Origin of the sequence: Aquabacterium sp. CECT 9606 (genome assembly GCF_918741295.1) — a bacterium.
Classification (GTDB): Bacteria; Pseudomonadota; Gammaproteobacteria; order Burkholderiales; family Burkholderiaceae_C; genus Aquabacterium.
In genome coordinates, this window is record NZ_CAKKNB010000005.1 from 113,443 (window position 1) to 171,113 (window position 57,671).

Genomic DNA, 57,671 nt, shown 5'->3' on the forward strand with positions numbered 1-57,671 from the left:
CGACATCACCGTCAGCTTCGATGGCTTCCGTGCGCTGAACAAGCTGTGCCTGAACATCGCGGCCGGCGAGATGCGCTGCATCATCGGCCCCAACGGCGCGGGCAAGACCACGATGATGGACGTGATCACCGGCAAGACCAAGCCAGACGCCGGCACGGCCTATTTCGGTTCAACCATCGACCTGCTGGCCATGCGCGAGAACGAGATCGCCCGCATCGGCATCGGCCGCAAGTTCCAGAAGCCCACGGTGTTCGAGCAACTCAGCGTGTTCGAGAACCTGGAGCTGGCCCTGAAGGCCGACCGCCGCGCGCGCTCGTCGGTGTTCTTCAAGCTGAACAGCGAACAGCTCGACCGCATCGGCGAGATGCTCAAGCTGATCCACCTGCGCGAGCAGGCCCAGCGCACGGCCGGCCTGCTGTCGCACGGTCAGAAGCAATGGCTGGAGATCGGCATGTTGCTGATGCAGGACCCCAAGCTGCTGCTGCTCGATGAGCCTGTGGCCGGCATGACCGACGAGGAAACCGAACGCACCGCCGAACTCTTCCTGTCGCTGGAAGAAGAAGGCTCGCACTCGCTCGTGGTTGTGGAGCACGACATGAAGTTCATCAACGAACTGACCACGCAAGGCAAGAACGCCGCCAAGAAGAAGGTGACGGTGCTGCACGAGGGTTCGGTGCTGGCCGAAGGCACGCTGGCCGATGTGCAGGCCAATGACAAAGTCGTTGAAGTCTATTTGGGTCGCTGATCAATCATGCTGAACGTCGAACAAGTCAATCAATACTACGGCGGCTCCCACATCCTGCGCGGCCTGGGCTTCGAGGCCAAGCTGGGCGAGGTCACTGTGGTGCTGGGCCGCAATGGTGTGGGCAAGACCACCTTGCTGAAAAGCCTGATGGGCGTGGTGTCCATCAAGTCCGGCTCGATCAAGCTGGACGGCCAGCCCATCGACAAGCTCAAGCCCTACGAGCGCGTGCGCCTGGGCGTGGGCTATGTGCCGCAAGGCCGCGAAATCTTTGGCCGCCTCACGGTCGAGGAAAACCTGCAGATGGGCCTGGCCAGCAAATCCGGCGGCACGCCTTTGCCCGAGCAATTGTTCGAACTCTTCCCGGTGCTCAAGCAGATGCTGCACCGCCGTGGCGGTGACCTGTCCGGTGGCCAGCAGCAGCAATTGGCCATCGCCCGCGCTTTGGCGGCCGGCCCCAAGCTGCTGATCCTGGACGAGCCCACCGAAGGCATCCAGCCCAGCATCATCAAGGACATCGGCCGCGCCATCCGCAAGCTGGCCGACGAAGGCCTGAACGGCCAGAAGATGGCCGTGGTGCTGGTGGAGCAGTTTTACGATTTCGCGGCGGAGCTGGCCGACCAGTACCTGGTCATGGAAAGGGGCGAAATCATCAAGCGCGGCCGGGGCGCCGACATGGAAGCCGATGGTGTGCGCCAATTGATGTCCATTTGACAACCCCTAAAAGCGAACTTCTTTTTGGCGGGGAGGCTGAAGCACAATGCAAAACCACGGCGTTCTTATTGTATTGTGTAGAAAAATGCAGCTTAAGCGGCATTAATCGCCGTGAAGCGCCAAATTAGGAAGTGGAAATGAAACGTTTGAGTCCAGCCGCAGCATGTTTGTCGATGGCCCTGACACTGGGGGCCGGTTCCGCTCATGCGCTGAAATACACCTTGACCGACCTTGGAACCTTGCCCGGCGGGTTCTCAAGCCACGGAAGCGCCATCAATAACCAAGGACAAGTCACGGGCTGGTCCGAGGTGTCCATTGGCGAGCACGCATTCATGCAATCCACCAGTGGTTTGGTCGATCTGGGCACCTTGCCCGGTGGCTACAGCTACAGCCATGGCATTTCCATCAATGACCAGGGCGATGTGGTTGGCTTTTCCAACAAGGATTTCGGTGAGGCGCGTGCGTTCTTGTACCGCAATGGACAACTCACCAATTTGGGCGTTTTGCCTGGTGGAATCGACAGCCATGCGCGCGCCATCAACAATTCGGGCCAGGTGGTGGGCCACGCTTCCAATGCGGCAGGAAAGCAGCGTGCTTTCATTTCCAATGGCAGCGGCCTGACCGAACTGGGCGTTTTGCCCGGCGGTGATTCCAGCATCGCGAACGACATCAGCAATAACGGAAAGATCACCGGCTTTGGCACGGACGCTTTGGGCGACAACCACGCGTTCATCTACAGCAACGGCAACATGGTCGACTTGGGCACGCTGCCTGGCGGTCGCAACAGCTATGGCTATGCGATCAACGAAGCCGGGCAAGTGGCCGGCACGGCCACCAACGCCCTGGGCGAGTACCGCTCCTTCATTTCAACGGCTGGTGGTCTGCTTGATCTGGGCACATTGGCCGGCGGCAACACCAGCGGCGCGGCCGCCATCAATGAGTTCGGTCATGTGGTCGGTTCGGCCAACATCGGCACGGGTGCCGTGCACGCCTTCTTGTACAAAGATGGCGTCATGCTGGATTTGAACGACCTGATCGACCCCGCCGACGCCCAAGGCTGGGTGCTGGGCGATGCCACGGGCATCAATGACAGCGGCCAGATCATTGGCCATGGCCGGATCTTTGGCGAATTCCACGCCTTCATCCTCACCCCGTCGGCAGTCCCTGAGCCTGAAACCGTGGCGTTGTTGTTGGCTGGCTTGGGTGTGGTGGGCTGGAATGTTCGACGTCGTCCGATGAATGGCTGATTTCGCCTTGTTGGCTTGGTAGACTAGCTCCCCTGTTTGCTCATCTACCCTGACCTGGAAGGACTCTGCCATGCCCACGACCGCATCCGGCCTGCAATATGAAGACACCGTTGAAGGCGAGGGCGCAGTTGCTCAGGCCGGTACCTACGTTTCCGTGCATTACACGGGTTGGTTGTACGAAGGCGGCGTCAAGGGCGCCAAGTTCGATTCCAGCAAGGATCGCAACGATCCTTTCGAGTTCCCCCTCGGCGCAGGCCATGTGATCCGTGGCTGGGACGAGGGCGTGCAAGGCATGAAGGTGGGCGGCACGCGCACCTTGGTCATCCCGCCTGAACTGGGCTATGGTGCCCGCGGCGCAGGTGGTGTGATCCCGCCCAATGCGACCTTGCTGTTCGAGGTCGATCTGTTGGCCGTTTGATCAGGTCTGACCCATCATGTTCGCCCCTAGTCAGGACCAGGTCCGTCGGTTTTTCTGCGAGGCTTGGGCCAAGCAGCAGGCGGGGCAGGTTCTGACCCCTATCGAGGTGCAGGCCACCGACTGGGTGGCCCAGCATCCTGAATACCACGCCGACCTGGCAGACGCCGAAGCGGCGGTCAAGGCGGTGTACGCGGTGGAAGGCGGTCGGACCAATCCTTTTCTGCACTTGTCCATGCACCTGTCCATCACCGAGCAGGTGAGCATCGACCAACCGCCGGGCATCCGCGCGGCTGTGCAGCGCTTGTCACAACGGCGCAATTCCCTGCACGATGCTCAACACGAGGTCATGGAGGCCTTGGGCGAAATGGTCTGGACTTCCCAGCGAACCGGCCTGCCGTTTGACGGCGCTGCCTACATTGACCGGGTGTTGACGCTCGCCAGTCGCTGACGTCTGCGCTCAAATGTGCCGACTAAGTCACGGAATCGTTCTGCCTTATTGCCTTAAATAGGCCGGCCATTTGTGACTTATGCCGCCCAAATCGAGGGTCAGGCGTCGTTAAGCGCGCAGCCTGCGCCGGTACACTTGAACTGTTACTAACTGTTCAATTGGGCTGGTCATGCCGATCTTGAGTAAATCTGCCGGTACCGTCATCGCTGTGTGGGGCAAGGCGTTCTACCACCTGCCCAATGGCAAATTGGTGCCAGTCAAGGTGGGCGACCACATTGAAGGTGGTGAAGCAATCCTGACCAGCCAGGACGGTATCGTCAAAATCGCGGCCAGCGATGGCCCCACCGTTTTGTTGAAAGCCAAATTGGCGGCCAGCGATACTGACAAGGTCATCGAGGGCCTCAATAACGACGAACTGGATTTCAATACCGCGGCGGGCCTGCAAGGCGGCGGCGGTGGCGGGTTGCTGCCCGGCTTGCGTGTCGATCGGGTTTCTGAATCCGTGACTGGCCAGGAATACCAATACGGCACCGAGCGCGCAGCGCCCACGGTGCCGTTTGCGGCTGTTGAACAGCCCTTGTATCCGGCGGCCGAGGTCGAGGCGCCTCTCGTGCCCATATTGCGTGTCTTGAGCGATCCGGTGGTGGAAGGGCAGGACGCGGTGTTCTCCGTGCAATTGAACGTGGCGTCTGCCGAGTCGATCACGTTTTCGCTGAGCCTGCGGCCCGGTCTTGATCCCGCCACATCGGCGACTTTGTCGGGCGACGACGCGGATATCGGTGAAGTTCAGTATTTCAACAGCGCCACAAATCAGTGGGTCACCTATGTGGCTGGCAGTGAGCTCACCTTCAAACCCGGTGAGACCGAGATTCTGGTGCGTGTGGTCACCAACGACGACAGTGTCCGCGAGTCGCTTGAATACTTCATCCTGAATGCGCACGTGACCAGCGGAACGGTCCAGAACGTTGATGACCTGGGTCAAGCGGACGCTTCCAATGAGATCACGCTGATCGACAACGAGGCACCTCCGTTGACGGCGCAGTTGGACCCCGGCTCTGACAGCGGCACCAAGGGTGATGGCATTACCAACGATTCCACGCCGACGATCCGTGGCACGGGCGAGCCTGGCAACGAAATCATCGTCGTCATGCCTGGCACAGGTGAGACGCTGACGTCCACTGTCCAGCCTGATGGCAGTTGGAGCGTCACACCGCTCACGGAGCTCCCCAACGGCACCAGCGGCACGGCTCAGGTCACTGCGACGGACTCGGCAGGCGACAGCACCACGGTCACGGTGCCATTGAGCATTGACAACGCGCCTCCAGCGGTGTTGACGGCCCAGCTCGATCCGTCGTCCGACAGCGGCGTTCAAGGGGATGGCATCACCAGCGACACCACCCCCACGATCAGCGGCACGGGCGATCCGGGGGCGCAAATCAAGGTGACCATGCCCGGCACTGGCGAAGCTTTGACCACGGTGGTTCAGCCCGATGGCAGCTGGAGCGTTACGCCTGCGCAGGCCATTCCCAATGGCACGACGGGCCAGGTTCAGGTCACCGAGACCGATGCCGCGGGCAATGCAACGCAAACCACGGTTCCCTTGAGTGTTGACACAGGCGCGCCCAACAGTGGCGTTGCCCCATTGGTCACCATCACAGAAGATGCCAACAACGATGGCTTCGTTAATCGAGGCGAGTTGAAGGGCGATGTGGACGTCAAAGTGACGTTCAACCCGTCGCAAGTGAGCCTGGGCGACGTGGTCAAGATCACTTCCGGTGGCGTCACCAACGACGTGACGATCGGGGAAGTGGACTTGGCCAACGGCTTTGTCAGCACCACCTTCCTGGCCCCGGCCAACGGCACGACGATGACGGCGAGCGCCTTCATCATGGATGCCGCTGGTAATGCAAGCGCCTCGGGCGTTGACGTTGCCAAGCTGGATCTGAGTACGCTCAGTGGTTTGAGCGTTGGCATCATCACCGATGCGAACGACGATGGGTTCATCAACCAGAGCGAACTGGCGGGCGGGCAGACGGCTGTTGCTCAGGTCAAGCTCCCACCTGACGCCGTGGCTGGCGATTTGCTGACCATCACCAGCACAGGCAGTTCGACCCAAACCATCACACTGACGCAGTCGCACATCGATGCCGGGCAGTTGCAGGTGAGCGTTCCTGTTCCGGCCAGTGGCGCGGAACTCAAGGTCACCGCGCAAGTGAGTGATGCGGCAGGCAACCAGTCCGCCGTGGCCACCGACCAGGCTGTTGTCGCGACGGATGATATTTTGGCGCCCAAGGTCACGATCGGTGAAGACGCCAACAACGATGGCTTCATCAACAAGGCCGAACTGAACGGCAACATCGACGTGTCGGTGGCCCTGCCTGCCACGGTCAAGGCGGGCGACAGCCTGCTGGTCAGTGCCAATGGCGCCTCCCAAGCCCCCATCGTGCTGACACAAGCCGACATCGACAAGGGCAGCGTGGCCATTCCTGGCATCAGCAGCCCAGGTGAGGGCAGTATCTTGACGGTGACCGCCCAAGTCAAGGATGTGGCGGGCAACCTGGGTGCCATCGGCAGCGACAGCGCCAAGGTGGACACCACGGCGCCTGCGATCCTGACGGCGCAATTGGACCCGGCTTCAGACAGCGGCACCCAAGGCGATGGCATCACCAACGATGCCACGCCCACCATCAGCGGCACGGGCGATGCTGGCGCACACATCAAGGTGACCATGCCCGGCACCGGCGAAGTGCTGACAACCACAGTGCAATCCAATGGCACCTGGACGGTCACGCCCACGCAAGACATTGCCAACGGCACAGTGGGCCAAGCCCAGGTCACCGAGACCGATGCTGCTGGCAACACGACGCAAACCACGGTCTCGCTGAACATCGACACGGGTGTGCCCAACAACGGCGCAGCACCGACCGTGACGATCACGGAAGACGCCAACAACGATGGCTTCATCAACAAGGCCGAGCTGAACGGCAATGTGGACGTGAAGGTGGCGTTCACGCCAGCACAAGTGAGCATTGGTGATGTGGTCAAGGTCACCTCTGGTGGCGTGACCAAAGACATCGTCATCACATTGACCGACCAAGCCAATGGTTTCGTCACCACGACTTTCGCCGCGCCTGCCAATGGCACGACGATGACGGTGAGCTCGCACATTGAAGATTCGGCGGGCAACGTCAGCGCCACAGGCACAGACAGCGCCAAACTGGACCTCAGCACCTTGAGCGGCCTGGGCATCACCCTCAGCACCGATGCCAACAACGATGGCTTCATCAACAAGGCCGAGTTGGCCGGTGGTAGCCAAGTGTTGGCGCAAGTCAAGTTGCCGGCCGATGCCGCCGCAGGCGATGCATTGAGCATCACGGCGACGGGCAATGCACCCCAATCCATCATCCTGACGCAGGCGCAAATCGACGCCGGCCAGGTTCAGGTCAGCCTGACGGCACCGGCCAGCGGCACCGACCTGGTGGCCACGGCGCAAGTGAGCGATGCGGCGGGCAATCAGTCTGCAGTCGTCAGCGACCACGCCATCATCGCCACCGATGACATCTCGGCCCCCAAGGTGACCATCACCACGGACGCCAACAACGACGGCTACATCAACCAAGCTGAACAAGGCGCCAACGCCACCATCGGCGTGCAGATCGATCTGCCTGGCACGGCAAAAGCCGGTGACAGCTTGCTGGTAAACATCAATGGTGCAAGCAAGGCGCCGATTGTTCTGACGCAGGCTGACATCGACAACCACAGCGTGGCCATTCCTGGCGTGACCAGCCCGGGCGATGGCAGCACTTTGACGGTGACCGCCCAAGTCAAGGATGTGGCCGGCAACCTGGGTGCCACCGGCACTGACAGCGCCAAGATCGACACCACCACCTACACCGGCCTGGGCGTCAGCATCACCACGGACGGCAACAACGACGGCTACATCAGCAAGGCCGAGCTGACCGACAACACCATCGGTGTTCGGGTGACCTTGCCCGCTGGGGTTGCCGCAGGCGACACCTTGAGCGTGATGGGCTCGGGCAATGTGGCCCAAGTGCTCACCTTGACGACGGCCCAACTGACAGCCGGCTTTGTTGACCTGAAGTTCAACCCCACCGCCGACAACACCGATTTTGTCGCCACGGCCAGCATCGTGGATGCAGCCGGCAACAGCGCAGGCCCGGTCAGCGATGCGGCCCGGCTGCAGCTGGGCGTGCCCGGCGCCCCCATCGTCACGATTGGCGAAGACGCCAACAACGACGGCTTCATCAACAAAGCCGAGCTGAGCGGCAACATCGACGTGTCGGTGGCCCTGCCTGCCACGGCCAAGGCGGGCGACAGCCTGCTGGTCAGCGCCAATGGCGCCTCCCAAGCGCCCATCGTGCTGACGCAAGCCGACATCGACAAGGGCAGCGTGGCCATCCCTGGCATCAGCAGCCCAGGTGAGGGCAGCACCTTGACGGTGACCGCCCAAGTCAAGGACGTGGCAGGCAACCTGGGGGCCATCGGCAGCGACAGCGCCAAGGTGGACACCACGGCGCCTGCGATCCTGACCGCGCAACTGGATTCTGCTTCGGACAGCGGCACCAAGGGCGATGGCATCACCAACGACGCCACACCCACGATCAGCGGCACGGGCGACCCCGGCGCGCAGATCAAGGTGACCATGCCCGGCACCGGCGAGGTGCTGACAACCACCGTGCAATCCAACGGCACGTGGACAGTCACGCCCACGCAAGACATTGCCAACGGCACCACGGGCCCAGCCCAGGTCACCGAGACCGATGCTGCAGGCAACACAACGCAAACCACGGTCTCGCTGAACATCGACACGGGTGTGCCCAACAACGGCGCAGCCCCGACCGTGACGATCACGGAAGACGCCAACAACGACGGCTTCATCAACAAGGCCGAGTTGAACGGTAGTGTGGACGTGAAGGTGGCGTTCACGCCAGCACAAGTGAGCATCGGCGATGTGGTCAAGGTTACCTCTGGTGGCGTGACCAAGGACGTGACCATCACGGCGCAAGACCAGACCAACGGCTTCGTGAGCACCAGCTTCACGCCAGCCTCTGAAGGCACGACCATGACGGTCAGCGCCGTCATCGTGGACGCTGCCGGCAACACCAGCGCCACCGGCACTGACAGCGCCAAGATCGACACCACCACCTACGCCGGCCTGGGCGTCAGCATCACCACGGATGGCAACAACGACGGCTACATCAGCAAGGCCGAGCTGACTGACAACACCATCGGTGTTCGGGTGACCTTGCCCGCTGGGGCTGCCGCAGGCGACACCTTGAGCGTGATGGGCTCGGGCAATGTGGCCCAAGTGCTCACCTTGACGACGGCCCAACTGACGGCCGGCTTCGTTGACCTGAAGTTCAACCCCACCGCCGACAACACCGATTTTGTGGCCACGGCCAGCATCGTGGATGCAGCCGGCAACAGCGCAGGCCCGGTCAGCGATGCGGCCCGGCTGCAGCTGGGCGTGCCCGGCGCCCCCATCGTCACGATTGGCGAAGACGCCAACAACGACGGCTTCATCAACAAGGCCGAGCTGAGCGGCAACATCGACGTGTCGGTGGCCCTGCCTGCCACGGCCAAGGCGGGCGACAGCCTGCTGGTCAGCGCCAATGGCGCCTCCCAAGCGCCCATCGTGCTGACGCAGGCCGACATCGACAAGGGCAGCGTGGCCATCCCTGGCATCAGCAGCCCAGGTGAGGGCAGCACCTTGACGGTGACCGCCCAAGTCAAGGACGTGGCAGGCAACCTGGGGGCCACCGGCAGCGACAGCGCCAAGGTGGACACCACGGCACCTGCGATCCTGACCGCGCAATTGGACCCGGCTTCAGACAGCGGCACCCAAGGCGATGGCATCACCAACGATGCCACGCCCACCATCAGCGGCACGGGTGACCCCGGCGCACACATCAAGGTGACCATGCCCGGCACTGGCGAAGTGCTGACAACCACAGTGCAATCCAATGGCACCTGGACGGTCATGCCCACGCAAGACATTGACAACGGCACAGTGGGCCAAGCCCAGGTCACCGAGACCGATGCTGCTGGCAACACGACGCAAACCACGGTCTCGCTGAACATCGACACGGGCATGCCCAACAACGGCGCAGCACCGACCGTGACGATCACGGAAGACGCCAACAACGACGGCTTCATCAACAAGGCCGAGTTGAACGGCAATGTGGATGTGAAGGTGGCGTTCACGCCAGCACAAGTGAGCATCGGCGATGTGGTCAAGGTCACCTCCGGTGGCGTGACCAAAGACATCGTCATCACATCGACCGACCAAGCCAATGGCTTCGTCACCACGACGTTCGCCGCGCCCGCCAATGGCACGACGATGACGGTGAGCTCGCACATTGAAGATTCGGCGGGCAACGTCAGCGCCACAGGCACAGACAGCGCCAAACTGGACCTCAGCACCTTGAGCGGCCTGGGCATCACCCTCAGCACCGATGCCAACAATGATGGCTTCATCAACAAGGCAGAACTGGGTGGCAGTCAAACCGTTCAAGCGCTGGTCAAGCTACCTGTGGACGCTGCCGCCGGCGATATCCTGAATGTCACAGCCACGGGCAATGCCGCGCAAGCCATCACCCTGACGCAGGCGCAAATCGACGCCGGCCAGGTTCAGGTCAGCCTGACGGCACCGGCCAGCGGCACCGACCTGGTGGCCACGGCGCAAGTGAGCGATGCGGCGGGCAATCAATCCGCAATCGTCAGCGACCACGCCATCATCGCCACTGACGACATCTCGGCCCCCAAGGTGACCATCACCACGGACGCCAACAACGACGGTTTCGTCAACAAGGCCGAGCTGGGCGCGGGCAACACCATCGCGGTATCGGTCGAGTTGCCTACGACGGCCAAGGCGGGTGACAGCCTGCTGGTCAGCGTCAACGGCGCGGAACAGTCCCCCATCTTGCTGACGCAGGCGAACATCGACAGTCACAGTGTGTCCATTCCTGGCCTGGTCAATCCGGGCGAAGGGGCCAACCTGTTGGTCACCGCGCAGATCAAGGATCTGGCCGGCAACCTGGGTGCCACCGGCACTGACAGTGCCAAGATCGACACCACCACCTACACCGGCCTGGGCGTCAGCATCACCACGGATGGCAACAACGACGGCTACATCAGCAAGGCTGAGCTGACCGACAACACCATCGGTGTTCGGGTGGCCTTGCCCGCTGGGGCTGCAGCAGGCGACACTTTGAGCGTGATGGGCTCGGGCAATGTGGCCCAAGTGATCACTTTGACAACGGCCCAACTGACGGCCGGCTTTGTTGACCTGAAGTTCAACCCCACCGCCGACAACACCGATTTTGTTGCCACAGCCAGCATCTTGGATGCAGCCGGCAACAGTGCAGGCCCGGTCAGCGATGCGGCCCGATTGCAGCTGGGCGTGCCCGGCGCCCCCATCGTCACGATTGGCGAAGACGCCAACAACGACGGCTTCATCAACAAGGCCGAGCTGAGCGGCAACATCGACGTGTCGGTGGCCCTGCCTGCCACGGCCAAGGCGGGCGACAGCCTGCTGGTCAGCGCCAACAGCACGGCACAAGCCCCGATCGTGCTGACGCAAGCCGACATTGACAAGGGCAGTGTGTCCGTGCCCGGCATCACCAACCCTGGCGAAGGCAGCACCTTGACGGTGACGGCCCAAGTCAAGGACGTGGCGGGCAACCTGGGGGCCACCGGCACCGACAGCGCCATCATCGACACCACACCTCCGTCAGTCCTGACAGCGCAGCTGGACCCAGCCTCCGACAGCGGCACCAAAGGCGATGGCATCACCAACGACGCCACGCCCACCATCAGCGGCACGGGCGATGCTGGCGCACACATCAAGGTGACCATGCCCGGCACCGGCGAAGTGCTGATCACCACGGTCCTGCAGAACGGCACCTGGACAGTCACGCCCACGCAAGACATCCCCAACGGCACCATGGGCCAAGCCCAGGTCACCGAGACCGATGCTGCTGGCAACACGACGCAAACCACGGTCTCGCTGAACATCGACACGGGTGTGCCCAACAACGGCGCAGCACCGACCGTGACGATCACGGAAGACGCCAACAACGACGGCTTCATCAACAAGGCCGAGTTGAACGGCAATGTGGACGTGAAGGTGGCGTTCAACCCAGCACAAGTGAGTATTGGTGATGTGGTCAAGGTCACCTCTGGTAGCGTGACCAAGGACGTGATCATCACGGCGCAAGACCAGACCAACGGCTTCGTGAGCACCAGCTTCACACCAGCCGCTGAAGGCACAACCATGACGGTCAGCGCCGTCATCGTGGACGCTGCCGGCAACACCAGTGTCCCCGGCACTGACAGCGCCAAGATCGACACCAGCCCCGCAATGCTTGACCTGGACGCTGATAACTCCAGCGGCATCACCGGCACCGGCTATGCCACCAGCTACACCGAAGGTGCGGCGCCGGTTCGTTTGTCGGACGTGGACATCAGCCTGTCCAGCTCGCACCCCATGCAGCTGACGGGTGCCACCATCAAGCTCACCAACGCGCAAGCTGGTGACGTACTGTCGGTGGTTGATGCCTTGCCTTCTGGCATCACGGCCACCGTGGCAGGCACCACGGTCACCCTGAGCGGCACGGCTTCCCTGGCCGATTACCAGGCGGCGATCCGCGACATTGGCTTCTCCAGCACTTCGCACAACCCGTCCACCGTGAATCGCACGGTGGAAGTCATCGTGACCGATGGGACCAGTCTGAGCAACACCGCGCAGGCCGTTGTGCAGGTCATCGCCGTGAATGATGCGCCCGTGGTCGGCAATGCCGTCGGCCAATTGTCGGAAGAGGGGCTGCCTGGTGGCCTGAAGGACAGTGCCGGCTCGGGTGATGACACCGACAGCGCCACCATCAGCGGCCAGATCACCATGAGTGATGCCGATTCGACCATCACCTCGGTGACCTTGACCGCACCCACCGACCCTGTCCTGACCACCAGTGGTCAGCAAGTCGTGTGGAGCAGCGATGGCCATGGCGGCTTGATCGGCAAGGACGGCACTGGCGCCAGCGCGAGCACGGTGTTCACCGTGTCCATCGACAATGCCGGCAACTACTCGGCGCAACTGCTGGCGCCCTTGCACCATTCGCAGGCTGGCGAAGACACCCTGAACCTCAGCTTCGGCGTCACTGCCAGTGATGGGGCCAAGACCGGCCAAGGCAACCTCACCATTCAGGTGCAGGACGATGCACCCGGCGTCTTGGGGCCGGTCACGAATTCGGTGGTGACGATCAATACCAATCTGATGCTCACGCTCGACGTGTCGGGCAGCATGAGCGATGTCATCGCTGGCGGCACGCAAACGCGCCTGGAACTGGCCGTGGCGTCCATCAAGACCTTGCTGGATAAATACGACCAGATCGGCGATGTGGCTGTGCGCCTGGTGACCTTCTCGAGCACCGCGCAAACCTTGGGCAGCACCTGGCTCACCGTCAGCGCGGCCAAGAGCCTGCTGGCCTCAATCACTGCCAACGGCAGCACCAACTATGACGCTGGTTTGACCACGGCCCAAACCGCCTTCAACACCACGGCCGGCAAGCTGGCAGGCGCCCAAAACGTGGGTTACTTCTTCTCGGATGGCAACCCCACGGTGTCCGGCACCAACAGCTCCGAAGAAGCCACTTGGGTCAAGTTCCTCAACGACAACCAGATCAAGTCCTACGCCATCGGCCTGGGCTCTGGCATTTCAGCAACCTACCTCAACCCCATTGCCCACGATGGCCAGGCCGGTGAGAACCTCAATGGCACCGTGGTCACCAACCTCAACCAGCTGGATGCGGTCTTGTCGGGCACCGTCAAGGAAGCCGCGGTGGGCAAGTTGTTCACGGCTGGTTCCGTCATGGATTTGCCCGGCGGCGCCGATGGCTTCTCGCATGTGCAGAGCATCACCATTGATGGCCATGTCTACACCTACGATGCGGCCAATCCGGTGATCACCGTGGCCACCAGCGTGGGCGCCCTGACCTTGCACATGGACACCGGCGAGTACACCTACGCCGCACCGGGCGGGCAGGGCGCTTCGGGCTTGACGGAAACCTTCACCTATTCGCTGGCCGATGGCGATGGCGACACCACCTCGTCGACCTTGACGATCCTGGTTGAAGCCACCAATGTGCAGGCCGGCACCACCGCGATCGACACCTTCAATGGCACGAGCGGCGCCGACATCCTGATGGGCCGCGAAGGCAACGACATCATGAACGGTGGCTTGGGTGATGACCGCGTGTATGGCAACGCCGGCAACGATGTCCTCAACGGCGGTGACGGCCGTGACACCCTCAACGGCGGCTTGGGCAATGACACCCTCAACGGTGGCAATGACAACGACATCCTGGTTGGCGGGCCTGGCAGCGATGTCCTGACCGGTGGACTGGGTTCGGACACCTTCGCCTGGCACTTTGCCGACCCTGGTGTGGCCACCACCTTGGGCCGCGCGGTCGACACCATCAAGGACTTCAACGTGGCGCCAGTGGCCGACGGTGGCGACGTGCTGGACCTGCGCGATCTGCTGCAAGGTGAGAACACCACCGGCGGCAGCGGCAACTTGCACAACTACCTGGATTTCGACACGTCCACACCTGGCAGCACGGTGGTTCACATCAGTGCCACGGGCGGGTTCAGCAATGGGACCTACACCTCCGGGCAAGAGACGCAACGCATCGTGTTGGAAGGCGTCAACCTGCGCACGGACATGGGCCTGGCCAGCACGGCCACCGACGACCAGGTCATCGTGAAGTTGCTGCAGCAGAACAAGCTGCTGGTCGACGGCTGATCAGGCGAAGAAAGCGGTGCCGGCTCAGCGGAACTTGGCTTGGGGCACCGTCTTCAAGTCGCTGGGCAAGCCACCGATGTAGTGCGCCAGCAATTTCAACTCGGGCAAGGTGAACATCTTGGCCTGGGCAGCCATGATCGGGTTGCCTCGTCCAATGGGGCCTTTGCCGTCGGTCTGGTAAGACTTCAAGGCCACGAACAAGTAATCTTCGTATTGACCCGCCAGCTTGGGATACACGTCGATCGGCTTGTTCAGATCGGCGCCATGGCATGACGAGCAATTGCCTTTTTTCAGCAGCGCGTCAATTTCAGCATTGGGCGCAACGCTTTTGGAAGCGTGGGCCGGCAGGTTCTTGCCATTGCCTTCGTAATAAACGGAGATGTCGGCAATGTCCTGATCAGTCAGCGATGCCGCGATGCCGCGCATGGTGGGATGCTTGCGCTCACCCTTTTTGTAGGCGTTCAGGGCCGAAGCGATGTATTTGGCGCTCTGGCCTGAAATCATCGGCACGCGGTGGATTTCCGGAAAGCTGGCCTGGTACCCGATGATCCCGTGGCAGCCAATGCACATGGCCACTTTCTTCTGCGCCGCGACCGGATCACCTGGTTTGGTCTCCTGGGCGTGTGCTGCCCCAGTCAGCAGGCCTGCAATCGCAAGGCTCAGGGAACAAATCAGGGAAGGCAGTGTTTTCATGGTTCTGGCGGGGAAAATGCGGGCAGGTGAAAAAACACGAATCGCGCCATTATAGAGAGCACCCTATACTCGAATACAGGATCAACCCGGTTGAGCAATCACATGAAGTTTCAAGGCACGGACCAATACGTCGCGACAGACGACCTCAAACTGGCGGTCAACGCCGCGCTGACGCTTCAGCGCCCCCTGCTGATCAAGGGTGAGCCCGGCACCGGCAAAACCATGCTGGCCGAAGAAGTCTCGCAAGCCCTGGGCATGCCACTGTTGCAATGGCACATCAAATCGACCACCAAGGCACAGCAAGGCCTCTACGAGTACGACGCCGTCAGCCGCTTGCGCGACAGCCAGCTGGGCGAGGAAAAGGTCAAGGACATCCACAACTACATCGTCAAGGGTGTGCTGTGGCAGGCGTTTGCTGCCGACCAGCAGGTCGCCTTGCTGATCGACGAAATCGACAAGGCCGACATCGAGTTCCCGAACGACCTGCTGCGCGAAATCGACCGCATGGAGTTCTACGTGTACGAGACGCGCCAGTTGGTCAAGGCCAAGCACCGGCCCCTGGTCATCATCACATCCAACAACGAGAAAGACCTGCCGGACGCTTTCTTGCGCCGCTGCTTCTTCCACTACATCCGCTTCCCAGACGCCACGACGATGAAGAAGATCGTGGACGTGCACTTCCCCAACATCAAGCAGGATTTGCTGGCCACGGCCATGCGCCACTTCTACGAGGTGCGCAACCTGCCGGGTTTGAAGAAGAAGCCCAGCACCTCCGAGCTGATCGACTGGCTCAAGTTGCTGTTGGCCGAAGACATCCCCCTGGAAGTATTGCAAAGCAAGGACGACAAGGCCAGCGTGCCGCCTTTGGTGGGCGCTTTGCTCAAGAACGAGCAAGACCTGAGCTTGTTCGAGCGCCTGGTGGCCATGGCCCGCAACAACCGCTGATCAAGCGGCCACGCGGTCTGGTGCGCTGACCACCTTGTTGCGGCCCTCGGCCTTGGCTTGGTACAGCGCATCGTCTGCCCGGCGCAGCAGCGAGGCCAGGGCCTCCAGCGAATCATTGGCCGTGGCCAGCCCGGTGCTGATCGTGACCGTGATGGTCTCGTCGGCCCAGGGGATGTTGATCTGGCTGATCGCGTGACGCAGTCGCTCGGCGGCCAGCAGCGCGCCTTCGTGCAGCGTGTGGGGCAACAGAACGCAGAATTCTTCGCCGCCAAAACGGGCCACACGGTCTACTTCACGGGCTTGCGCCTGAAGAGCTTGCGACACCGCGCAGAGCACCGCGTCACCGGCCGCATGACCGAGGCGGTCGTTGATGCGCTTGAAGTGGTCGATGTCGACCATCAACACGGTGAAGGGCTCGCCAAAGCGGTGCAGGCGCTGGGCCTCGCGGTCCAGCAGGTATTCAATGGCACGGCGGTTCAGCAGGCCGGTGAGCGCGTCGTGGTGGGACAGGTGTTCCAGGCGCCGCACCAACCGTGTGACGACGATGTAACCCAAGACGAAGGCCGACAAAATCGACACCATCACGCTGGTGAACACCACGCCCACCTGGGCAAGCTGCACATTGCTCATCAACCACGGCCAAGCCACGCCGAGCCACAACTCGCCCACGGCCAGACCGGCGAACATCAGGGCCGCGCAGGTCAGAAGCGCCGAATGCACCCAGGCGGTGCCAATTTGGAACTCTGCGCGCAGAGGGACGAAGCATTCGCGGGCCGTGCGCCACATCACCCAGCCAATCACCGCGCTGCTGACCACGATGCCGGCGGTTCTCCAACCCAGGGGCAGGCACACGCCAAGGCAGAACAAGGTGGCGCCCAATCCGAGGACCAGGTGCGAGCCATCCGTGTGCCGCAACTTCAGAAAAGCCTGCAGGCCGCGCCGCAACGACACCGCGCCATGCACCACCAGCACGCAGGCCAGCAAGGCCAGCGGCGTTTGGGGCCAACCATCGTTGAACACCATGCAGGCCAGCGCCAACCCATTGGACAGGCTGGCCACCAGCCAGTGCATCGCGGCCTTGCGTGAAAGCCCCAGCCACGTGCCTGCCGCCCACCACATCAGCGTGGTCAGGCCGTGCGTCAGCAGCACGAAAGCCAAAAGCAGGTGGCGTACTTCCATGATCAAACCTTAACGGAGCTCTACCCCGTTATGCCGACAGGGGCAACCCTGAAGGGTTAAAAGATGCCATGCGTCTGCACGACGCCAGTAAAAGGCCAAAATAGACGGCAATTCGCAGGATTTCATATGCTCATCGACTTCTTCTTCGCATTGCGTTCAGCTCGGCTGCCGGTCACCATCCCGGAGTACCTCAGCTTGCTGGAGGCCATCAAGCTCGATGTGATCGAACCGTCGGTGGATGAGTTCTACCACTTGGCACGGATGTCACTTGTAAAGAATGAAACCCACTTCGATAAATTTGACCGGGCGTTTTCCACCTATTTCAGGGGTGCGAGCGCTGCGGTCGACCTGACTCGTGAAATACCTCTCGAATGGCTGCGCAAGCGATTCGAGCGCGAATTGAGCGCGGCGGACAAGGCCGCCATCGAAGCCATGGGCTGGGACAAGCTCATGGACCGCCTCAAAGAGCTGTTCGAAGAGCAAAAAGAACGCCACGAAGGCGGCAACAAGTGGATTGGCACGGGCGGAACTTCGCCCTTTGGCGCACATGGCTACAACCCCGAGGGCATCCGCATCGGGCAGGGCAAATCCCGGCACCGCAGCGCGGTCAAAGTGTGGGACAAGCGCGAGTTCAAGGACTACGACGACATGGTCGAGCTGGACACGCGCAACATCAAGGTGGCTTTGCGCCGTCTGCGCAAGTTCGCGCGCCAGGGTGCGGCCGAAGAGTTTGCTCTGGACGCCACCATCCAGGCCACGGCCGCCAATGCCGGCATGCTGGACATCAAGATGGTGCCCGAGCGCCACAACACGGTCAAAGTGCTGCTGTTGATGGACGTGGGCGGCTCCATGGACGACCACATCCACCGCGTCGAAGAAATGTTCTCGGCCGCCAAGAGCGAGTTCAAGCACCTGGAGTTCTACTATTTCCACAACTGCGTCTACGACTTCATGTGGAAGAACAACCACCGGCGCTTCTCTGAAAAAATCCCCACCTGGGACATCATCCGCAAGTACAACAAGGACTACAAGCTGATCTTCGTGGGTGATGCCACCATGAGCCCTTACGAGATCCTGCAGGCGGGTGGCAGCGTTGAGTACAACAATGACGAAGCTGGGGCAGAGTGGATCCAGCGCCTCACGCACGCCTTTCCTCACCATGCCTGGATCAACCCGGAACCGGCTGGCGTCTGGGGTTACCGGCAAAGCATTTCGATCATGCAGCAACTGGTGGGCAACCGGATGTTTCCTCTGAGCCTGCAGGGGCTGGAAGGCGCGATGCGGTTGTTGAGCAAATGATCGTTCGCTTCCTGGTCCTGACCTGTGTCGCCTGGGGCTTGATGCCCTTGGGCGCGTGGGCGCAAGAAGCCGCTGGCCCGCTGCCGCCCGAGGCGGCCGCCAGTGCGGCCCAGGCCCCGCGGGCTGCGCGGCGTCCACCCTTGGTCTGGAAGCTCGAGATCGAAGCGCCGGGTGCGCTTGACACCTTGCTGAGCAACTACCTGGACTTGGCGCGTTACCAGCAGGAGGCCACTGCCGAGGGCGATGCGGCCGCGGGTATCGCCATTCGCCGCAGCGAGCTGCGCCGACTCGTGGCCGCCGCGCCCGATCAGGCGCGTGGCCTGCTGGAAGCGCAGGGCTATTTCGCAGCGCAGATCCACACCAGCGTGTCCGACGAGGTCGAAGGGCAGCCCCTGGTCATCAAGCTGGTGGTTGAGCCCGGCCCTCGCACCCGGGTGAGCCGCGTGCAAATGGTGTTTGAAGGCGAGCTGGACACCGCCTTGTCCAAAGATGAGGCCGCGGCCAAAGCCCTGGTGGCCGACCTGGAATCCGAGTGGGCTTTGCCCGCAGGCACCATCTTCACGCAGCCCACCTGGTCGGCGGCCAAGAACGGCATGCTGGCGCAGATGCGGGCCGAAGGTTATCCCCTGGCCACCTGGAGCGGTACCTCGGCCACGGTCGATGCCTCCACCAGAACAGCCGCCTTGTTCGTGGTGGCCGACAGCGGCCCGCTTTTTCATTTTGGTGACACCTACATCGAGGGGCTGAAGGTGCAGCCTGCCTCGGCGATCCTCAACCTGTCGCCGTTTGCCAAAGGCGAGGTCTACCGCGAGCAAGCTTTGCTGGATTTCCAGGAGCGCGTGCAAAAGCTCAACCTGTTCGACAGTGTCTTCATCAATATGGAGCCTGATCCCAGCCGGGCCGATGGGGCGCCCGTGACGATCCAGGTCCATGAGCTGCCCTTGCAGCAAGCCACGGTGGGCGTGGGCGTGAGCAGTGACACGGGCCCCCGCATCTCGGTTGAGCACCTGCACCGCCACGTCTTCAACAAGGACTGGCAAGCCAAGACCAAATTGCAGCTGGCCAAGATCGATTCCAGTTTGCAGGTGGACCTGATCTCGCATCCCCAACCCGGGCGCAAGCGCTGGCTGGTGTCGGGGCAGTTGGCGAAAGAGACCGACACCTCCGACGCGGTGACCACCAGCGAGCGCTTGCGCTTCGGCCAGTTGCGCGAAGGTGATCGGCTGGAGATGACCCGCTATGTGGAGTACCAAAGCGCGCGCGTCAAGTCGAAAGCCGGCGAGCAGGTGTCTGATGCATCAGCCATCAGCGGCACCTTGCAGTACGCCTGGCGTGATGTCGACAGCCAGACTTTGCCGACCACCGGCATCACGGCCTTGACTTCGGTGGGCGTGGGCCAAAGTTTTGCCACGCGCGAAAGCTCGGGCCTGTTCAGCCGCCTGTATGGGCGCCTGACCTGGTACAAGCCTTTGCCCTGGGGTTGGGATGCCACCACGCGCGTCGAGGGTGGGCGTGTGCTGTCGAGCGAATCGGTCAGCATCCCCGATCCCTTGCTGTTCCGCGCGGGCGGAGACGAATCGGTGCGCGGCTATGGCTACCGCTCGATCGGGGTGACCCGCGATGGCGCCCTGGTGGGCGGCCGGGCCATGACAACCTTCAGCGGCGAGTTGGCACACCCCTTCCTTAAAAAGTATCCCAGCATTCTGGGCGCCGTGTTTTTTGACGCAGGCGGGGTCGCTGACCAGTTTGCCGACATCAAGTTGCAACGCGGTTATGGTGCCGGCATCCGGTGGCGCAGTCCCGTCGGGCCTTTGAAGTTCGACCTGGCTTATGGCGAACAGACCCGCAGCTTCCGTGTCCACTTCAGCGTGGGGATCACGCTTTGAATCAGCCCGCCGCCTTGCCCACCCGTGCCTGGCTGTCGGTCTGGGTGCGCCCGCTTTGGCTGGTGATGGCTTTGCTGGTCTTGATCGCACTGGGCCTGGGCGGCATGTGGTGGGCCTTGCACCAGGAGGCCGCCACCGCGCGCCTGCTGTCGGTGCTGCCGGGTGTGAAGGTGATCGAGCCCAAAGGCGGCTTTCTGCAGGATTTCAGCGCCCAGCGCGTGGAGATCAGTCTGCCCCGTGGATCAAGCCTGGTGCTGGTGGAGCCTCATTGGCAAGGCGTGCGCTTTCGGCACGATGGCTCGGTGTCCGGGCAGGTGGGTGTGACGATTGATGCCTTGCAGGCGCGCAGTGTCAATTTGCATTGGGTCAGTGCTCCGGCGTCCAAGACGCCCAGTCCCGCACCCACCGACTTTGACCTGCCCGTGTCGGTCCGTTTGAAAGCCGTCACCGTGGGGTCGTTTCGCAGCAATCTGCTGGACCCTCAGGCCTTGCTGGACCTGAACGCCCGCATCAACCTGCAAGAGTCTGTCGGCTCTGGGCACGAGCACCAGGTGGTGTTGAACAACCTGGCGGTGCATGGCTGGCGCTTGAAAGGCCAGGCGGCCTTGGGCACCCGCAGGGCCATGAACCTGGACCTGAGCCTGGGCGCCGATCATCCTGCGGCGGGTGCGGGCGGCATTGACATCGGGGCTGCGCAGTTGCGCTTGAAGGGGCCTTTGCAGAAGCTGGCAGCCAACGGGCAAGTGCAGCTGGGCCAGGGCACGGAAGCGGCGCAAAGCTTGAGCATGTCGGGCGAGGTAGCCCCTTTTGCCGCCTGGCCTGTGCCCAGCTTGGACATGCAGGCCCATGGCCTGAACCTGTCGATGCTGTGGCCCGCATTGCCTGACACGGCCTTGTCGGGCAAGGTGTCGGTGCAGCCCACGCCGCAGAGTGCCCAACGCAGGGTGCCCGACCTGGCGGTGGACATCGCGCTGAGCAATGCCAAACCGGGCCCATGGGACGCCCGGGCCTTGCCTTTGTTGCGCCTCGTTGGTCAAGTAGCCTTGCCGATCGCCGCCACGGGCCCATCGGCCGGGCAATTGGGCAGCCTGGGCCAGTCCGGGCATGTGGCTTTGGCGCTGACCTTGCCCAGGACGGGCAAGCAGGCGCCAGGCTCCGTGCAGGTCAATGGCGCCTGGGACCTGGTCACGCCCCAGAAAACGAATTTGCAGGCCGACATCGTGGGCTTGGAGCCCCAGGCCTTGGACGGCCGCTCGCCCCCACTGCAGCTTCAAGGCCGCGTCAATGTTCAATCAGCCACCTCCACAGGCAAGGCCTGGGAGCGCTGGGCCGTGTTGGCTGATTTGAAGGGGCTGTACAACAAAGGGCCAGGCACACCGACCCATCCCGTGGCCTTGAACCTGGCTGGGCACTGGTCGCCAGACCTGATCGACGTCAAGAGCTTGAGCCTCAGCTCAGGCGCGGCGCTGGCCAAGTTGACCGGCCAGGCCAGCCAGACCGACCAAGCCCCGTGGCGGGCCAAGGGCGTGCTGGAGTTGTCCAACTTCGACCCACAGCTGTGGATGCCGTGGCCCGACAAGGCCACGGGCACCAACCGGCTGCAGGGCCGCCTTCAATTCGAGGCCGATGCCTTGGCGCAGGGCGAGATGACGGGGCGCCTGGATCCCAGCCAGTTGGCGGGCATCCCGCTGAATGGTCTTTTGAGCTGGAAGGCGCCCGCGGGCCAGCCCGACATGGGCTTCAAGGTTGACCTCAACGTGGCGGGCAACCAGCTGGGTTTGACGGGGACGGTGCCGGTGGAGCGTTCCGCGCAAGACGGTGTTCAGTGGGCGGACACCCGGCCCGTGCGTGGGCAGCTTCAACTTCAGGCGCCTGCGCTCCAGGCCTTGCAGCCCTTGGCCCAATGGTGGGGTTGGCGCGATCTGCAAGGCAAGGCGCAGGGTGAGCTCACCGCCGAAGGCGTCTGGCCCGCCATGTCCACCCAGGGACATTTGGACATGAGCGGTTTGCAGGGCAAGGATGCGGGCGGAACGCTGTATTCACTGGAGCAAGCCGAAGGCCGCTGGCGAGTCAACACCGGCCAGATGTCGGCGCAATCCGAGGGGCGCGTGACCATTCGCCAGGCCAAGGTCGGCGGGACCACGCTGGAGCAGTTCACCGCGGCGCTGGATGGCAGCGCCCATTCGCACCGGCTGGTGGCCCAGGGCGACGTCCACTTGCCTATGCGGCAGGAAAAGTCGAACCAGCCCGAACCCGTGCCAAGGGTGCACCTGGACCTGTCGGTCTCCGGTGGCGTGCTGGGATCGTTCGAGGGATGGAAAGGCCAGTTGCAGAAGCTGAGCGTGGTCACCATCGAGCCTGCGCCAAGGGCTCTGTTGTCTGCCGAATCGGTCGATGTGCACTGGGCCTCGACCAAGGAAGACCGCCGCCTGGCGGTCAGCCCCACCCTGGTCTCGCTGATGGGGGCGGGCCTGAAGATCCAGGAGTTGACTTGGCGCGAGCCGCGGCAAGCCGGTGTGGCGGGCGGGCAAACCAAGGTCACCATCGACCTGGAGCCCATCAAGCTGGCCGATGTGCTGGCGCGCTGGCAGCCTCAGGCTGGCTGGGGTGGGGACCTGACCGTGGTGGGTCAGTTGCGCATGCAGCACAGTGCGGAGCAGCCCTGGCAGGTGGATGGCTACCTGGCCCGGCGTGACGGCGACCTGAGCCTGGCCGAGACCGCGATCGAAGGCAACTTGGTTCAAACACTGGGCATCAGGCAAGCACGCCTGGAGCTCAAGGCCCGTGAAGGTGTCTGGACTTTGTCCGAGCAGTTTGACGGCCGCGTGGTGGGCTTGGTGAACGGCCAGCAAACCGTGCGATCCCAGTCGCGGGACAGTCTGCCCTCGGCCCAGGACAGCCTGTCGGGCACCCTTGAAGTGAAGATTGACAACCTGCGCCCTTGGGGCGTGTGGGCACCGCCAGGATGGCGGCTGGCTGGACAGGTGCAAGCCAATGCCGTGCTGTCTGGTACCTTGGGCGCGCCCTTGTACAAAGGCCAGGTGAATGGCCAGAACCTGGGGGCCAGCCAGGCCTTGATGGGCGTCAACTTGTCCGATGGCGTTTTGCAGTTGAGCCTGGATGGTGACCATGCCCACTTGGCCCAGCTCAAAGCCAAAGGCGGTGAGCACGGCGGCACCATCAGCCTGGATGGGGATGCCCTGCTGGGTGCCCAGCCCGAAGCCCGGCTGAACCTGTCGCTTGACCGCTTTGCCTTGCTGCAGCGGGTGGACCGCCGGCTGCTGGTCAGTGGGCAGGGCAAGCTGATCCTGGGCGCGGAAGACATCAAGGCCGATGGCCGCTTCGTGGTCGACGAAGGATTGATCGACATCAGCAGGGCCGATGCCCCGACCATTGGCGACGACGTCAATGTCATCAACCGGCCCGGTGATGTGCCGGCGAATGGCGAGCAGACCGCGGATATGGGCGCCGTGTCTCCCAAACGCAAGGTCCAGGCAAACATCGAGGTGGACCTGGGCTCCAAACTGCGGCTCAAGGGCCGGGGCTTGAACGCGGTGTTGGTCGGCAAGCTGAACCTGACCACGCCCAATGGCCGGATGGCCGTGCACGGCACAGTCAGGACCGAGTCAGGCTCTTACGTCGCGTACGCACAAAACCTCGTGATCGAACGAGGCTCCATCGCGTTCACCGGGCCCATCGACAACCCCCGGCTGGACATCCAGGCCATGCGGGCCGAATCACCCACGGCGGCGGCCTCTGACGTGAAGGTGGGCGTCACCATCACCGGCACGGCGCAAGACCCGCGCGTGCGCTTGTATTCAGATCCGACCATGTCCGAGACCGAGAAGCTATCCTGGCTGATCCTGGGCCGTGGGCCGGCTGGACTGGGGGGCGCCGACATCGGCTTGCTGCAAACCGCTGCATCGGCCTTGCTGGCAGGTGAGGGCGGCTCGCCCAAGGATTCGGTGCTGGGCGCGATTGGCCTGGACGAGTTGTCGGTGCGCCAGACCGAGAACGGCGATGCGCGGGAAACCGTGGTCAACGTGGGCAAGCAGATCTCACGCAAGTGGTATCTGGGCTATGAGCGCAGCCTGAACGAGACCGCGGGCAACTGGCAACTGATCTACCGCTTGGCGCAGCGCTTCACCTTGCGGGCGCAGGCCGGGCAAGACAACGCGCTGGACCTGATCTGGTCGTGGCGGTTTGACTGACGCGGCCTAGCCCGAAATCAGCACGCTCGACTGCGGCTTGGCTGGGTCATAGAACACGGGAACCTGGGCGCCGGCCGGGAATTTTTGCTGGATGGCCAGCGCCTCGGCCTCGGTGCTGAAACGGGGCAGCATGGCGCGGATGCGGTTGTTTTTGTAGGTCTGCCCGTTGACGCTGTAGGTGTAGTTGACATCGATCCGCCATTCGCGCGTGAAGCTGGCGCCGTCGTTCGTCTCGTTCTGTGCCACCACCCGCGAATCGACGATCAGACCCGTGGCGGTGGGCCATTGCGGGCTGGCCTTGCGGTCCTGGTAGCCGCGCCACATCAGGAACGCCAGCCCCGCCACGACCGCGCCGATGATCCATTTTTCCCAGTCGATGCTCATGGCCTTAGTTTGCCGCAAAGGCGAGCCAGGACAATGGCGATATATTCCCCGCATGTCCGATACCAGTCCTTTTTATGCCCACCTGGCCCGCCTGCGCTTCATCAAGCGCTGGGGCTTGATGCGCAATGCCGTTGAAGAAGATGTGGCCCAGCACAGCTGGGAAGTGGCCGTGCTGGCCCACGCGCTGGCGGTGATTCGCCGCGATGTGCTGGGCGTGTCCATCGACCCCAACGCCGTGGCCACGCGCGCCTTGTTCCACGATGCGACCGAAGCCATCACGGGCGACTTGCCCACGCCAGTGAAATATTCGCCAGCCATGCGCCAGGCCACCGCCCACCTGGAGCACGAAGTCAGCCAGGAAATGCTGGCCTTGCTGCCCCCCGTCATCCAACCCGCACTGCGCGAGGTGGTGGACCACGAGCAGTGGCCCGACGACCAGGCCCAGCTGGTCAAGGCCGCCGACCGCCTCGCCGCATGGCTGAAGTGCCGTGCCGAGCTGCGCTACGGCAACACCGAGTTTGAGCAAGCCGCCCAGCAGATCAAAGGCAAGATCGACCAGCACATGATCCCCGAGGTCCGCTATTTTCTGGACCATTTTGGCCCCGCGTTTGAACTGACGCTCGATTCGCTGATGCGTGGCGACTGACCATGAACGACACCGCTTTGCTTGATCCTTCTTTCGACACGCCCGAGGCCCTGGCCAAGGTGCTGGAAGCGCACCCCGACTACCGTGTGCTGCGCCGCCTGGTGCCGCGCAAGGCATTCGGCCACAAGGCCATTGGTGCCAAGGTCAAGGTGCTGATCCTGGACACCGAGACCACAGGCCTGGACTGGCGCAAGGACAAGATCATCGAGTTGGCCCTGCTGCTGGTTGAGGTGGACCTGGAGGCCGGCCTGCCCATCCGCGTGATTGAGGTCTATGACGAACTTGAAGACCCGGGGATGCCCATCCCCGAAGCCGCCTTGCGCGTCACCGGCATCACCGATGATATGGTCAAGGGCCAGCGCCTGAACGAAGAGCGCATTGCCGCTTTGCTGGACGGCGTGTCGCTGGTCATCGCGCACAACGCCCGGTTTGACCGCGCTTTCGTGGAAGGCCGGCTACCGGCCTTCGCGGCACTGCCTTGGGCCTGTTCCCTGGCTGAAATCGATTGGAGCGAAGAGGGCCGTGGTTCTGCCAAGCTTGAATTCCTGGCGGCCGAGCTGGGCTTGTTTTACGATGCCCACCGCGCCGAGATGGACTGCCACGCCTTGCTCGCCGTGCTGAGCCAGCCCTTGCCCAAGTCAGGGCACACCGGTTTGAAAGCCCTGCTGAACGCAGGCCAGACCACCAGCTACAAGGTGATGGCCACGGGCTCACCATTTGACTCGAAAGACGCCTTGAAAGCGCGTGGTTACCGTTGGGATGCCGAGCGCAAGGTCTGGCACACCAGCGCAAATGATGCCGAGTTGCTGGAAGCCGAGTGCACCTGGCTCAAGGTGTCGGTGTATGGCCGGCGTGCGGCGCGGATCGAGATCGAGCAGCTCACCGCCATCGATCGTTTCGCCCCACGCGCGGGCTTGGTGCAGTTGCGCGATCTGTGAGCCAGCAGGCCCACAATTTTTTCAGCGCAGGATGTTGTAGCCGCGGCCCGTCAAGCAACGCTTGAGCACGGTCATGCGGTCGGCGTCGTTGGCGGCTTTGCGGCCGACCAGGCCCATCGACACCCGATCAGCGGCTGTGCCCACCACCTTGGAGGCGGTCTTGCCCACGCTGTTGATGTCCTGGTTGGCAATGGCCGCGCATTCCGCATAGTCCTTGTCGTAAATCACCGTGTCGATCTTGCTCTTGTCGACCAGGTCATAGCCGGTGACCGGCACCATGTCGACGTTGGGCTCCAGGCTGGTGCAGGCGGCGGCAGACAAAGCCAGGGTGATGGCCAAGAGGGTGCAGGTGCGGTTCATGAACAATGCGGATGTTGTTGATCCCCGATTTTAGGCAGGCTTGGCGCCACCTTTGAGGCGTTGGAATAAAGTCACGCCCACCAATGTCAGGCCTCCGGCAACAATGCCCACAACAGCGTCCACCAGGGTTGGGGTAATCACCTTGAGCACGGGGCCGATGCCCGACAGGCCGCCCATGCTTTCCGCCAGGTGGTGGATCCAATCGTGCGCGGGAGGGATCCCATGGGTCAGGATGCCGCCCCCCACCAGGAACATGGCGATGGTGCCGGCGATGGTGAGCAGGCGCATCAAATATGGCGCCGCATTCAGGATGACTTCACCGACGCGCTTTTGAAGCCGTCCAAGCCCGCCAGGCCCAGCCGTGCGCGCCAGGTACAAACCGCCGTCGTCCAGCTTGACGATGCCGGCCACCAGGCCATACACCCCGATGGTCATGATGATGGCAATGCCCACCAGCACTGTCAGCTGGGTGGTGAAATCAGCTTCTGCCACAGTGCCCAGTGTGATGGCAATGATCTCGGCCGAGAGGATGAAGTCGGTGCGGATGGCGCCCGAGATCTTGTCTTTTTCGTAGGCCACCAGATCGACCGCCGGGTTGGCCAAAGCGTCCACCAGATCCTTGTGGTGTGCTTCGTCTTCAGCGTGGCTGTGCATCAGCTTGTGCGCGACTTTCTCAAAGCCCTCGAAGCACAAAAACAGGCCGCCGATCATGAGCAAGGGGGTGACCGCCCAAGGCGCGAAGGCGCTGATGGCCAGGGCTGCGGGCACCAGGATCGCCTTGTTGCGGGCCGAGCCCTTGGCCACTGCCCACACCACGGGTAACTCACGCTCTGCCTGCACACCAGACACCTGCTGGGCGTTCAGCGCCAGGTCATCGCCCAGCACGCCCGTGGTTTTCTTGGCCGCCACCTTGGTCAGTAAGGCCACGTCATCAAGGATGGTGGCGATGTCGTCAATGAGGGCGAGTAGGCTGCTGCCGGCCATGGGTGAGTCCTGGTGTGAAAAGCGGGTGGTGTCCCCAAACCCGCATCCTATCGGACTTCAAGGGCGGGCCATCAGCGGGGACCCAGCATCTGCTGGGGGTCGACCCAGCGATCGAACTCTTCCCCGGTGACGGCGTTCAGAGCCAGCGCGGCTTCGCGCAGCGAGGTGCCGTTCTGTTGCGCATGCTTGGCCACGGCCGAGGCCTGGTCGTAGCCGATGTGCGGCGCCAGTGCCGTGACCAGCATCAGCGAGCGTTGCAGCAGCTCCTCGACCCGGGTGTGGTTCACCTTGATGCCTTTGACGCAATGGTGGGCAAAGCTGTTCATGGCATCGGACAACAGGCGCAGGCTGTCCAGCGTATTCAGTGCGATCAATGGCTTGTAGACATTCAGTTCGAAATGGCCCTGGCTGGCCGCGAAGCCGATGGCCGCGTCGTGGCCCATGACCTGGGCACACACCATGGTCATCGCCTCGACCTGGGTGGGGTTGACCTTGCCGGGCATGATGGAGCTGCCCGGTTCGTTCTCGGGCAACTGCAACTCGCCCAGGCCGGCGCGCGGGCCACTGGCCATCAGGCGGATGTCGTTGGCGATTTTGGTCAGCGCCACGGCGAGCATGCGCAAGCTGCCATGAAATGCCACCAGGGCCTCGTGACCGGCCATGGCCGCGAAGAGGTTGTCGGCTTGCCGCAAGGGCAATTGCAGGTGCTGGCCCAGCAGGGCGGCCACGCGGATGCCGAACTCGGGGTGGGTGTTCAGACCCGTGCCCACGGCGGTGCCGCCAATGGCCAGTGCATGCACGGCTTGCAGGGCATGGCCGATGGCTTTGTCACACAAGGCCAATTGGGCCTGGTAGCCGCCAAACTCCTGGCCCAGGGTCACCGGCGTGGCGTCTTGCCAATGGGTGCGGCCAATCTTGACCACGTCGGCAAAAGCCGCGGCTTTGTCGGACAACACGCTGCGCAGGCTCTCCAGGGCGGGCAATAACCGCGTCTGCGCCTCCTTGGCCACGGCCACGTGCATGGCGGTGGGAAACACATCGTTGGACGACTGGCCCAGGTTCACGTCGTCATTGGGGTGAACCAGGCGCTTGCTCCCCAGGCTGCCACCCAAGGCCTGCGAAGCCAGGTTGGCGATGACCTCGTTGACGTTCATGTTGCTTTGCGTGCCCGAGCCTGTTTGCCACACCGACAGCGGGAACTCGGCATCGAACTGGCCCAAAGCCACCTGCTGCGCCGCGCTGGCCACGGCTTGGGCCTTGCCCGGGTCCAGCAGGCCCAGGTCCTGGTTGACATGCGCGGCTGCCCACTTGACCCAAGCCAGCGCGTGGATCAGAGGCAAGGGCATGCGTTGCTCGCCAATGGCGAAGAAGTGAAGGCTGCGGGCGGTCTGGGCGGCCCACAGCGCTTCGGCGGGCACGTCAATGGGGCCGAAGCTGTCGGTCTCGGTGCGGGTGGCGGTCATGTGGTCTCCTCAGGCAAGGAGCCAGCATAGCCGCGTCGAAATCACCCTTCAATGCAGGGGGCAGTCAGTTGCCGTGCTGGATGATCTCTCGGTGCAGCACCCCGATGGGCAGGATCTTGTCCACGGCGCCGCGTTTGACGGCCTCTTTGGGCATGCCATAAACCACGCAGGTTTCCTCATCCTGGGCCACGGTGCGGGCCCCGGCGTTTTTCATCTCCAGCATGCCAGCGGCGCCATCGTCGCCCATGCCGGTCATGATCAAGCCCAGGGCGTTGGCCCCGGCCGACTTGGCCACGGACCTGAACAGCACATCCACCGAGGGGCGGTGCCGGTTCACCAAGGGGCCGTCCAGCACCTCGACAAAATACTGCGCGCCGCTGCGCTTGAGCACCATGTGCTTGCCGCCTGGCGCGATCAGGGCCTGGCCGGGCACCACGCGGTCATTATTCTGCGCCTCTTTGACTCGGATCTGGCAAATGCTGTCCAGGCGCGCCGCGAAGGCCGCGGTGAATTTCTCGGGCATGTGCTGCACGATGACGATGCCTGGGCACACGCGGGGCAGGGCGGTGAGCACTTCTTCGAGGGCTTGGGTTCCGCCAGTGGAGGTGCCAATGGCCACCACGCGCTCGGTGGTCTGCACCATGGCCTTGGGGCTGGCTGCGCTCAGGATGACGTCCGCGGAGTTCTTGGCCTGGGGCACGGCCACGGGCGCCTCTGCCCGCACGGCCAAACGCCGCACATTGGCCTTGGACGCGGCCTTGACCGCGCTCACCAGGTCGTCCGAGGTGTCGACGATGAACTGCTTCAGGCCCAGCTTGGGCTTGGTGATGATCGAGACTGCGCCAGCCGCCAAGGCTTCCATGGTGGTCTTGGCGCCTTTCTCGGTCAGCGTGGAGCAGATCACCACGGGCGTAGGGCGCTCGCTCATGATCTTCTTCAAGAAGGTGATGCCGTCCATGCGGGGCATTTCCACGTCCAGCACGATCACATCGGGCCAACTGATCTTCAGGCGCTCAATGGCCAGCAGCGGGTCGGCCACGGCGCAGCATACCTCGATGCCTGAGGCGGCGTTCAGCACGGAGGACAGCACCTGCCGAACCACCGCTGAATCATCAACCACCATGACTTGGATGGATTTCATGTCTAAGTGCTTTCTCTGTCAATGCTCACGTGGCATCGACAGGTTTGACTTGCCGGGCCCAGACGTGCCCACTGCTCACGTCAAAGAGGATTTTGCGGTGACCTTGTCCAAATAAACTTTCCGAAATGACGCTGATGCCTTGCGCCTCCAGCAGCCGGCGTGCCGCCTCGCCGTTCTTGCGTCCCACCTGTGAGGCGTTGGCCGTGCCGCTGTGCTGGGGGAACATGTCGCCGCCACCAAAGATCTTGGCCTGGCACGCCCTGGGGTCAACGCCTCGCCTGGTCAACTCCATCAGCATCAGCCCGAGTGCTTCTTTGCCATAACGGGCATCCAAGGGCCCTCCGACTTTGCCCGACCGCTCCGACAGCAGGAAGTGCGACATGGCGCCGATGCGCTGCAGAGGATGCCACAAAGTGATCGACACGCACGAGCCCAGCAGGGTCCGGATTCGGTGACGTGCGTCACCCACGAAGTACTCGCCAGGGTTCAGGAAAACAATGACCTGGTCCGTCGATTTCACGGCTTGCGGTAGATCGATGGCGCCACGGTCAGCAAGGCGTCGCTGATGTCGTTGAGGCTTTCAGAGTGGCCGATGCAGAAGTACCCGCCCGGCTTGAGCATCGAGATCACCCTGGCCACGACCTGGCGCTTGGTGTCGCCATTGAAATAGATCATGACGTTGCGCAGAAAGATCACGTCAAACTGGCCCAGTTGTGGCAAGGGCTCATTCAGGTTGGCCTGGAAGAAGCGAACCCGCTGGCGCAAGGATTTCTCGACCAGCATGGTGCCTTCCTGCTCGTCAAAGCCCTTCAGGCAGTAGCGCTTGAGGTAAGGCTGCGGGATGTTGCGCGCTCGCTCCATCGGGAAATGCCCGGCGCGGGCGCGCTGCAATACCCGGGTGCTGATGTCCGAGCCCAGGATTTCCCAGGGGCTGTTGCCCAAGGTGTCGGCCAGCACCATGGCCATGCTGTAGGCCTCTTCACCGGTGGAGCTGGCGGCGCTCCAGACGCGGAAAGGCTGGCCGGGCTTGTGGGCCTGGGCCAGGGATTTCAACAGCTCGAAGTGCTTGGGCTCCCGGAAAAAATACGTCTCGTTGGTGGTCAGCAGGTCAATGGCCGTTTGCACCTCGTCCTTGGCCTGCCCGCTGGACAGCAGGTTGAAGTATTCCGTGAAGCTCTTGAGCTGACGAGCCTGCAAGCGCTTGGACAAGCGGCCCGACACCAGCGCCTTCTTGGACGACGCCATGGTGATGCCGGCCGCATCGTAGATGAAGCGTTGGAAGCGGTTGAATTCCTGGTCGGTGATCGTGTTCATCGTGCTGATTGAGGACGTTTTAGAACCGCGCGAAGTGGGCTTCATGGGGCGCGTCAAGGCCCTCGAAGCTCATGGCTCTGGCCGGTGCTGGCTTAGCAAGACTCGGTTTGCTGGCCTGCGAGAGCACGGATCTCGCGTTGACCTTGCGCGGGGCCATGGCTGTGGCGATGCGGTGGTCGCCCTCAGACAGTTTGAAAAACGCCATGGTTTCTTGCAATTGCTCCGCCTGGCTGGTCATCTCTTCTGCCGTGGCTGCCAACTCTTCCGAGCTGGACGCGTTTTGCTGGGTGGTCTGGCTCAACTGGCCAACGGCTGAGTTGATCTGTCCGACGCCAGACGACTGTTCTTCTGAGGCGGCGGTGATCTCTTGCACCAGGTCTGAGGTCCTGCGGATATTGGGCACCATGTTGTCCAGCAGTTGTCCGGCGGTTTCGGCCAGTTCCACGCTGGAGCTGGCGACCGTGCCGATCTCTTGCGCGGCGACCTGGCTGCGTTCAGCCAGCTTGCGCACCTCGGCGGCCACCACGGCAAAGCCCTTGCCGTGCTCGCCTGCGCGGGCCGCTTCAATGGCGGCGTTCAAGGCGAGCAGATTCGTCTGGTAGGCGATGTCGTCGATGATGCCGATCTTCTGTGCAATCTGCTTCATGGCGGACACGGTGGCCTTGACCGCTTCCCCGCCACTGGCCGCTTCTGTGGCCGCCTTGGTGGCGATGCCGTCGGTGATCCTCGCGTTCTCGGTGTTCTGAGAGATCGAAGCGGTCATCTGTTCAATGGCCGCGCTGGTTTCTTCGGCGCCTGCCGCTTGTTCGCTGGAAGCTTGCGACAGCGACTGTGCGGTGGCGGAGACCTGAGCGGCTGCGCCGCGCAAGGCGTCAGAGGCCGAAACCACTTCGGCGAGCGTGGCGCTGAGCTTGCTCACGGTGTTGTTCACCGCGTTCTTCAACTCGGCGAAGGAGCCCTCGTAGTCGCCCTGAATGGTTTGGGTCATGTCACCGGCTTCGATGAGCGACAACACCTCTTGCACTTCCTTCAAGGGCGTGACGATGGCATCCAGCGTGCTGTTCACGCCACTGACAATGCGGCGGAAATCACCCGCATGCCGGTGAGCATCAGCCCGCACGTCCAGACGCCCCTCTACGGCCGCTTCACACAACATGTTGGCATCTTCAATCAGTGCCTTCAAGTTGCCGCGGACGGTTTCAATGGTGTCGTTGATGAACGCCTTCTTGCCAGGAAGTTTCTCCATCGGCGCATCGAAATTGCCCAAGCCAAATTGCTGAATGACGCCCATGGCCATCTTCTTGACACCGATGTGCGAGCCCACCATGTCGTTCACACCCTGTGCCATGGTGCGGAAGTCGCCTTCAAACTTCTTGACGTCGATCATCACGTCAATGTCGCCCTTGTCGTGCTCTGCCGACATGAAGTTCATTTCCGAGATCACGCCCTTGAGGTTGCCGCGGACCATTTCAATGGTGTCGTTGATGAAGGCCTTCTTGCCCGGCAGCTTGTCCATCGGCGCATCGAAGTTGCCTCGGCCAAACTCCTGAATCACGCCCATCGCCAGTTTCTTGACTGCAATGTGCGAGCCCACCATGCCGTTGATGCCTTCGGCCATGGTTCGGAAGTTGCCTTCAAATTTTTGAGCGTTGATCACCACATCGATGTCGCCCTTGTCGTGCTCTGCCGACATCCTGTTCATCTCGGCAATCAAGCCCTTGAGGTTGCCACGGACCATTTCAATGGTGTCGTTGATGAAGGCCTTCTTGCCGGGCAGCTTTTCCATCGGTGCGTCGAAGTTGCCTCGGCCAAACTCTTGGACCACGCCCATGGCCAGCTTCTTGACCGCGATGTGCGAGCCCACCATGGTGTTCACGCTTTGGGCCATGGCCTGGAAATCACCCTTGAACTTCTGAGAGTCGACTGTCACGTCGATGTCGCCCTTGTCGTGCTCGGCGCTCATGCGGGCCAGGTCGGCGGTCAGCGCTTGTTGAACATCCAGTAATCGATTGAAGGCCTCGGCCGCGCGCGCCAGTGCGGGCGGCAATTTTGCCGGATTGACTCGAGACGAAAAGTCACCGCGGGCAGCCGCGGTGATGGCGCTCGTCAGTTGTTCATCGATCAAGCGCTCAAACACCTCATCATCGTGTTTGGCTTGCTTTGTGGTTTTGATCTGAAGCATGGGGCACTTTCTGTCGCAGCCGTGGCTGCAAGGTTTGATGATGAGTCGGGAGGGTCAGAATCGAGCGAACTGGGCCTCGTCCAGCGACTCTTCACTGGCAAAAACGGCGTTGCTCGGCAAGCGAGTTGCCGCACTGGGCTTCTTGGCCATGGTCCGAGCTTTGGTTGCGGGCCTGACCGAGTTGGCGAATCTTCCCGGGTTGGCCTCGGAGGCGGCCAGCTTGAAGAAGGACATGGTCTGCTGCAGTTGCTCGGCTTGGCTGCTCATCTCTTCGGCCGTGGCAGCCAACTCTTCCGAGCTGGAGGCGTTTTGCTGCGTGGTCTGGCTTAGCTGGCCAACGGCCGAGTTGATCTGGCTGACGCCCGATGATTGCTCCTCCGAGGCGGCCGTGATCTCTTGCACCAGGTCCGAGGTCTTGCGGATGTTGGGCACCATTTCGTCCAGCAGCTTGCCGGCCTTCTCGGCCAACTCGACGCTGGAGCTGGCGACGGTGCCAATTTCTTGCGCGGCCACCTGGCTGCGTTCCGCCAGTTTGCGCACCTCAGCGGCCACCACGGCGAAGCCCTTGCCATGTTCGCCAGCGCGCGCGGCTTCGATGGCGGCGTTCAGGGCCAGCAGGTTGGTCTGGTAGGCAATGTCGTCGATGATGCCGATCTTCTGGGCGATCTGCTTCATGGCGGCCACAGTGGCCTTGACGGCTTCGCCGCCTTCGGTGGCTTCGCCCGCGGCCTTGGTGGCCATGCCATCGGTCACCTTGGCGTTCTCGGTGTTTTGCGAGATGGACGCGGTCATCTGTTCAATCGAAGCACTGGTCTCTTCCACGCCCGCGGCTTGCTCGCTGGCCGATTGCGATAAGGATTGGGCGGTGGAGCTCAACTCTTCCGAGGCTCCTGCCAAAGCTTCTGCACCGGCGTTGACCTCGGTCACGACCTGCGACAGCTTGTCCACTGTGTTGTTGACGTACTCCTTCATCTCGCCGAATGAGCCTTCATAAGGCTTGTCGATGGCCTGGGTCAGATCGCCTTGCGAGACGGCGCTCATCACGCGCACCACGTCGTTGATGCTGGTGCCCGTGGTGGTCACCAACTGGTTCAGGCCTTCGCCCATTTCCTTTTGAAAGCCTTGCAGGCCGGCCAGCTCGATGCGGGCTTCGAAGTTGCCGCGGTTGGCGGCTTCGACCACGTTGCGTTGGCCATCGATCACTTGCTTGAGGCGTGCCACCATCTGCTTGACGGCAAACAGCATGCTGCTTTCATCGTTGTTGCGAATGATCACCTCGGTCGACAAATCGCCGTTGGCCACTTTGGTCAGCAATGCCGCTGCATAGTCGGGCTCACCACCCAGTTGGCGACTGATGATGCGTGTGACCATCAAGCCCAGGCCGATGGCCAGCACCACGGACGCTGCGACCACCGACAAAGTCACCTGCTTGGCGGAAGCCACCTGGGACGTGGCCAGCTCATTGGTGGCCTTGGCCTGGGCGCTGAGCTCTTCGATGATCGCCGTCATGGTTTCTTCCATGGCGCGGGTGATCTTGCGGGCTTCGCCGTTGCTGAGTTCGGTGGCCTCGGCGAACTTGCCACTCAATGCCAGTTGGGCCACCTTTTCGTTTTCAGCCAGATAGACCGGCAGTTGGGTGTCCAGTTCCTTGAGCAGCGCTTGTTCCTTGGCGCTGAGCACTGTGCCCCGGTAAGCCTGGATCGACTTGTTGTAGCCATCCATGTAGGTTTTGGCGCGCGTCATCGCGGCCTTGGCTTCGTCCGGATTCTTGGTTGATGTCAGTCGAACATAACTGCGCGCATGGGATGACAGCTTGAGCGCCGCATCCGAGACCTGTTCCAGGCAGAGCACATTGTTTTCATAGGTGGCACTGAGCATGTTGCCCAAGTCCGATATCCGCATCAGGCCGTACACGCCAACGGCTGCGGTCAGGAGCGAGCAGGTCAGAAAAGTGATCAGCAGCTTGTGGGCCAGCTTCATGCGCAAGAACCAATTCATGGTCGTGTTCCTAGGGGTGGTCGTTCTATGAATTCAGTTCAATGCCAAGGCACTGGCTTGCGCAGGTGCTTGGGCAAGCTGGGTGATCTCGTCCATTGACAGAACGTGGTCAGCATCCAGCAAGATCACGAACTTGCCCTTGACCTTGCCCATGCCATGGATGAAATCGGTGCGGATGCGGGCGCCAAAAGCCGGGGCTGGCTCGATGTCGGAGGGCGCGATGTCCAGCACTTCGTTGACGGCATCGACGATCACGCCGATGACCTGGCTTTCCTGCTCGGCGGTTAGCACCTCGACGATGACAATGCAGGTGCGCTTGGTCACCTCGGACGATGTCCGGCCAAAGCGGGCCAGCAGGTCCATCACCGGCACCACGGCGCCGCGCAGGTTGATCACGCCGCGAACGCAGTCGGGCATCATGGGTACCACCGTCAGGCTGTGGTACTCGATGATCTCCTTGACCGCCAGGATGCCCAGGGCGAAAACTTCGCCGGCCAGCATGAAGGTCAGGTATTGGGTCGGTTCCGCGTTGGCTGTCAGCATCGCGCGAGCGCTGGATTGAGTTTGGGTCAGGGCTGTCATGTTGGCGTCCTTTCAGAACCTGGCGAATTGAGCTTCGTCCGGGGATGGCTCATGGGTAAATGCCGTTTTGCTGGGCATGCGTTGGCCCGAATTGACGCTTCGCGCCACAGGCTTGTGCTTGGCGATCGGCCGTGCGGGAGGGGCGGCAATGACGCCAGGCCTGGCCGAGTTCAACTTGAAGAAGGACATGGTTTGCTGCAGTTGCTCGGCTTGGCTGCTCATCTCTTCGGCCGTCGCGGCCAACTCTTCCGAACTGGAGGCGTTTTGCTGCGTGGTCTGGCTCAATTGGCCAACGGCCGCGTTGATCTGGCTGACGCCCGAGGATTGCTCTTCAGAGGCGGCAGTGATCTCCTGAACCAGATCGGAGGTCTTTCGGATGTTGGGCACCATCTCGTCAAGCAGCTTGCCGGCCTTCTCAGCCAACTCGACGCTGGAGCTGGCCACGGTGCCGATTTCTTGTGCAGCCACCTGGCTGCGTTCAGCCAGTTTGCGCACCTCAGCGGCCACCACGGCGAAGCCCTTGCCGTGCTCGCCAGCACGTGCGGCCTCAATGGCTGCGTTCAGTGCCAGCAGGTTGGTCTGATACGCGATGTCGTCGATGATGCCAATCTTCTGCGCGATTTGCTTCATGGCAGCCACGGTGGCCTTGACGGCTTCGCCGCCCTCGGTGGCTTCACCGGCCGCCTTGGTGGCCATGCCATCGGTGACCTTGGCGTTTTCGGTGTTCTGTGAGATCGAGGCGGTCATTTCTTCGATGGAAGCGCTGGTTTCTTCCACACCCGCAGCCTGTTCGCTTGCCGATTGCGACAATGATTGGGCAGTGGCACTGACTTCTTCAGACGCACCCGCCAGGGCTTCGGCGCCCGCGTTGACTTCTGTCACGACCTGCGACAGCTTGTCGACGGTGGTGTTGACGTATTCCTTGAGGCGTGCATAAGCGCCTTCATAGTCCTTCTCGATCTTCTGTGTCAGGTCTCCCTCGGAGACGGCGCCCAAGACTCGTGCCACGTCATCGACGCTGCTGCCGCTGGCTTTGATCAGTTGCTTGACCGAGACCATGAGGCTGCTGACATCGCCAGGCCGAGTCACCACGTCAATGTCGAAATCGCCACGAGACACACGCCCCAGGACTTCCGCTGCGGCGGCTGGTTCTGCTCCCAGCACGGCGGAGAGGTTGCGCACGATCAAAGTGGCGATGACGCCGGCAGTCAGCACGGCCATTGCTGTCAGGACGATGATCAGGGTTCTGGTGCTATGGGCCGTTTCGGCCGAGGCTTCAGCGCTTTCGGCCATCAGCTCGGTTTGAAACTTGGCAAGCGCTTCCATCGCATCCCAGTACGCCGTGTTAGCAGGACCGAAGTCGGATTTGAGGAAGTTGATCGACGCCGCGCGGTCGGTCTTGATCAGGCCAAATACTTTTTCATACTTCTCGTCGACCACGCGACCCTTCGCGCCGATGTCCGCGAAAAGTTGCTTGCCTTTTTCGGAGCTCAGCATCTTGCCAAGCTTGTCCAGGTTCTCACTGACCAAGCCACGGTTGACCTTGATCGCTTGCTGGTAGCTTTCAATGTCGGCAACATCGCTGGACAGCATCACGTTGCGCACAAGGCGACCGTTGTCCAGCGTCTTCTTGACGGACTCGTTGATGAGGACCACCTTAGGGTAGCGGTCCTCGGTGATCATCCGGGTCATGTCCTGCATCGTCGCCATCTTCAGGACTGCCATGACCGATACCACCAGCAGCAACAGGATCACAGCCCCGAAACCGAGTCCGAGCCGATGGGAGATTTTCATGTTTGCAAACATAGGTGGTATGTGATTTCTAGTTGATCAGTTGAGGGCTAATGCAGGACTGATGGCTGTTTTTTGCACCAGCTGTGTGACTTCATCAATGGAGAGCACGTGGTTGGCATCAAGAAGGATCACAAACTTGCCTTTGACCTTGCCCATGCCCTGCATGAAATCCGTGCGGATGCGGGCGCCAAATGCTGGTGCGGGCTCGATGTCGGCAGGCGCGATGTCCAGCACCTCATTGACGGCATCGACGATCACGCCGATGACCTGGCTTTCCTGCTCAGCGTTTTGCACCTCGACGATGACGATGCAGGTGCGTTTGGTCACCCCCGACGATGGCCTGCCAAAGCGGGCCAGCAGGTCCATCACGGGCACCACGGCGCCGCGCAGATTGATCACGCCACGAACGCAATCGGGCATCATCGGCACCACCGTCAGGCTGTGGTACTCGATGATCTCCTTGACCGCCAGGATGCCCAGGGCGAAGACTTCGCCGGCCAGCATGAAGGTCAGGTATTGAGTTGGATCTTGCGAGCTCATCGCCAAGGGCGATGTCGATCGGGGTTGTGGGCTTGAAGTCAGGGCGGTCATGTTCTAGCCCTCAGAATGGAGAGAATTGGGCCTCATCGGCCGAATCTGCATGCGCGAATGCCAGTTGGCTGTTCTTCCGTGTGCTTGCCATGGGTTTTTTGGCGGGCACACGGGGCTTGGCCACATGCCGGGGTGTGGGCGCCGCACTGTGAAGCAGCGCACCGTTGCTGGCCAATTTGAAGAAGGACATGGCCTGTTGCAGCTGTTCCGCCTGGCTGCTCATTTCTTCGGCCGTGGCCGCCAGTTCTTCCGAGCTGGAGGCGTTTTGCTGCGTGGTCTGGCTCAGCTGGCCAACGGCCGAGTTGATCTGGCTGACGCCGGATGATTGCTCTTCGGAGGCCGCAGTGATCTCTTGCACCAGGTCGGAAGTCTTCTTGATGTTCGGCACCATCTGGTCCAGCAAGCGACCTGCTGTTTCGGCTAGCTCGACGCTGGAGCTGGCGACAGAGCCGATCTCTTGCGCCGCAACCTGGCTGCGCTCAGCCAGTTTGCGCACTTCGGCGGCCACGACGGCAAAGCCCTTGCCATGTTCGCCAGCACGCGCAGCCTCAATGGCAGCGTTCAGGGCCAGCAGATTGGTCTGGTAGGCGATGTCATCGATGATGACGATCTTCTGGGCAATCTGCTTCATGGCCGCCACGGTGGCCTTGACCGCTTCTCCACCTTCAGTGGCTTCAGACGATGCCTTCGTGGCGATTCCGTCGGTCACCTTGGCGTTCTCGGTGTTCTGAGAGATCGAGGCGGTCATCTGCTCGATCGATGCACTGGTTTCCTCAACGCCGGCCGCCTGTTCGCTGGAGGCCTGCGACAAGGATTGCGCCGTGGCACTGACCTCTTCAGACGCGCCAGCCAAGGCTTCGGCGCCGCTGTTCACTTCGGCCACCACTTGCGACAACTTTTGAATCATGCTCTGCATGGCTCGCAGCAGTTGGGCCGTTTCGTCCTGGCCCTTGGCATCGATGCTCACGGTCAGGTCGCCTTCGGCCAAACTGTTGGCAACCTCGACCGCCTTGTCCAAAGGCTTGGTCACGCTGCGGCTGATGAGGAAACCCAGCGCAATGCCGATCAGCACGCCGCCAGCGATGACGCCAATCATCAACGCTCGACTGCTTTCGTACAGGCGGGTGGTCTCATCCGAGGCCTCTTTGGCGTTGCCTTCTTTCAACTTTGTCAGCTCGGTCAGCATGTCGTCGAGCTTGTCGGCTTGAGCGCGCGCGGTGTTCAGTGCTGCTTGCAGCTCCTCATCGCGGTCTTGCAGCTTCTTGGCCGAGGCCAGTGCCAGGGCCTTCTGCGTGTCGCGCTGGTAGTCTGCCCAAGTAAGGTCGAACGAAGCCAGCAGCCCCTTGCCCTTCTCGCTAAAAAACAAAGGGCGGGCCTTTTCAACATAGTCCTTGGTGGCGGTGCTGTACTTCGCCATCGCGGCCTGGTGCTTCTCACGCTCTTCTTGAGAGTGGGCCATCAGGAAGTTGCCACGCGCGCGGCCGATGTAGATCAGGTTGATGTTGGCTTCCTTGATGTACGACAACCCCATCAACTCGCGGGCATACATGTTGTCTGCCATGTCGTTGATCTTGCTGGCATTGGAGATGCCGATCAGGCCCACGATCAAGCTGATGCCCGCGACGAGCAGGAAGCCAGCGATCAGCCGGACTCCGATTTTGAAATTACTGAACATGAAACGTCCTCTGATTTAATGGTTTGGAATGGCCGTCTCTCAAGCCGAAACGGAGGCCCTGTCGCCAGAACTGGCAGCATTGGTTTTTTGCATCAAGGCGGGCACGTCCAGGATCAGGGCCACGTCGCCACTGCCCAAAATACTGGAGCCGCTGATGCCTTGGACTTGCGAGAACACCTTGGATAAGGGTTTGATCACGGTTTGCGCCTCGCCCAGCAGGGTGTCCACCACCAGGCCAAACTTCTGGCCCGCGTGCTTCACTACCACGATGTTCTCTCTGCTGCCTTTGTGGCCTTCAACGTCGAACAGTTCGCGCAAACGGATGAAGGGCAAGACTTGACCGCGAAGGTTCGTGTAGTCGTGGCCTTCTTCAGCCGAGAACGCCACGCATTCCTCGATCATGTCCAGCGGCACCACGAACACGGATTGCCCCACGCCCACCTGGAAGCCATTGATGATGGCCAGCGTCAGGGGCAGGCGCACGCTGACGGTGGTGCCCACGCCTTCCGCACTGTTGATGGCCACACTGCCGCGCAGGGCTGTGATGTTGCGCTTGACCACGTCCATGCCCACGCCCCGGCCCGACAGGTTGGTGACCTGCTCCGCCGTTGAGAAGCCAGGCTCGAAAATCAAGCCGTAGATTTCGCTGTCGCTCAGGGCCTTGCCCGATTCGATCAGTCCACGTTCCAAAGCCTTGGCCAGGATGCGCTCGCGATTCAAACCGCCGCCGTCGTCACCCACCTCAATGACGATGCTGCCCGAGTCGTGATAGGCGTTGAGCTTGACAGTGCCCTTGGCGGGCTTGCCCCGTGCGACGCGCACATCGGCGGCTTCAATGCCATGGTCAATGGCGTTGCGCACCAGGTGCATCAGCGGGTCGGCGATCTTCTCGACGACGGTCTTGTCCAGCTCGGTGTCTTCGCCGTTGACGACCAAGCCGATGTCCTTGCCGATCTCGCGCGAGACATCGTGCACCACACGCTGGAATCGGCTGAAGGTACCACCCACTTTGACCATGCGCAGTTGCAAGGCGCTGTCGCGTACTTCTTCCACCAGGTTGGCCAGGGTCGAGTGGCTTTCCTGCAACTCCAGGATCCGTGTGCTGCGCGCCACCAGGTTGGCACCGGCCGCGGCAATGATCAGTTCGCCCACCAGGTTGATCAGGTGGTCCAGCTTGTCGGCATCAACGCGGATGGATTGGCTTTCTTGCGCCTTGCTGTCCTTGGTCTGCTTCTGCTTGGTCAGGGCGGCTTCCACCACGGCGGGCTGAACGCGGCCTTGCTCGACCAGGATCTCTCCGATGGGTGCGGCAGGCTCGGATTTGGCCTGCAAGGCAAGGGCTGACTCCAGTTCGTGCGATGTCAAGGTGCCGCAGCGAACCAGGATTTCGCCCAGGCGCGCAGGCCCTTCCGGCAGTGCCTGGATCAATTCGATGTACTCGGATGCCAAGCTGTTGGGCGGCACGATGTGCAACAGGCAATCGTCCAGCACAAATTCGAATGCGCCTTCGATAGCGCCTTTGGTGGCCTCGCTCTTGAACGAGATCTCGAAGCCCAGGTAGCAGGATTCCGGGTCCATGTCGGCGGCCAGTGGCAAGGCATCGTGCAAGGTCACGATGCCCACGATCTGCCCCATGGTGCCCAGGTAGCGGATGAACGACAAGGGGTCCATGCCATTGCGCAGCACGTCGCGCCCAAAGCGCAGCGAGATGTGCCAGTTGTCGGTATTGATGCCGTGGTGGCCCATGCGCGCGAAATCGGCAGGGTCGGCATCCACCACATGGGTTGCGACGGACATGCTGGGTGTCGCTGGTGCGTCCAGGTAGACGCTGAGGCGAACCAGCAAGGGCTTGCCGGCGTGGGCCACGCTTTCATCGGGGTCGGCGCGGGTGCTTTCCGTCGTGTCGATCAGGGTGCCAATGTGGTCCCCGCATGACAGCAGCAGGGTCACCAGTTCATCTTCGATGGCCACCTTGCCATCGCGCACATGGTCGAGCACGCTTTCCACCACGTGCGTGAACTCCACGATCTGGTCCAGCCCGAAGAGTCCCGCAGACCCTTTGATGGTGTGCGCGGCGCGAAAGATGGCGTTGATGGATTCGGCGCGCTCTTCACCTTCGGTGTGGGCCAGGCCGAGCAGGGCGGTTTCCATCGCTTCCAGCATCTCGCGGCTTTCCACGATGTAGGTCTGTAGCGCTTGATCGAGGTTCATAGTCGGTCTCGGTTCAGTGAACGGTCAATGGCAAGGGTCGGCGGCTCAGGCGGGCATGAGCAGCGGATCGCCAAAATGCGCGGCCAGGTCCAGCAGCTCAAACACCTCCAGAACGGCGGGGCTGTGGTTCAGCAGGCGGACCTCACAGGCGTTGGATTGCGCCGTGGCTTTGGCCAGCATCAGCAACTGGATGCCAGCGCTGTCGATCTCGGTGACGCCATGCAAATCCACCTCCAGAGAGGTAACGCCATTCAAGGCCTCCAGCAAGGTTTGCTTGAGCTCGGCGGCGCGGTAGATGGTCATCTCGCCCTCGATGGGCAGGCATGCGGTACTCATGTTTTTCTCCCTTAGCGCCATCAAGGCAACACTAGTTTTTGGACCACGCCCAGCAACTGGTCAGGCTTGAAGGGCTTGAGCACCCAGGCCTTGGCGCCAGCTTCCTGGCCTTGCTTCTTCTTCTCGTCTTGTGACTCGGTGGTCAGCATGACGATGGGCGTGAACTTGTACGCCGCCAGTTGCTTGATCGCCTTCACCAGCGTGATCCCATCCATGTTGGGCATGTTCACGTCGCTGATGATCATGTGGATCTTTTGACCAGTCAGCTTGGTCAGGGCATCCTTGCCATCACAGGCTTCGATCACGTCGTAGCCGGCGCTTTTCAGTGCAATGCTCACGACGACGCGCAGCGAGGACGAGTCGTCCACAATCAGAATGGTTTTGGCCATGTTGTCCTCTAGAAAAACGTGATTTCGGTGTCGTCTTGGGAAGCTTCGGCGGCTTTGCTGCCTTGATGGACCGCACGCTCTTCCTTCATCGCATAGGTCTTCTCCAGCTCGGCCAGCAAGCCTGCTGAATCAAGGGGCTGCAGTGCCCCCTCCTGCTGGAAAAGAACACGGTTGTCATCCAGTACCACCGGCAAGCGCTCGATGTTGTTTTTCACGTGGCTCATGATCTGGCTTACGCGATCCTGGAATTGAAGTTGCACCAGGGCCTCGGAGATCTCAGCCTTGATGTCCAGGCTCTCGTCCTTGAGCAGATCCGTTGAAGCCACCAGCGTGTCGGTGACAGCGCGCAGCTGGTTCAAGACGGCCGTGATGGTGTCTTGCGACGTTGCCATGGACCGGGCTTCTTCCTGGTTGGAGGCCTCGGCACTTTCACGCGTTTCAACAATGGCCGCGTTGATCAGCGAGACCTTTTCGGTGATGCGCTTGCCGGTGTCGCCAGACAGGGCCGACAGCTTACGAACCTCTTGCGCCAGCACCGAGAACCCCCGGCCGTTCTCACCAGCGTGAGCGGCTTCAATGGCGGCGTTGATGGCCAGCAAGTTGGTTTGCCAGGCAATGCTGGCCACATCGGCGGCCATCTGCTGCAACTCGATGGTGAAGTGGTTCAGGCTTTGCACCTTCTCGAGCATCTGTGTCTTGCTGCTCATGGCCGATTCCATCGTGGCCACCACGGAGCCCAGCTCTCGCTCGCTCTTGGCAAAGACCGCCACCAAACCACTGTCACTGTCGATGGACGACGTGGCTGCGCTGGTGGTGCGCACGGTGTTGTCCAGCTTGTCCACGATGCCGGAGAAGCGTTGCGACAGCTCCGAGATCGCGGTCTCCATTTGCTGGCGCGAGGTTTCGATCTGCCCGGTCCACACGGGCGCCATCGTTTCACCAAAGCGCTGGCGTCCGTCGATGTAGTTCTGAATGGAATGCCGGAAGCTGCGCAGCTTGGTCGACATGCGCCAACTGGCCGCCAGGCCTGCCAAGATCAACAAGGGTGCGGTGATCCAGGCCGCCAGAGTACCCCCGCTGAGCACGAGTGCGGCTGCGCCGCCAATCGCTCCCACCAGGGGTGGATACATCAAATAAGCTTTGATGTCGTGGTTGATGTTCATGTCCTGCCGGGTCCCGTGATTCTTGCTGAGAGCTGTGCGCCCCTCTCCCATGGTGGCCAATGTGTGCCGTCCAAGAAGTGGGAAAAGATCGCTCCTAGCAGGGCATATCGGGCGCTACCCTAGGTCACTTGAGCCGCATGGGAGATTTAGTTCACGGATTCCGCGGATTTGTGATCACGCTGGCGCTGAAGTGGCCTTATGGTGGGTCGGTTTGGTCGGGGACTTGAAGCCGAGGTATGGCCCTGGTCCATTCCGTCACGTCTCTGGGCGTCAGATTGCCGAAAGGCGCCAGGCGGCCATCCTGAAAACCTTGCTGCTCGGTGTCGTCCAGGTATTGTTCACGCGACAACAAGGTGCCATTGCACAAGTGCGTAGGCTCAGGGGCCATGTGCGCTTCGCCTCGCAGGCGCTCCAGCAGGTGTTCCATCACCCAGCCTGGCACCAGTGAGCGGTGATCGGGGTAGACAAAGCCAAACAGGCTCAGGTGGCTGAGCAGAACGCGCCAATGCGGTCCGAAACGATCGAGCAAGCGTTGCCAGTCCAGCTGGTTGGCATGCGCTTGCAGCAGGTGCGCCACGTCAGCGCCGTCATAGCGCTCGCGCTCCATGATGAAGGCCTTGGACCAGATTGTTTCTTCCACGGGTGAGATCAGCACTGGCACGCCCAGCACCTGGCCCTCCGTGGCGTGCGCGAACCATGCATCGTCCACTTCACAAACGCCGTTGCCCGAGTTGAAAATGAGGTCGATGAACACCTCGTCGTCATGCACTTTGGCCAGCCAGTGTGCGAACACCATCTCGGTGCTGTAGCCTGCCTCGCGCATGACCTCGCCTACGTCGTCATAGTCTTTTCGGCGAATGAACAGGTCCAGGTCCTTGGTCAAGCGCTCGATGGAAGTGTGACAAGTGAAGGCGTGTGAGCCCCCGACCAGAAAGGGCACCGAGGAGGCCCGAAGCGCTTCCAGAACACGGCGATAGAACACCGCGGCGTGAGAACTGGAGCTTTGGTCTGACGACGACATCAACGGCGAAATTGACATAAGCCCCCAACTGGCTGGTGGATGCCTTGCGTGGGCAAGCCGTGTGCCAAGAGAGGTGGACAAGGACTTCAGGAGCACCCCATGGTTTCAGCCGGAAACATCCGTTTTGCCGCCGTTGGCGACATCCATTGCAAAAAAGATTCGGGGGGCACATTGCGCGCTTTTTTTGCGCAAGCGTCAAAAGCGGCAGATGCCCTCCTGCTGTGTGGCGATCTGACCGACTACGGCTTGCCTGAAGAGGCCAGGGTACTGGCCGATGAGCTGTCTGCCGCGTCGGTGCCTGTCATCGCGGTCTTGGGCAACCACGACTTCGAGTCTGATCAGCAGGATGAGGTTTGCGAGATACTGACGCGCGCTGGCGTCCGCATGCTGGATGGCGAAGCTTGCGAGATCCATGGCGTGGGCATTGCCGGGGTCAAGGGATTTGCCGGGGGATTTGGGCGCGGTGCGCTGGGCCCTTGGGGCGAGAAGGCGATCAAACAGTTCGTCAACGAGGCGATTCAAGAGGCACTGAAACTGGAGTCGGCATTGGCCAAATTGCGCACCCCGCGCCGCATCGCCATGCTGCATTACGCCCCCATCGAGGCCACCGTGGTGGGCGAACCGCTGGAGATATTCCCTTTCCTTGGCACCAGCCGGCTGGAAGACCCGCTCATCCGTCACCCTGTGACGGCCGTGTTCCATGGCCATGCGCACAGAGGCGCGCTGGAGGGGCAAACGGTGAATGGCACCCCGGTTTTCAATGTGGCCATGCCCTTGCTGAAACGTAGCTTCCCGGATCAGCCTCCCTTCCGCATCCTCAACGTGCCTGAGATCGAAAGAGTGGGGGAAGCCGCCATGCCTTGACGCGCACGCCGAAGGTACATTTTGCCGAACCGTTTGCCTGAGGGGAGGGCGCGTTCCGTTCGACGGCGCATGTCAAAATAGCCCGACTATAAAAGCGGGGATGGCATGAAGAAGTGGACCGTGCGGGTGGCCAAGGCCACGATGGGATTGATCCTGGGACTGGCCAGCCTGATGGCACTGGCCTTGTGGCACGGCAACCGCGATGTGGCTCCCTTGTCGCTGAGCGAAAAGCAACAGAGTTTTCAGCGTGCTGTGGGATGGATGCGCGCGCACGAGGCGCAAATCCTCAAGGAAGACAACGTCGCCCTGTGGTGGTTTGTCCAGGCTGCAGCCGAGCGCACCGGGGATGAATATTTGCAAGGTTTGGTGCTGAAATATCTGGCCGTCGCCAGTGCCTCTGAAGGCCCTGCAGGCCCCTGGAAGCGCATGCTGGTGCCCAAGGCGGAGGTGGTGCTGGACATCGCCTCAACCCGCTGGTTGGCGCCGTATCACAAGTTTTTTTACCATGCGCTGACCTGCGTTCCCCTGGCCCTGGACGACGGCGACACCAGCGTGTTTTTGCGAAACGACGTCTGTCACCCCCAGCCGACCCAGGTCTGGCTGAAAGACCCGGTTTGCACCACGCACCAACTGGTAGGCGTCATGCTTCTGCAGCGCGTTGGCTGTGCTCGCCATGAGGAACTGGCCGCGCTTGAGGGCGACCTGCTGTCCGACATTCACCAACAGATGCAATTGGACGTGGTGGTCAAGGACGCCTATTTCCAGCGCGTGTTGATGCTGCTCTGGCGTGGCGATCGCGAACAGGTCAGGCCGATTTGGCTGAACCGTGTGGTCATGGCCCAGCAAGCGGATGGCGGATGGGTCGGCGGACGGCAGGTTCCGGAATGGCCTCATTGGGCCCAACCCTGGGTGATCCGGGCCCAACTTGCACGGTGGTGGCCCTTGGGCTTCGAAGCGATCGGTGCCGAGTTTCACGCTTCGGCGCAGGGCCTGTTGATCACGGCCTTGTCCCTTCCACCGATGCCGGCAAAAGGCCAGCCTTAGCGCAAACGACCACGCCGCGCCGCAGCGGTTTTGGAATTTTCATCAAGCGGAAAAGTGCGGCTGACAAAACGGGATCCTGCCAGTCCGAAGCGCCACGGCACGTCCACTGCTTTCGAGATCCCGATGCGCGGGCCTGCCACTACCGCCACATGGCGTCCCTGTGGCGCCGGCAGCAGTTCGAAAGGAGGCGCCTCAATGCTCCGACCATCCAATTCGCGCGTGATCGCCAACGCCTGGCAAACACGCCCGGGCCCGGCACACAGCAGCATGGTGTTCTCCATGCCCCGCCGGCACTTCATGGTTTCGATGCCTTGTGTGGGCTGGAGTGCGCGAATCAGCACCCCGGCGCCATGTCCGGCGGGCATGCACACCAGGTTAAGGCACCAATGCAGACCGTAAGATTGGTAAACGTAAGCATGGGCTGGCGGGCCGAACATGGCACCGTTACGCAAGGTTTGGCCGCCGAAACTGTGTGATGCAGCATCAGCCTCATCGTAGGCTTCGGTTTCGACAATGATCCCGCCCACTCCGTTGACCAACAAGGTGGCGCCAATCAGAGCCTTGCCGACCTGATCGGACGGCGCCATGAAATCGATGCCATGCGGTCCTGGCATCGCCAAGTCAACCGATGCACCCGGATCCTCCTCGCCAGCCGCTGACGCACTGGGTACATAGCCGCTGTTGCCTGTGTTCACGGGTCACCTCCGTTGGTGGTTTTTACCGAAGAAATTACCGTCCCAAGCGCATGCCTTGACGGCGCTGACCTTCTTGCCTTTGGGCACGCTGATTGCTCAACACTGCAAATAGGGTGCCTGCAAGGGCGGCAACGTTCTACACCTTTGTTTACAGCCTCTTTGAATAATTGGTCACAATACAGCCCACGCTAGAAGTACCAGCATGAACCCGAAACCCAAGAAGCGCTCCGGCAACGATACCCAAATCACCCTCGGTGAAGGATGGCGGCAATTTGCCATGCCCCGTGAAGACCTTACTTTCATGGGCACCATTCGCCGAGGCATGGAGATCGGCGCCTTGGCGAAAGACCACGCAGGAGCCTACCTGCTGGTCAATGGCGACATCCGCCAAACCCTCAACAGCAGCCGCGTTGAAGCCAAATTGCGGTCGGCGGTGGTGCGGCACCCCAGGGTACCCGTGGTTCAGGGGCCAACGGCCGCCGAGCGCGCCGCGGTGGTTGTCGTCGTGAAACCGCGTCGGCGGGTGGTGGTTCCCAGCTGACCATTCCTGCGCATGGCATACGTCGTGCTTGCACCCGCTATGATGCATCCACGGGATTTCCCTGTGACAACGACTCAATGGAAAGCAGGTGGCCATGGTCAGGCTGAAGTTTTCCATCTCCTTGAACTACGAGATCAAGGATCCCACGGCGGATTTCATTTTTAATCTGCACGCGGCCCACACCCTCCAGCAGACGGTGGTGCAAGAGACCCTCTACGTCAGTCAACCCGTCCCCTTGCAGCACGTGACTGACCACCTGGGCAATCGCTTCACGCGTTTGCGGGCAGGGCAGGGGCCCATGATGGTTCGCTACGAAGCCACGGTAGACATTGCCCAGGTCTTCTCACCACCCGCAAGCTTGGGTGAAGCGCCCATCGCCCAATTGCCGATGGCGGTGTTGCCCTACATCTACCCCAGCCGCTATTGCCAGTCAGACCAGATGACGGTGCTGGCCACGCGCGAGTTCGGGCACCTGCGGCAGGGTTACCTGCGCGCACAGGCCATTCACGATTGGGTGCAGGCACACACCAAGTTCACGTCGATGAGCTCCAATTCGAGCACCTCGGCGCTCGACACCCTGGGCCAGCACGTGGGCGTGTGCCGCGATTTCGCCCACCTGATGATCGCTTTGTGCCGCGCCGTCAACCTGCCTGCGCGTTTCGCCACAGGCATCGACTACGGCGCTGATCCGGCCTTGGGCCCCACTGATTTCCACGCCTACGTGGAGGTGTTCGTGGGCGGGCGCTGGTACATCTTTGATCCCTCAGGCACGGCCATCCCCATGGGCTTCGTGCGCATTGGCACCGGGCGTGATGCGGTCGACGTGGCGTTTTCCACCATCTTCGGCGCTGTGAGCTCCGAGCCACCCATCATCAGCATCATCGCGCTCACCGAACCCGGTGGCCCGTGGATGATGCCTTTCCGCCGCACGGATGCTTTGTCCACCGCCAGTGAGCATCCGATGTGAGTGTTGGCCGTCCCGTAGACTCTCGGCTTTCAGCGTTGACTCCGTGAGGCCCGCGTGTCGCATTCGCACCATCTGCATGACCACTCCCATTCGCACGATCACCACCATCACGGGCATGATCATCCGTACTCCCTGACCTTGTTTAGCCCGGCCGGCGTGGTGCCCAAAGCGACCACGGTCCGCCGTGCGGCCAAGCGCCTCCAGGCCCTTGGTTTTGAGACCCTGATTGACGATTCCGCGCTGGACAAACACCAGCGCTTCGCGGGTGACGACGACACGCGACTGCAAGCCTTGCACCGCATCGCACAGGCCGCGCCCTGCGTGGCCCTGGCCACCCGGGGCGGCTATGGCCTCAGCCGCCTGCTTGACCGCATTGACTGGGCGCTGATCGCGCAAAGCGTGGAGCAGGGCACCGCCTGGGTGGGGCACAGCGACATGACGGCTTTGCAACTGGCCGCCTTGGCCCATGGCGCCACGGGCCCCATGAAGGTGGCGCCCCACGTGTCCGCCGGTTTCTGGGCCGGCCCCATGGCCTGCGGCGATTTTGGCAACGACGAGCTTCCCGATGGCGGCGATGACGTCACCCAGGAGTGCTTCGTGGAGGCGGTGACCGGCCTGCTGGAAGGCGTGGGTTTCCGCACCGAGGCGGGCTTTGATGGTCTGGACGTGAGCGGCCGCTTGTGGGGTGGCAACCTGTCCATGATCCAGGCCTTGTTGGGCACCCCGCATTTCCCCAAGGTCAAGGACGGGGTGCTGTTCCTGGAAGACGTCAACGAACACCCTTACCGGGTCGAGCGGGCCTTGCTGCAGCTGCACCAGGCCGGCATTCTGGACAAGCAAAAAGCCATCATCCTGGGAGATTTCACCAACTTCCGCAAATCGCCGCTGGACCGGGGCTACAGCCTCAAGACCATGGTCTCCTACCTGCGCACCGTCACCAAGACACCCATCCTGACGGGGCTGCCTTTCGGCCATGTGCCCACCAAGTTGTGCCTGCCAATCGGACGGAAGGTCCAGATGGCGGCGCAGGGGCGCGATGTGTTCATGATGTGGTGATGCCGTGAGGCGTGCTCTGCTCAAGGGCTTTGCCGTGGCCTGGATGCTGGCGGTGCTTTGCCTGGCAGGCTGCAACAACAGCCCTTGGGAGGCGGGGGCTGCGGCGGAAAACACCTTGTACTCGGCCGTCAAGGAAAGCTCGCCCCGCCACCTTGATCCAACGGCCTCGTACTGGGCGCCCGAAACACCCTATACCTACCAGATTTACGAGCCGCTTTACGGCTACCACTACCTGAAGCGGCCCTACGAGTTGATCGGCAAGGCGGCCGAAGCGGTGTCCCGGCCCCGCTACCTGGACAAGGGCGGCAAGGATTTGCCAGATGATGCGCCGGGCGATCAGATCGCCGAAAGCGTCTACGAGATCCGCATCAAGCCAGGCATTTTGTTCCAGCCGCACCCTTGTTTTGCCCGCGACGGCCAGGGGCGTTATCGCTACCACGCGATGCAACCGGGCGAGTTGGGTGCGCGTTTCTCGCCGCTTCAGTTCGAGCACCAGGGCACGCGTGAGCTGGTGGCTGAAGACTACGTTTACGCGCTCAAGCGGCACGCTACCACGCGCATCACCACGCCCATCTTCGGCATTTTCTCGGAACACGTGATCGGGCTGAAAGATTACCGGGCCTTGGTCAAAAAGGAAGATGCCAAGCTGCGGGCCCACATGGACCCGGCCAGTCTCGACAAGCCCTTTCTGGACTTCAGGCAATGGCCCTTGGCAGGTGCCACCGCGCCTGAAAAGCACCTGCTGCGCATCCGCCTCAAAGGCAAGTACCCGCAGTGGAACTACTGGATGGCCATGACTTTCACGGCGCCCATCCCCTGGGAGGCCGATGCTTTTTATGCGCAGCCCGGCATGGCCACCGTGGGCCTGAGTCTGGACACCTGGCCGGTGGGCACCGGGCCTTACATGATGGTCGAGTTCATCAAGGACCGACGCCATGTGCTCAAGCGCAATCCCAACTACCGTGGCGAGCCTTATCCCTGTGAAGGCGCCGCTGGCGACAAGGAAGCCGGCCTGCTGGATGATTGCGGCAAGAAGACGCCCTTCATCGACACCCTGGTCTCGACCGTGGAGCGAGAAGCGGTGCCGCAACGTGCCAAGTTCCGCCAGGGCTATTACGACATCGAGGTCTTCGAGCGCACGGACACCGGCATGGACTACCTGGTGGCCAAGCAGGATTCGGAAGACATTCGCCGCGAGTACGACGCCAAAGGCTTCCGCCTGGACCGCCTCAACGGGGTGGACAGTTACGAGATCGGCTTCAACATGCTGGACCCGGTCATCGGCCATGGCAAGACGCCCGAGCAGCAGATCCGCAATCGCAAATTGCGCCAGGCCATTTCCATCGCGATTGATTGGGACGAATACTCCAAGATCTTCCCCAGCAAGGCCGGCGTCTCGGCCATGGGGCCTTTGCCCAAAGCCGTCTTTGGTTCGCGCGAGGGGACGTTGGCGGGCGTCAACCTGGTCACGCATCGGATCGTGAATGGCCAGCCGGTCAGGCGGTCTATTGAGGAGGCCAAGAAGCTCATGGTCGAGGCCGGCTATCCCGATGGGCGCGATGTGAAAACCGGCCGGCCATTGGTACTCAACTACGATTTCTATGTGCTGCCCACGCCCGAGCGCAAGGTCGAAATCGACTGGGTGGTGCGCCAGTTCGCCAAGGTTGACATCCAGCTGGAGGTGCGTGCCACCGACAACAACCAGTTCCAGGACAAAGTGCGCAAGGGCAAGCACCAGGTCTTCTGGCAAGGCTGGGTGGCCGACTACCCCGATGCGGAAAATTTTCTGTTCCTGCTGTATGCCCCCAACGGCAAGACACGCTCAGACGGTGAGAGCTACACCAACTACGACAACCCGGCCTACGACCGGCTTTTCTCCAAGCTCAAGCTGATGGCCGACGGCCCCGAGAAGCAGGCGGTCATTGACCAGATGGTCAAGATCGCCCAGGAGGATGCGCCCTGGAGCTTTGGCTATTTTCCCTACGCCTCGGCGGCGGTTCAGCATTGGGTCTACAACTCCAAGCCTTCGCTCATGGTGCGTGACCATGGCCGCTACCTGCGCCTGGACGTGGCTGAGCGGCAGCAGCGGCAGGCCTTGTGGAACAAACCTGTCTGGTGGCCCGTGCTGGGCTTGCTGGCGGGCCTGGCCGCGCTGGTGGCACTGCTGTTGCGCAGCCTGAAGCGCCGCGAGCGGCTGACCGCGCGTGGCGATGTCTTGAGCTGAACCGAGGCGAACACACGATGCTGTCATACGCCGTTCGCCGCCTCGTCTATGCCGCCCTCGTGCTGCTGGGCGTGAACCTGTTCACCTTCTTTCTGTTCTTCACGGTCAACACGCCCGACGACATGGCGCGCCTGAACATCGGCGGCAAGTACATCACGCAAGATGTGATCGACCACTGGAAGGTCGAGCGTGGCTACGACAAACCGCTGTACTGGAATGACGCGAAAGAGGGCACCGAGCGCGCAACGCAAACCATCTTCTGGGAACGGTCCGTTTCCTTGTTCACCTTGAAGTTCGGCCGGTCCGATGGCGAAAGCGCGGGCGACATCGGTCTGGAAGTCAGGCGTCGCATGTGGGTGAGCTTGCAGATGGCCGCGCCACTGTTCGTCTTGCAGGTGATTGTCAGCGTGGCCTTTGCCTTGCTGCTGGTGATGTTCAGGCGCACCCGGCTGGATCTGGCGGGCGTGGTGCTGTGCGTGGTCATGTTGTCCATCTCCAGCCTGTTCTATGTGATTGTTGGGCAACTGCTGTTCTCGCGCGTGCTCAAGCTGGTGCCCATCTCGGGCTACATGCCGGGGCTGGACGCGGTCAAGTTCCTGGTCTTGCCGGTGTTGTTGTCGCTGGTGGCTCGGCTGGGCGGCGAGGCCCGGCTGTACCGCGCCATGTTCCTGGAAGAGATGGGCAAGGATTACGTTCGCACCGCGCGGGCCAAGGGCTTGCGCGAGTCGGCGGTGCTGTTCAGGCATGTGCTGCGCAATACCCTGATCCCCATCATCACCAGCGCGGGCGCCTACCTGCCTTACGTGTTCATGGGCAGCCTGGTGTTCGAGAGCTTCTTTGGCTTGCCCGGCCTGGGTGCCTATGTGATCGAGGCCATCACCAAGCAAGACTTCGCAGTGGTGCGCACCATGGTGTTCCTGGGCTCCTTGCTGTATGTGGCCACCTATGTGTTGATTGACCTGGCCTACACCTGGGCCGATCCACGCGTGCGCCTGGGTTGAGGATGACGGAGACCGCCATGCCCAAGATCGTTTTGCTCTGGACCGACGCCGCCGTGTGGCTCTTGGTGCTGGCCTTGCTGGCCTATGCCTGGGTGGTGCTTCGCAACCCCAACCTCTCCGCCAACTGGCGCAAGGTGTTCCGGGATGCGCCGGCCTTGGCCTCGTCCTTGATCCTCGCGCTGTGCCTGGTGGTGACGCTGGCCGACAGCCTTCACTACCGTTTGCCCTTGTCCCACGCGGCAGGTGCGCCAGATGGTTCGGTGGCCTATGACACGCGCACGCGCTCCTTGCTGGACGCGGGGCTGGCCGGCCTGATCGATTCGCGCGAGGTCACCTACTCGCGCCCGCTCGCTTTCGTGAGCTTCACGAAGGAAACGGTGACCGCCCCTGACGGCCGGATTGATCGCGTGGCCCCCAGGTTGAAACACGGCGGTGCCCACCTTGCTCGGCCCGAGCAGCAATGGCTTGGCGATGTGCTGGCCCGCTCGGGCATGGGCCTGGTCAAAGGCGCTTTGGTGGCAATCGTTCTGGGCGGTGCGCTGGTGGGTGGTCTGGCCCGCAGCCGCCAATCCACCTTTGCCGAAGCCTTGGCCAGCGTGTGGCGCAACGAAGGCGAGATTCCCTGGCGGGCCGCCTGGTGGGCGGTGCTCGTGTTGTCCCTGCTGATCGGCGCGGTCACTTCGCTGATGGGCTGGTACCACGTGCTGGGCACCGACACCACGGGCAACGACGTGCTCTACCAAGCCTTGAAAAGCATCCGCACTGCTTTCGTGATTGGCTCCTTGGCCACCGTGGCCACGCTGCCCTTGGCCGTGGTGTTGGGCATCATGGCGGGCTACTTTGGCGGTTGGGTCGATGAAGTCATCCAGTACCTGTACACCGTGCTTTCATCGGTGCCCAATGTGCTGTTGATCGCAGCCTGCGTGTTGATGGTGCAGGTTTTTCTGGACACGCACCCCGATTTGTTCGAGACAGCCGTGGAGCGGGCCGATCTCAAGCTCTTCCTGCTGTGCACGGTGTTGGGCCTCACGGGCTGGGCTGGCTTGTGTCGCCTGCTGCGCGGCGAGACGCTCAAACTCCGCGAGCTGGACTATGTGCAGGCCGCCAACGCCTTTGGCGTCAGCCACCCGCGCATCATGCTGCGCCACATCTTTCCCAATGTGGCTCACCTGATGCTGATCGTCACAGTGCTCGAGTTTTCATCGCTGATCCTGTACGAGGCCGTGCTGTCCTACGTGGGTGTGGGGGTCGATCCCTCCATGAACAGCTTTGGCGGCATGATCAACTTTGCCCGCAAGGAGATGAGCCGTGACCCGGTGGTGTGGTGGAGCTTTGCCGCGGCCTTTGGTTTCATGGTGACGGTGGTGCTGGCCGCCAACCTGTTCGCCGATGGGGTGCGCGACGCCTTCGATCCACGCTCCCGCAGCTTTCGTCCGCGCCCGGCCATCCGGACGCCGGCCCCATCCACACACTGAGGGCTGGCCCACATGCTGCAAACCCAAGACCTCCAAGTGGTGCTGGACGCTGAAGCCGGCCTCGTCAAGGCGATCGATGGCCTGAGCCTGGCGATTGAACGCGGCGAGACCTTCGCCTTGGTGGGCGAATCAGGCTGCGGCAAAAGCATGACGGCCCTGTCGCTGATGCGCCTGTTGCCAGAGAATGCCCGGGTCATCGGCGGGGATGTCCACCTTGAGCAGCGCAGCCTGCTCGACCTGCCTGAATCGGCCATGCGGCGTGTTCGTGGTGCCCGCATCGCCATGATTTTCCAGGAGCCCTCGACCAGCCTCAACCCCGTCATGCGGGTGGGCGATCAGATCCTTGAAACGATCGAAACGCACACGGCTTTGCGGGGCGGGGCGGCGCACGCCAAAGCCGTCGATTGGCTGACTCGGGTGGGCATTCCTGAGCCGGCACGCTGCATGGACCGCTATCCCTTTGAGCTCAGCGGCGGCCAGAAGCAGCGCGTGATGATCGCCATTGCCTTGGGTGCCGAGCCCGACTTCCTGGTGGCCGACGAGCCCACCACCGCGCTCGACGTCACCATTCAGAAGCAGATCCTCGACCTGCTGGTGGATCTGCAACGCGAACGCCGCCTGGGCATGCTGCTCATCACGCATGACCTGGCGGTGGTGTCGGGCATGGCCCACCGGGTGGCCTTGATGTACGCCGGGCAGATCGTGGAAGTGGCGCCCGCCGACTGTTTTTTTCAGCGGCCACGCCACCCTTATGCCAATTTGTTGCTCAAGGCCTTGCCAGACGCTCAAAAGCGCGGGGATCCGCTGGCGGCCATCCAAGGCCATGTGCCACCCCTCTGGCAACGTTTTGAAGGATGCCGATTCGCGCCACGCTGCCACCAGGCCCAAGCGCGTTGCCATGCGGAGGTGCCAGAGTTGTTAGCAGCGCAGAGCGACTTGGCGCACCACCAGGTCCGCTGCTTCTTTCCTCTTGGGTTGAACGCCGGCACGCGCCCATCACTTCTGACGCCCCATGCGTCGGAGCCCTCGGCAGGCGCATCCGGCAGCGGCGAGCCCGTGCTGCAGGTGCGCCACCTCAGTGTGGTCTACGTGCCTCGCGGCGGCCTGTTCTCGCGCCCCAAGTCCACCTTCACCGCCGTCGATGATGTTTCTCTGACCTTGCGCGCGGGGCAGACACTGGCTTTGGTGGGCGAATCGGGCTGCGGCAAAACCACCTTCGGTCGCGCCATCCTGCAGTTGCTGCGCAACTCGGTTCAACTCGAAGGTCAGGCCTTGTTGAACGGTGATGATCTCTTCAAACTGCAGGGCGAGGCCTTGCGCCGCGCACGCCGCGACATCCAGATTGTTTTCCAAGACCCCTTCGCGTCCCTCAATCCCCGCCTGCGTGTGCGCGACATCCTGGAAGAGGGCCTGCGCTCCTTGCGCCCTGAGTGGCTGGATGCCGAGCGGCAACAGCGGCTGCAGCTGTTGATGGAGCAGGTGGGCTTGCGCCCCGACGCCCTGAGCCGTTTTCCCCACGAGTTCTCGGGCGGACAACGCCAGCGTCTGGCCATTGCCCGTGCCCTGGCCGTGGAGCCCAAGGTGCTGGTGTGCGACGAGCCCACCTCGGCGCTCGACGTGTCCGTGCAGGCGCAGATCCTGAACCTGCTCAAGCAGTTGCAGGCCGAGCGTGGCCTGGCCTACCTGTTCATCACCCACAACCTCGCTGTGGTCGAGTACCTGGCCGACGAGGTGGCCGTGATGAGGCGAGGCCGAATTGTCGAAACCGGGGCGGCGCATCAAGTGCTGTCCTCACCCCAGGACAGCTACACCCAGGCCCTGCTGGCCGCCGTGCCGCGCCTGAATCCCGTATGGCAGAATCAACCGCCATGAGAAGCATCTTCTGGCTGGTTTGTCTGTGGTGCATGTCAACGGGGGCTTGGGCGGCCCACGCCTACGCGCAGTTCGGCGACATCAAATACCCGCCGGGCTTTGACCACTTCGATTACGTCAACCCCGCTGCGCCCAAAGGCGGCGAAATCTCTCTGG

At 62.0% G+C, this 57,671-nt stretch carries 43 protein-coding genes (2 of these 43 only partly in view); 22 read left to right on the plus strand and 21 right to left on the minus strand.

The features are described 5' to 3' along the window. The 6 genes from urtD to LQ232_RS21820 all read left to right on the plus strand — a co-directional run. Nucleotides 1–745, plus strand: the 3' portion of a protein-coding gene (gene urtD / locus LQ232_RS21795; RefSeq protein WP_230182497.1) for an urea ABC transporter ATP-binding protein UrtD. It extends 155 nt beyond the left edge of the window; 745 of the gene's 900 nt are visible here — the last part of the coding sequence; the start codon falls outside the window, past its left edge; it ends in the stop codon at nucleotides 743–745. Between the two features lie 6 nt (nucleotides 746–751). Beyond that, complete coding sequence (gene urtE, locus LQ232_RS21800; RefSeq protein WP_230182498.1) at nucleotides 752–1,456, plus strand: urea ABC transporter ATP-binding subunit UrtE; 705 nt, start codon at nucleotides 752–754, stop codon at nucleotides 1,454–1,456. Between the two features lie 137 nt (nucleotides 1,457–1,593). Continuing rightward, entirely contained in the window at nucleotides 1,594–2,703 is a 1,110-nt protein-coding gene (locus LQ232_RS21805; protein WP_230182499.1) for a PEP-CTERM sorting domain-containing protein, read from the plus strand. 70 nt (nucleotides 2,704–2,773) lie between these two features. Next, nucleotides 2,774–3,121, plus strand: a complete 348-nt coding sequence (locus tag LQ232_RS21810) for an FKBP-type peptidyl-prolyl cis-trans isomerase (protein WP_230182500.1) — start codon at nucleotides 2,774–2,776, stop codon at nucleotides 3,119–3,121. A 16-nt stretch (nucleotides 3,122–3,137) separates the two neighbouring features. Further along, a complete protein-coding gene (locus tag LQ232_RS21815) occupies nucleotides 3,138–3,569 on the plus strand; it encodes a DUF1841 family protein (protein WP_230182501.1) in 432 nt (143 codons plus the stop codon). 169 nt (nucleotides 3,570–3,738) lie between these two features. After that, nucleotides 3,739–14,391, plus strand: coding sequence for an Ig-like domain-containing protein (locus LQ232_RS21820; RefSeq protein WP_230182502.1), 10,653 nt, complete (start codon nucleotides 3,739–3,741; stop codon nucleotides 14,389–14,391). A gap of 24 nt (nucleotides 14,392–14,415) precedes the next feature. On the opposite strand, the gene LQ232_RS21825 is transcribed toward LQ232_RS21820, so the two are convergent. Beyond that, nucleotides 14,416–15,084 (minus strand): cytochrome c, encoded by a 669-nt coding sequence (locus LQ232_RS21825; protein WP_230182503.1) that lies wholly within the window; start codon nucleotides 15,082–15,084, stop codon nucleotides 14,416–14,418. A 102-nt stretch (nucleotides 15,085–15,186) separates the two neighbouring features. On the opposite strand from LQ232_RS21825, the gene LQ232_RS21830 reads away from it, so the two are divergent. Then, nucleotides 15,187–16,029 (plus strand): MoxR family ATPase, encoded by an 843-nt coding sequence (locus tag LQ232_RS21830; RefSeq protein WP_230182504.1) that lies wholly within the window; start codon nucleotides 15,187–15,189, stop codon nucleotides 16,027–16,029. Here the strand turns inward: LQ232_RS21830 and LQ232_RS21835 are convergent, their stop codons facing one another. After that, a complete protein-coding gene (locus LQ232_RS21835) occupies nucleotides 16,030–17,208 on the minus strand; it encodes a diguanylate cyclase (RefSeq protein ID WP_230182505.1) in 1,179 nt (392 codons plus the stop codon). It abuts the gene before it with no gap. Between the two features lie 126 nt (nucleotides 17,209–17,334). Between LQ232_RS21835 and LQ232_RS21840 the strand changes: the two genes are divergently transcribed. The 3 genes from LQ232_RS21840 to LQ232_RS21850 are packed head-to-tail and all read left to right on the plus strand — an operon-like array spanning nucleotide 17,335 to nucleotide 24,604. Continuing rightward, complete coding sequence (locus tag LQ232_RS21840; RefSeq protein ID WP_230182506.1) at nucleotides 17,335–18,507, plus strand: VWA domain-containing protein; 1,173 nt, start codon at nucleotides 17,335–17,337, stop codon at nucleotides 18,505–18,507. Then, on the plus strand, nucleotides 18,504–20,393 hold the full coding sequence (locus LQ232_RS21845) for an autotransporter assembly complex family protein (protein ID WP_230182507.1): 1,890 nt from the start codon (nucleotides 18,504–18,506) through the stop codon (nucleotides 20,391–20,393). Before LQ232_RS21840 ends, LQ232_RS21845 begins: the two co-directional genes overlap by 4 nt. Beyond that, complete coding sequence (locus LQ232_RS21850) at nucleotides 20,390–24,604, plus strand: translocation/assembly module TamB domain-containing protein (protein ID WP_230182508.1); 4,215 nt, start codon at nucleotides 20,390–20,392, stop codon at nucleotides 24,602–24,604. The genes LQ232_RS21845 and LQ232_RS21850 overlap by 4 nt, the downstream gene beginning before the upstream one ends. A 6-nt stretch (nucleotides 24,605–24,610) precedes the next feature. On the opposite strand, the gene LQ232_RS21855 is transcribed toward LQ232_RS21850, so the two are convergent. Then, nucleotides 24,611–24,988, minus strand: coding sequence for a DUF3592 domain-containing protein (locus LQ232_RS21855; RefSeq protein ID WP_230182509.1), 378 nt, complete (start codon nucleotides 24,986–24,988; stop codon nucleotides 24,611–24,613). A gap of 52 nt (nucleotides 24,989–25,040) precedes the next feature. On the opposite strand from LQ232_RS21855, the gene yfbR reads away from it, so the two are divergent. Then, nucleotides 25,041–25,634, plus strand: coding sequence for a 5'-deoxynucleotidase (gene yfbR, locus LQ232_RS21860; RefSeq protein WP_230182510.1), 594 nt, complete (start codon nucleotides 25,041–25,043; stop codon nucleotides 25,632–25,634). A gap of 2 nt (nucleotides 25,635–25,636) precedes the next feature. Further along, nucleotides 25,637–26,572: a 3'-5' exonuclease gene (locus tag LQ232_RS21865; protein ID WP_230182511.1), complete on the plus strand. Its 936-nt coding sequence runs from the start codon at nucleotides 25,637–25,639 to the stop codon at nucleotides 26,570–26,572. Between the two features lie 21 nt (nucleotides 26,573–26,593). On the opposite strand, the gene LQ232_RS21870 is transcribed toward LQ232_RS21865, so the two are convergent. The 17 genes from LQ232_RS21870 to LQ232_RS21950 form a co-directional block, all read right to left on the minus strand. Continuing rightward, entirely contained in the window at nucleotides 26,594–26,932 is a 339-nt protein-coding gene (locus LQ232_RS21870) for a hypothetical protein (protein WP_230182512.1), read from the minus strand. A 30-nt stretch (nucleotides 26,933–26,962) separates the two neighbouring features. Beyond that, nucleotides 26,963–27,916 carry a DUF808 domain-containing protein gene (locus LQ232_RS21875; RefSeq protein ID WP_230182513.1) on the minus strand — a complete coding sequence of 318 codons (954 nt, stop codon included), beginning with the start codon at nucleotides 27,914–27,916 and terminating at the stop codon, nucleotides 26,963–26,965. 71 nt (nucleotides 27,917–27,987) lie between these two features. Then, on the minus strand, nucleotides 27,988–29,379 hold the full coding sequence (fumC, locus tag LQ232_RS21880) for a class II fumarate hydratase (protein WP_230182514.1): 1,392 nt from the start codon (nucleotides 29,377–29,379) through the stop codon (nucleotides 27,988–27,990). A gap of 64 nt (nucleotides 29,380–29,443) precedes the next feature. Next, nucleotides 29,444–30,520, minus strand: a complete 1,077-nt coding sequence (locus LQ232_RS21885; RefSeq protein ID WP_230182515.1) for a chemotaxis response regulator protein-glutamate methylesterase — start codon at nucleotides 30,518–30,520, stop codon at nucleotides 29,444–29,446. Between the two features lie 25 nt (nucleotides 30,521–30,545). Continuing rightward, entirely contained in the window at nucleotides 30,546–31,040 is a 495-nt protein-coding gene (locus LQ232_RS21890; RefSeq protein WP_230182516.1) for a chemotaxis protein CheD, read from the minus strand. Next, complete coding sequence (locus tag LQ232_RS21895; protein WP_230182517.1) at nucleotides 31,037–31,834, minus strand: protein-glutamate O-methyltransferase CheR; 798 nt, start codon at nucleotides 31,832–31,834, stop codon at nucleotides 31,037–31,039. The genes LQ232_RS21890 and LQ232_RS21895 overlap by 4 nt, the downstream gene beginning before the upstream one ends. Before the next feature lie 19 nt (nucleotides 31,835–31,853). Next, nucleotides 31,854–34,016 carry a methyl-accepting chemotaxis protein gene (locus LQ232_RS21900; RefSeq protein WP_230182518.1) on the minus strand — a complete coding sequence of 721 codons (2,163 nt, stop codon included), beginning with the start codon at nucleotides 34,014–34,016 and terminating at the stop codon, nucleotides 31,854–31,856. Between the two features lie 54 nt (nucleotides 34,017–34,070). Beyond that, nucleotides 34,071–36,014, minus strand: a complete 1,944-nt coding sequence (locus tag LQ232_RS21905) for a methyl-accepting chemotaxis protein (RefSeq protein ID WP_230182519.1) — start codon at nucleotides 36,012–36,014, stop codon at nucleotides 34,071–34,073. 33 nt (nucleotides 36,015–36,047) lie between these two features. Beyond that, on the minus strand, nucleotides 36,048–36,596 hold the full coding sequence (locus LQ232_RS21910) for a chemotaxis protein CheW (RefSeq protein WP_230182520.1): 549 nt from the start codon (nucleotides 36,594–36,596) through the stop codon (nucleotides 36,048–36,050). 12 nt (nucleotides 36,597–36,608) lie between these two features. Further along, on the minus strand, nucleotides 36,609–38,390 hold the full coding sequence (locus LQ232_RS21915) for a methyl-accepting chemotaxis protein (protein WP_230182521.1): 1,782 nt from the start codon (nucleotides 38,388–38,390) through the stop codon (nucleotides 36,609–36,611). A 36-nt stretch (nucleotides 38,391–38,426) separates the two neighbouring features. Beyond that, complete coding sequence (locus tag LQ232_RS21920) at nucleotides 38,427–38,930, minus strand: chemotaxis protein CheW (protein WP_371820365.1); 504 nt, start codon at nucleotides 38,928–38,930, stop codon at nucleotides 38,427–38,429. Nucleotides 38,931–38,991: 61 nt separating this feature from the next. Further along, nucleotides 38,992–40,656 (minus strand): methyl-accepting chemotaxis protein, encoded by a 1,665-nt coding sequence (locus LQ232_RS21925; RefSeq protein WP_230182523.1) that lies wholly within the window; start codon nucleotides 40,654–40,656, stop codon nucleotides 38,992–38,994. A 39-nt stretch (nucleotides 40,657–40,695) separates the two neighbouring features. Further along, nucleotides 40,696–42,867: a chemotaxis protein CheA gene (locus LQ232_RS21930; protein ID WP_230182524.1), complete on the minus strand. Its 2,172-nt coding sequence runs from the start codon at nucleotides 42,865–42,867 to the stop codon at nucleotides 40,696–40,698. A 45-nt stretch (nucleotides 42,868–42,912) separates the two neighbouring features. Further along, nucleotides 42,913–43,203, minus strand: coding sequence for a lipid asymmetry maintenance protein MlaB (locus LQ232_RS21935; protein ID WP_230182525.1), 291 nt, complete (start codon nucleotides 43,201–43,203; stop codon nucleotides 42,913–42,915). A 20-nt stretch (nucleotides 43,204–43,223) separates the two neighbouring features. Beyond that, nucleotides 43,224–43,592 carry a response regulator gene (locus LQ232_RS21940; protein ID WP_230182526.1) on the minus strand — a complete coding sequence of 123 codons (369 nt, stop codon included), beginning with the start codon at nucleotides 43,590–43,592 and terminating at the stop codon, nucleotides 43,224–43,226. An 8-nt stretch (nucleotides 43,593–43,600) separates the two neighbouring features. Next, on the minus strand, nucleotides 43,601–44,755 hold the full coding sequence (locus tag LQ232_RS21945) for a methyl-accepting chemotaxis protein (RefSeq protein ID WP_230182527.1): 1,155 nt from the start codon (nucleotides 44,753–44,755) through the stop codon (nucleotides 43,601–43,603). 196 nt (nucleotides 44,756–44,951) lie between these two features. Then, nucleotides 44,952–45,794: a nucleotidyltransferase gene (locus LQ232_RS21950; RefSeq protein WP_230182528.1), complete on the minus strand. Its 843-nt coding sequence runs from the start codon at nucleotides 45,792–45,794 to the stop codon at nucleotides 44,952–44,954. An 81-nt stretch (nucleotides 45,795–45,875) separates the two neighbouring features. On the opposite strand from LQ232_RS21950, the gene LQ232_RS21955 reads away from it, so the two are divergent. Both LQ232_RS21955 and LQ232_RS21960 read left to right on the plus strand, forming a co-directional pair. Then, nucleotides 45,876–46,640 carry a metallophosphoesterase gene (locus tag LQ232_RS21955; RefSeq protein ID WP_230182529.1) on the plus strand — a complete coding sequence of 255 codons (765 nt, stop codon included), beginning with the start codon at nucleotides 45,876–45,878 and terminating at the stop codon, nucleotides 46,638–46,640. A gap of 105 nt (nucleotides 46,641–46,745) precedes the next feature. Further along, nucleotides 46,746–47,684: a hypothetical protein gene (locus LQ232_RS21960; RefSeq protein WP_230182530.1), complete on the plus strand. Its 939-nt coding sequence runs from the start codon at nucleotides 46,746–46,748 to the stop codon at nucleotides 47,682–47,684. Here LQ232_RS21960 and LQ232_RS21965 read toward each other — a convergent pair. Beyond that, the gene (locus tag LQ232_RS21965) at nucleotides 47,681–48,298 is read right to left on the minus strand and encodes a DNA-3-methyladenine glycosylase (RefSeq protein ID WP_230182623.1); all 618 of its coding nucleotides are present in this window, start codon (nucleotides 48,296–48,298) and stop codon (nucleotides 47,681–47,683) included. The genes LQ232_RS21960 and LQ232_RS21965 overlap by 4 nt on opposite strands. Nucleotides 48,299–48,581: 283 nt before the next feature. Between LQ232_RS21965 and LQ232_RS21970 the strand changes: the two genes are divergently transcribed. The 8 genes from LQ232_RS21970 to LQ232_RS22005 form a co-directional block, all read left to right on the plus strand. Next, nucleotides 48,582–48,920, plus strand: a complete 339-nt coding sequence (locus LQ232_RS21970) for a hypothetical protein (RefSeq protein ID WP_230182531.1) — start codon at nucleotides 48,582–48,584, stop codon at nucleotides 48,918–48,920. A 94-nt stretch (nucleotides 48,921–49,014) separates the two neighbouring features. After that, nucleotides 49,015–49,887, plus strand: a complete 873-nt coding sequence (locus LQ232_RS21975; protein ID WP_230182532.1) for a transglutaminase family protein — start codon at nucleotides 49,015–49,017, stop codon at nucleotides 49,885–49,887. 54 nt (nucleotides 49,888–49,941) lie between these two features. After that, the gene (locus LQ232_RS21980; protein WP_371820361.1) at nucleotides 49,942–50,943 is read left to right on the plus strand and encodes an LD-carboxypeptidase; all 1,002 of its coding nucleotides are present in this window, start codon (nucleotides 49,942–49,944) and stop codon (nucleotides 50,941–50,943) included. Between the two features lie 43 nt (nucleotides 50,944–50,986). Next, a complete protein-coding gene (locus tag LQ232_RS21985) occupies nucleotides 50,987–53,167 on the plus strand; it encodes an ABC transporter substrate-binding protein (protein WP_230182624.1) in 2,181 nt (726 codons plus the stop codon). Nucleotides 53,168–53,184: 17 nt separating this feature from the next. Next, nucleotides 53,185–54,168, plus strand: a complete 984-nt coding sequence (locus LQ232_RS21990) for an ABC transporter permease (protein ID WP_230182534.1) — start codon at nucleotides 53,185–53,187, stop codon at nucleotides 54,166–54,168. A gap of 17 nt (nucleotides 54,169–54,185) precedes the next feature. Next, nucleotides 54,186–55,643, plus strand: coding sequence for an ABC transporter permease (locus LQ232_RS21995; protein ID WP_230182535.1), 1,458 nt, complete (start codon nucleotides 54,186–54,188; stop codon nucleotides 55,641–55,643). Nucleotides 55,644–55,655: 12 nt separating this feature from the next. After that, nucleotides 55,656–57,515 carry an ABC transporter ATP-binding protein gene (locus tag LQ232_RS22000; protein WP_230182536.1) on the plus strand — a complete coding sequence of 620 codons (1,860 nt, stop codon included), beginning with the start codon at nucleotides 55,656–55,658 and terminating at the stop codon, nucleotides 57,513–57,515. Then, on the plus strand, nucleotides 57,512–57,671 hold the beginning of the coding sequence (locus LQ232_RS22005; RefSeq protein WP_230182537.1) for an extracellular solute-binding protein. 1,661 nt of this gene lie beyond the right edge of the window; only the first 160 of its 1,821 coding nucleotides appear in the window; it begins with the start codon at nucleotides 57,512–57,514; its stop codon lies beyond the right edge, outside the window. Before LQ232_RS22000 ends, LQ232_RS22005 begins: the two co-directional genes overlap by 4 nt.

What these genes read in the sequence shown, in the direction of transcription:
- urtE (WP_230182498.1), top strand. Translation starts at nt 752, where the DNA reads ATGCTGAACGTCGAACAAGTCAATCAATACTACGGCGGCTCCCACATC.
- LQ232_RS21805 (WP_230182499.1), top strand. Translation starts at nt 1,594, where the DNA reads ATGAAACGTTTGAGTCCAGCCGCAGCATGTTTGTCGATGGCCCTGACA.
- LQ232_RS21810 (WP_230182500.1), top strand. Translation starts at nt 2,774, where the DNA reads ATGCCCACGACCGCATCCGGCCTGCAATATGAAGACACCGTTGAAGGC.
- LQ232_RS21815 (WP_230182501.1), top strand. Translation starts at nt 3,138, where the DNA reads ATGTTCGCCCCTAGTCAGGACCAGGTCCGTCGGTTTTTCTGCGAGGCT.
- LQ232_RS21820 (WP_230182502.1), top strand. Translation starts at nt 3,739, where the DNA reads ATGCCGATCTTGAGTAAATCTGCCGGTACCGTCATCGCTGTGTGGGGC.
- LQ232_RS21825 (WP_230182503.1), bottom strand. Translation starts at nt 15,084, where the DNA reads ATGAAAACACTGCCTTCCCTGATTTGTTCCCTGAGCCTTGCGATTGCA.
- LQ232_RS21830 (WP_230182504.1), top strand. Translation starts at nt 15,187, where the DNA reads ATGAAGTTTCAAGGCACGGACCAATACGTCGCGACAGACGACCTCAAA.
- LQ232_RS21835 (WP_230182505.1), bottom strand. Translation starts at nt 17,208, where the DNA reads ATGGAAGTACGCCACCTGCTTTTGGCTTTCGTGCTGCTGACGCACGGC.
- LQ232_RS21840 (WP_230182506.1), top strand. Translation starts at nt 17,335, where the DNA reads ATGCTCATCGACTTCTTCTTCGCATTGCGTTCAGCTCGGCTGCCGGTC.
- LQ232_RS21845 (WP_230182507.1), top strand. Translation starts at nt 18,504, where the DNA reads ATGATCGTTCGCTTCCTGGTCCTGACCTGTGTCGCCTGGGGCTTGATG.
- LQ232_RS21855 (WP_230182509.1), bottom strand. Translation starts at nt 24,988, where the DNA reads ATGAGCATCGACTGGGAAAAATGGATCATCGGCGCGGTCGTGGCGGGG.
- yfbR (WP_230182510.1), top strand. Translation starts at nt 25,041, where the DNA reads ATGTCCGATACCAGTCCTTTTTATGCCCACCTGGCCCGCCTGCGCTTC.
- LQ232_RS21865 (WP_230182511.1), top strand. Translation starts at nt 25,637, where the DNA reads ATGAACGACACCGCTTTGCTTGATCCTTCTTTCGACACGCCCGAGGCC.
- LQ232_RS21870 (WP_230182512.1), bottom strand. Translation starts at nt 26,932, where the DNA reads ATGAACCGCACCTGCACCCTCTTGGCCATCACCCTGGCTTTGTCTGCC.
- LQ232_RS21875 (WP_230182513.1), bottom strand. Translation starts at nt 27,916, where the DNA reads ATGGCCGGCAGCAGCCTACTCGCCCTCATTGACGACATCGCCACCATC.
- fumC (WP_230182514.1), bottom strand. Translation starts at nt 29,379, where the DNA reads ATGACCGCCACCCGCACCGAGACCGACAGCTTCGGCCCCATTGACGTG.
- LQ232_RS21885 (WP_230182515.1), bottom strand. Translation starts at nt 30,520, where the DNA reads ATGAAATCCATCCAAGTCATGGTGGTTGATGATTCAGCGGTGGTTCGG.
- LQ232_RS21895 (WP_230182517.1), bottom strand. Translation starts at nt 31,834, where the DNA reads ATGAACACGATCACCGACCAGGAATTCAACCGCTTCCAACGCTTCATC.
- LQ232_RS21900 (WP_230182518.1), bottom strand. Translation starts at nt 34,016, where the DNA reads ATGCTTCAGATCAAAACCACAAAGCAAGCCAAACACGATGATGAGGTG.
- LQ232_RS21905 (WP_230182519.1), bottom strand. Translation starts at nt 36,014, where the DNA reads ATGAATTGGTTCTTGCGCATGAAGCTGGCCCACAAGCTGCTGATCACT.
- LQ232_RS21910 (WP_230182520.1), bottom strand. Translation starts at nt 36,596, where the DNA reads ATGACAGCCCTGACCCAAACTCAATCCAGCGCTCGCGCGATGCTGACA.
- LQ232_RS21915 (WP_230182521.1), bottom strand. Translation starts at nt 38,390, where the DNA reads ATGAAAATCTCCCATCGGCTCGGACTCGGTTTCGGGGCTGTGATCCTG.
- LQ232_RS21920 (WP_371820365.1), bottom strand. Translation starts at nt 38,930, where the DNA reads ATGAGCTCGCAAGATCCAACTCAATACCTGACCTTCATGCTGGCCGGC.
- LQ232_RS21925 (WP_230182523.1), bottom strand. Translation starts at nt 40,656, where the DNA reads ATGTTCAGTAATTTCAAAATCGGAGTCCGGCTGATCGCTGGCTTCCTG.
- LQ232_RS21930 (WP_230182524.1), bottom strand. Translation starts at nt 42,867, where the DNA reads ATGAACCTCGATCAAGCGCTACAGACCTACATCGTGGAAAGCCGCGAG.
- LQ232_RS21935 (WP_230182525.1), bottom strand. Translation starts at nt 43,203, where the DNA reads ATGAGTACCGCATGCCTGCCCATCGAGGGCGAGATGACCATCTACCGC.
- LQ232_RS21940 (WP_230182526.1), bottom strand. Translation starts at nt 43,592, where the DNA reads ATGGCCAAAACCATTCTGATTGTGGACGACTCGTCCTCGCTGCGCGTC.
- LQ232_RS21945 (WP_230182527.1), bottom strand. Translation starts at nt 44,755, where the DNA reads ATGAACATCAACCACGACATCAAAGCTTATTTGATGTATCCACCCCTG.
- LQ232_RS21950 (WP_230182528.1), bottom strand. Translation starts at nt 45,794, where the DNA reads ATGTCAATTTCGCCGTTGATGTCGTCGTCAGACCAAAGCTCCAGTTCT.
- LQ232_RS21955 (WP_230182529.1), top strand. Translation starts at nt 45,876, where the DNA reads ATGGTTTCAGCCGGAAACATCCGTTTTGCCGCCGTTGGCGACATCCAT.
- LQ232_RS21960 (WP_230182530.1), top strand. Translation starts at nt 46,746, where the DNA reads ATGAAGAAGTGGACCGTGCGGGTGGCCAAGGCCACGATGGGATTGATC.
- LQ232_RS21965 (WP_230182623.1), bottom strand. Translation starts at nt 48,298, where the DNA reads ATGCCAGGACCGCATGGCATCGATTTCATGGCGCCGTCCGATCAGGTC.
- LQ232_RS21970 (WP_230182531.1), top strand. Translation starts at nt 48,582, where the DNA reads ATGAACCCGAAACCCAAGAAGCGCTCCGGCAACGATACCCAAATCACC.
- LQ232_RS21975 (WP_230182532.1), top strand. Translation starts at nt 49,015, where the DNA reads ATGGTCAGGCTGAAGTTTTCCATCTCCTTGAACTACGAGATCAAGGAT.
- LQ232_RS21985 (WP_230182624.1), top strand. Translation starts at nt 50,987, where the DNA reads ATGCTGGCGGTGCTTTGCCTGGCAGGCTGCAACAACAGCCCTTGGGAG.
- LQ232_RS21990 (WP_230182534.1), top strand. Translation starts at nt 53,185, where the DNA reads ATGCTGTCATACGCCGTTCGCCGCCTCGTCTATGCCGCCCTCGTGCTG.
- LQ232_RS21995 (WP_230182535.1), top strand. Translation starts at nt 54,186, where the DNA reads ATGCCCAAGATCGTTTTGCTCTGGACCGACGCCGCCGTGTGGCTCTTG.
- LQ232_RS22000 (WP_230182536.1), top strand. Translation starts at nt 55,656, where the DNA reads ATGCTGCAAACCCAAGACCTCCAAGTGGTGCTGGACGCTGAAGCCGGC.